At 42.5% G+C, this 57,671-nt stretch carries 64 protein-coding genes (1 of these 64 running past the window's edge); 1 reads left to right on the top strand and 63 read right to left on the bottom strand.

From position 1 onward, the window contains the following. Together RT269_RS04645 and RT269_RS04640 are read right to left on the bottom strand one after the other, a co-directional pair. Positions 1–140 carry the start of an alpha/beta hydrolase family protein gene (locus RT269_RS04645; protein WP_313180843.1) on the bottom strand. Its footprint begins 1,084 nt before the window's first position, so 140 of the gene's 1,224 nt are visible here — the first part of the coding sequence; the start codon lies at positions 138–140; its stop codon lies beyond the left edge, outside the window. Between the two features lie 448 nt (positions 141–588). Next, the gene (locus RT269_RS04640; RefSeq protein ID WP_313180842.1) at positions 589–1,251 is read right to left on the bottom strand and encodes an NAD(P)H-dependent oxidoreductase; all 663 of its coding nucleotides are present in this window, start codon (positions 1,249–1,251) and stop codon (positions 589–591) included. 444 nt (positions 1,252–1,695) lie between these two features. On the opposite strand from RT269_RS04640, the gene RT269_RS04635 reads away from it, so the two are divergent. After that, complete coding sequence (locus RT269_RS04635) at positions 1,696–2,058, top strand: winged helix-turn-helix transcriptional regulator (RefSeq protein ID WP_313180840.1); 363 nt, start codon at positions 1,696–1,698, stop codon at positions 2,056–2,058. 513 nt (positions 2,059–2,571) lie between these two features. Here the strand turns inward: RT269_RS04635 and RT269_RS04630 are convergent. From RT269_RS04630 to RT269_RS04330, 61 genes are all read right to left on the bottom strand, one after another. After that, on the bottom strand, positions 2,572–2,838 hold the full coding sequence (locus tag RT269_RS04630) for a helix-turn-helix domain-containing protein (protein ID WP_313180839.1): 267 nt from the start codon (positions 2,836–2,838) through the stop codon (positions 2,572–2,574). A 12-nt stretch (positions 2,839–2,850) separates the two neighbouring features. Beyond that, entirely contained in the window at positions 2,851–4,671 is a 1,821-nt protein-coding gene (locus RT269_RS04625) for a type IV secretory system conjugative DNA transfer family protein (RefSeq protein ID WP_313180837.1), read from the bottom strand. Positions 4,672–4,739: 68 nt separating this feature from the next. Beyond that, complete coding sequence (locus RT269_RS30335) at positions 4,740–6,158, bottom strand: DUF3991 and toprim domain-containing protein (RefSeq protein ID WP_313180835.1); 1,419 nt, start codon at positions 6,156–6,158, stop codon at positions 4,740–4,742. Between the two features lie 146 nt (positions 6,159–6,304). Beyond that, a complete protein-coding gene (gene mobP3, locus RT269_RS04615; protein WP_313180833.1) occupies positions 6,305–9,181 on the bottom strand; it encodes a MobP3 family relaxase in 2,877 nt (958 codons plus the stop codon). Further along, on the bottom strand, positions 9,181–9,609 hold the full coding sequence (locus RT269_RS04610; protein ID WP_313180831.1) for a hypothetical protein: 429 nt from the start codon (positions 9,607–9,609) through the stop codon (positions 9,181–9,183). Before RT269_RS04610 ends, mobP3 begins: the two co-directional genes overlap by 1 nt. 422 nt (positions 9,610–10,031) lie before the next feature. After that, the gene (locus tag RT269_RS04605) at positions 10,032–10,646 is read right to left on the bottom strand and encodes a hypothetical protein (RefSeq protein WP_313180829.1); all 615 of its coding nucleotides are present in this window, start codon (positions 10,644–10,646) and stop codon (positions 10,032–10,034) included. Then, positions 10,646–10,906 carry a DUF6103 family protein gene (locus RT269_RS04600; protein WP_313180828.1) on the bottom strand — a complete coding sequence of 87 codons (261 nt, stop codon included), beginning with the start codon at positions 10,904–10,906 and terminating at the stop codon, positions 10,646–10,648. Before RT269_RS04600 ends, RT269_RS04605 begins: the two co-directional genes overlap by 1 nt. Positions 10,907–10,981: 75 nt before the next feature. Continuing rightward, the gene (locus tag RT269_RS04595; protein WP_313180827.1) at positions 10,982–11,518 is read right to left on the bottom strand and encodes a hypothetical protein; all 537 of its coding nucleotides are present in this window, start codon (positions 11,516–11,518) and stop codon (positions 10,982–10,984) included. 139 nt (positions 11,519–11,657) lie between these two features. Next, positions 11,658–12,104 (bottom strand): hypothetical protein, encoded by a 447-nt coding sequence (locus RT269_RS04590; RefSeq protein WP_313180825.1) that lies wholly within the window; start codon positions 12,102–12,104, stop codon positions 11,658–11,660. Positions 12,105–12,304: 200 nt separating this feature from the next. Beyond that, complete coding sequence (locus RT269_RS04585) at positions 12,305–13,432, bottom strand: C40 family peptidase (RefSeq protein ID WP_313180824.1); 1,128 nt, start codon at positions 13,430–13,432, stop codon at positions 12,305–12,307. Position 13,433: 1 nt separating this feature from the next. Then, positions 13,434–13,571: a hypothetical protein gene (locus RT269_RS04580; RefSeq protein WP_313180822.1), complete on the bottom strand. Its 138-nt coding sequence runs from the start codon at positions 13,569–13,571 to the stop codon at positions 13,434–13,436. Further along, positions 13,571–15,424, bottom strand: coding sequence for a VirB4 family type IV secretion system protein (locus tag RT269_RS04575; RefSeq protein WP_442913812.1), 1,854 nt, complete (start codon positions 15,422–15,424; stop codon positions 13,571–13,573). Before RT269_RS04575 ends, RT269_RS04580 begins: the two co-directional genes overlap by 1 nt. Next, positions 15,393–15,974, bottom strand: coding sequence for a hypothetical protein (locus RT269_RS04570; RefSeq protein WP_313180820.1), 582 nt, complete (start codon positions 15,972–15,974; stop codon positions 15,393–15,395). Before RT269_RS04570 ends, RT269_RS04575 begins: the two co-directional genes overlap by 32 nt. Continuing rightward, positions 15,971–16,234, bottom strand: coding sequence for a hypothetical protein (locus tag RT269_RS04565; RefSeq protein WP_313180819.1), 264 nt, complete (start codon positions 16,232–16,234; stop codon positions 15,971–15,973). The genes RT269_RS04570 and RT269_RS04565 overlap by 4 nt, the downstream gene beginning before the upstream one ends. Next, positions 16,210–18,165, bottom strand: a complete 1,956-nt coding sequence (locus RT269_RS04560) for a DNA cytosine methyltransferase (protein WP_313180918.1) — start codon at positions 18,163–18,165, stop codon at positions 16,210–16,212. Before RT269_RS04560 ends, RT269_RS04565 begins: the two co-directional genes overlap by 25 nt. 150 nt (positions 18,166–18,315) lie before the next feature. Further along, positions 18,316–19,404, bottom strand: coding sequence for a DUF7768 domain-containing protein (locus tag RT269_RS04555; protein ID WP_313180817.1), 1,089 nt, complete (start codon positions 19,402–19,404; stop codon positions 18,316–18,318). 13 nt (positions 19,405–19,417) lie between these two features. Beyond that, entirely contained in the window at positions 19,418–20,323 is a 906-nt protein-coding gene (locus RT269_RS04550; protein WP_313180815.1) for a conjugal transfer protein TrbL family protein, read from the bottom strand. A 133-nt stretch (positions 20,324–20,456) separates the two neighbouring features. Continuing rightward, positions 20,457–21,092 (bottom strand): hypothetical protein, encoded by a 636-nt coding sequence (locus RT269_RS04545; RefSeq protein ID WP_313180813.1) that lies wholly within the window; start codon positions 21,090–21,092, stop codon positions 20,457–20,459. Next, the gene (locus RT269_RS04540) at positions 21,079–21,420 is read right to left on the bottom strand and encodes a hypothetical protein (protein ID WP_313180812.1); all 342 of its coding nucleotides are present in this window, start codon (positions 21,418–21,420) and stop codon (positions 21,079–21,081) included. The genes RT269_RS04545 and RT269_RS04540 overlap by 14 nt, the downstream gene beginning before the upstream one ends. A 120-nt stretch (positions 21,421–21,540) precedes the next feature. Then, entirely contained in the window at positions 21,541–22,323 is a 783-nt protein-coding gene (locus RT269_RS04535) for a hypothetical protein (RefSeq protein WP_313180811.1), read from the bottom strand. A 4-nt stretch (positions 22,324–22,327) separates the two neighbouring features. Continuing rightward, positions 22,328–22,663 (bottom strand): DUF3852 domain-containing protein, encoded by a 336-nt coding sequence (locus RT269_RS04530; RefSeq protein WP_313180810.1) that lies wholly within the window; start codon positions 22,661–22,663, stop codon positions 22,328–22,330. A 167-nt stretch (positions 22,664–22,830) separates the two neighbouring features. Continuing rightward, positions 22,831–24,516 (bottom strand): hypothetical protein, encoded by a 1,686-nt coding sequence (locus RT269_RS04525; protein WP_313180809.1) that lies wholly within the window; start codon positions 24,514–24,516, stop codon positions 22,831–22,833. A 54-nt stretch (positions 24,517–24,570) separates the two neighbouring features. Continuing rightward, positions 24,571–25,161 (bottom strand): DUF6550 family protein, encoded by a 591-nt coding sequence (locus RT269_RS04520; RefSeq protein ID WP_313180807.1) that lies wholly within the window; start codon positions 25,159–25,161, stop codon positions 24,571–24,573. A gap of 116 nt (positions 25,162–25,277) precedes the next feature. Continuing rightward, on the bottom strand, positions 25,278–25,823 hold the full coding sequence (locus RT269_RS04515; protein WP_313180806.1) for a hypothetical protein: 546 nt from the start codon (positions 25,821–25,823) through the stop codon (positions 25,278–25,280). Positions 25,824–25,831: 8 nt separating this feature from the next. Further along, complete coding sequence (locus RT269_RS04510; RefSeq protein ID WP_313180916.1) at positions 25,832–26,227, bottom strand: DUF4320 family protein; 396 nt, start codon at positions 26,225–26,227, stop codon at positions 25,832–25,834. 132 nt (positions 26,228–26,359) lie between these two features. Next, the gene (locus tag RT269_RS04505) at positions 26,360–26,731 is read right to left on the bottom strand and encodes a DUF3848 domain-containing protein (RefSeq protein WP_313180804.1); all 372 of its coding nucleotides are present in this window, start codon (positions 26,729–26,731) and stop codon (positions 26,360–26,362) included. An 8-nt stretch (positions 26,732–26,739) separates the two neighbouring features. Further along, positions 26,740–27,612 (bottom strand): secretion protein F, encoded by an 873-nt coding sequence (locus tag RT269_RS04500; RefSeq protein ID WP_313180803.1) that lies wholly within the window; start codon positions 27,610–27,612, stop codon positions 26,740–26,742. A 3-nt stretch (positions 27,613–27,615) separates the two neighbouring features. Then, positions 27,616–28,545 carry a type II secretion system F family protein gene (locus RT269_RS04495; RefSeq protein ID WP_313180801.1) on the bottom strand — a complete coding sequence of 310 codons (930 nt, stop codon included), beginning with the start codon at positions 28,543–28,545 and terminating at the stop codon, positions 27,616–27,618. Then, positions 28,542–30,065: a type II/IV secretion system ATPase subunit gene (locus tag RT269_RS04490; RefSeq protein ID WP_313180800.1), complete on the bottom strand. Its 1,524-nt coding sequence runs from the start codon at positions 30,063–30,065 to the stop codon at positions 28,542–28,544. Before RT269_RS04490 ends, RT269_RS04495 begins: the two co-directional genes overlap by 4 nt. Next, a complete protein-coding gene (locus RT269_RS04485; RefSeq protein ID WP_313180799.1) occupies positions 30,059–30,874 on the bottom strand; it encodes a ParA family protein in 816 nt (271 codons plus the stop codon). Before RT269_RS04485 ends, RT269_RS04490 begins: the two co-directional genes overlap by 7 nt. Beyond that, positions 30,874–31,686: a Flp pilus assembly protein CpaB gene (gene cpaB / locus RT269_RS04480; protein WP_313180798.1), complete on the bottom strand. Its 813-nt coding sequence runs from the start codon at positions 31,684–31,686 to the stop codon at positions 30,874–30,876. The genes RT269_RS04485 and cpaB overlap by 1 nt, the downstream gene beginning before the upstream one ends. Positions 31,687–31,706: 20 nt before the next feature. Beyond that, complete coding sequence (locus RT269_RS04475; protein ID WP_313180797.1) at positions 31,707–32,606, bottom strand: phosphoadenosine phosphosulfate reductase domain-containing protein; 900 nt, start codon at positions 32,604–32,606, stop codon at positions 31,707–31,709. A gap of 63 nt (positions 32,607–32,669) precedes the next feature. Beyond that, positions 32,670–32,948 carry a hypothetical protein gene (locus RT269_RS04470; RefSeq protein ID WP_313180795.1) on the bottom strand — a complete coding sequence of 93 codons (279 nt, stop codon included), beginning with the start codon at positions 32,946–32,948 and terminating at the stop codon, positions 32,670–32,672. 15 nt (positions 32,949–32,963) lie between these two features. Further along, positions 32,964–33,344 carry an LPD28 domain-containing protein gene (locus RT269_RS04465; RefSeq protein ID WP_313180794.1) on the bottom strand — a complete coding sequence of 127 codons (381 nt, stop codon included), beginning with the start codon at positions 33,342–33,344 and terminating at the stop codon, positions 32,964–32,966. A gap of 34 nt (positions 33,345–33,378) precedes the next feature. Continuing rightward, positions 33,379–33,807, bottom strand: coding sequence for an A24 family peptidase (locus RT269_RS04460; RefSeq protein WP_313180792.1), 429 nt, complete (start codon positions 33,805–33,807; stop codon positions 33,379–33,381). Next, positions 33,797–34,003: a DUF6133 family protein gene (locus tag RT269_RS04455; protein ID WP_313180914.1), complete on the bottom strand. Its 207-nt coding sequence runs from the start codon at positions 34,001–34,003 to the stop codon at positions 33,797–33,799. The genes RT269_RS04460 and RT269_RS04455 overlap by 11 nt, the downstream gene beginning before the upstream one ends. Positions 34,004–34,074: 71 nt before the next feature. Continuing rightward, on the bottom strand, positions 34,075–37,515 hold the full coding sequence (locus tag RT269_RS04450; protein ID WP_313180791.1) for an S-layer homology domain-containing protein: 3,441 nt from the start codon (positions 37,513–37,515) through the stop codon (positions 34,075–34,077). 12 nt (positions 37,516–37,527) lie between these two features. After that, positions 37,528–37,884: a SpoVG family protein gene (locus RT269_RS04445; RefSeq protein WP_313180789.1), complete on the bottom strand. Its 357-nt coding sequence runs from the start codon at positions 37,882–37,884 to the stop codon at positions 37,528–37,530. Positions 37,885–38,004: 120 nt separating this feature from the next. Further along, complete coding sequence (locus RT269_RS04440; RefSeq protein WP_313180788.1) at positions 38,005–38,559, bottom strand: YodL domain-containing protein; 555 nt, start codon at positions 38,557–38,559, stop codon at positions 38,005–38,007. Positions 38,560–38,572: 13 nt separating this feature from the next. Beyond that, complete coding sequence (locus RT269_RS04435) at positions 38,573–39,325, bottom strand: DUF3849 domain-containing protein (RefSeq protein WP_313180786.1); 753 nt, start codon at positions 39,323–39,325, stop codon at positions 38,573–38,575. Further along, the gene (locus tag RT269_RS04430; protein ID WP_313180785.1) at positions 39,315–39,920 is read right to left on the bottom strand and encodes a hypothetical protein; all 606 of its coding nucleotides are present in this window, start codon (positions 39,918–39,920) and stop codon (positions 39,315–39,317) included. The genes RT269_RS04435 and RT269_RS04430 overlap by 11 nt, the downstream gene beginning before the upstream one ends. A gap of 14 nt (positions 39,921–39,934) precedes the next feature. Then, positions 39,935–40,486, bottom strand: coding sequence for a DUF4259 domain-containing protein (locus RT269_RS04425; protein WP_313180783.1), 552 nt, complete (start codon positions 40,484–40,486; stop codon positions 39,935–39,937). 78 nt (positions 40,487–40,564) lie between these two features. Continuing rightward, entirely contained in the window at positions 40,565–41,407 is an 843-nt protein-coding gene (locus RT269_RS04420; RefSeq protein WP_331664066.1) for a DNA adenine methylase, read from the bottom strand. Then, on the bottom strand, positions 41,404–41,739 hold the full coding sequence (locus RT269_RS04415) for a hypothetical protein (protein WP_313180782.1): 336 nt from the start codon (positions 41,737–41,739) through the stop codon (positions 41,404–41,406). Before RT269_RS04415 ends, RT269_RS04420 begins: the two co-directional genes overlap by 4 nt. A 121-nt stretch (positions 41,740–41,860) precedes the next feature. Further along, positions 41,861–42,151, bottom strand: coding sequence for a hypothetical protein (locus RT269_RS04410; protein ID WP_313180780.1), 291 nt, complete (start codon positions 42,149–42,151; stop codon positions 41,861–41,863). 70 nt (positions 42,152–42,221) lie between these two features. Then, positions 42,222–43,253, bottom strand: a complete 1,032-nt coding sequence (locus RT269_RS04405) for a hypothetical protein (protein WP_313180779.1) — start codon at positions 43,251–43,253, stop codon at positions 42,222–42,224. Positions 43,254–43,258: 5 nt separating this feature from the next. Then, entirely contained in the window at positions 43,259–43,801 is a 543-nt protein-coding gene (locus tag RT269_RS04400) for a hypothetical protein (protein ID WP_313180777.1), read from the bottom strand. Between the two features lie 14 nt (positions 43,802–43,815). Further along, a complete protein-coding gene (locus tag RT269_RS04395) occupies positions 43,816–45,105 on the bottom strand; it encodes an antirestriction protein ArdA (RefSeq protein ID WP_313180775.1) in 1,290 nt (429 codons plus the stop codon). Next, positions 45,035–45,298, bottom strand: coding sequence for a hypothetical protein (locus RT269_RS04390; protein WP_313180774.1), 264 nt, complete (start codon positions 45,296–45,298; stop codon positions 45,035–45,037). The genes RT269_RS04395 and RT269_RS04390 overlap by 71 nt, the downstream gene beginning before the upstream one ends. Continuing rightward, complete coding sequence (locus RT269_RS04385; RefSeq protein ID WP_313180772.1) at positions 45,291–46,016, bottom strand: DUF4314 domain-containing protein; 726 nt, start codon at positions 46,014–46,016, stop codon at positions 45,291–45,293. The genes RT269_RS04390 and RT269_RS04385 overlap by 8 nt, the downstream gene beginning before the upstream one ends. 71 nt (positions 46,017–46,087) lie before the next feature. Then, positions 46,088–47,008 (bottom strand): hypothetical protein, encoded by a 921-nt coding sequence (locus RT269_RS04380; protein WP_313180770.1) that lies wholly within the window; start codon positions 47,006–47,008, stop codon positions 46,088–46,090. A gap of 38 nt (positions 47,009–47,046) precedes the next feature. After that, positions 47,047–47,418, bottom strand: coding sequence for a resolvase (locus RT269_RS04375; protein WP_313180769.1), 372 nt, complete (start codon positions 47,416–47,418; stop codon positions 47,047–47,049). Between the two features lie 52 nt (positions 47,419–47,470). Then, positions 47,471–48,037: a hypothetical protein gene (locus tag RT269_RS04370; protein ID WP_313180768.1), complete on the bottom strand. Its 567-nt coding sequence runs from the start codon at positions 48,035–48,037 to the stop codon at positions 47,471–47,473. 42 nt (positions 48,038–48,079) lie between these two features. Continuing rightward, the gene (locus tag RT269_RS04365) at positions 48,080–48,457 is read right to left on the bottom strand and encodes a hypothetical protein (RefSeq protein WP_313180766.1); all 378 of its coding nucleotides are present in this window, start codon (positions 48,455–48,457) and stop codon (positions 48,080–48,082) included. A 126-nt stretch (positions 48,458–48,583) separates the two neighbouring features. Further along, positions 48,584–49,177: a hypothetical protein gene (locus tag RT269_RS04360; RefSeq protein ID WP_313180764.1), complete on the bottom strand. Its 594-nt coding sequence runs from the start codon at positions 49,175–49,177 to the stop codon at positions 48,584–48,586. Further along, positions 49,174–50,358, bottom strand: coding sequence for an antirestriction protein ArdA (locus RT269_RS04355; protein ID WP_313180763.1), 1,185 nt, complete (start codon positions 50,356–50,358; stop codon positions 49,174–49,176). Before RT269_RS04355 ends, RT269_RS04360 begins: the two co-directional genes overlap by 4 nt. Positions 50,359–51,001: 643 nt before the next feature. Then, positions 51,002–51,562: a YodL domain-containing protein gene (locus tag RT269_RS04350; RefSeq protein ID WP_313180761.1), complete on the bottom strand. Its 561-nt coding sequence runs from the start codon at positions 51,560–51,562 to the stop codon at positions 51,002–51,004. Between the two features lie 411 nt (positions 51,563–51,973). Next, a complete protein-coding gene (gene rlmD / locus RT269_RS04345; RefSeq protein WP_313180760.1) occupies positions 51,974–53,347 on the bottom strand; it encodes a 23S rRNA (uracil(1939)-C(5))-methyltransferase RlmD in 1,374 nt (457 codons plus the stop codon). A gap of 171 nt (positions 53,348–53,518) precedes the next feature. Continuing rightward, complete coding sequence (locus RT269_RS04340; protein ID WP_054791834.1) at positions 53,519–53,812, bottom strand: hypothetical protein; 294 nt, start codon at positions 53,810–53,812, stop codon at positions 53,519–53,521. A gap of 215 nt (positions 53,813–54,027) precedes the next feature. Next, on the bottom strand, positions 54,028–56,316 hold the full coding sequence (gene pcrA, locus RT269_RS04335; RefSeq protein ID WP_313180759.1) for a DNA helicase PcrA: 2,289 nt from the start codon (positions 56,314–56,316) through the stop codon (positions 54,028–54,030). Positions 56,317–56,557: 241 nt separating this feature from the next. Continuing rightward, complete coding sequence (locus RT269_RS04330) at positions 56,558–57,418, bottom strand: patatin-like phospholipase family protein (RefSeq protein ID WP_313180758.1); 861 nt, start codon at positions 57,416–57,418, stop codon at positions 56,558–56,560. Positions 57,419–57,671: the final 253 nt, after the last annotated feature.

Genomic DNA, 57,671 nt, shown 5'->3' with positions numbered 1-57,671 from the left:
CCAAACACATGCTTCATTAAAGCGTCCAACATAATCTGTTCAAAGAACTTTACTTCTGACCATGGTTTGTCTGACATTACATATTTCCCCATAGTTAATTTCTGTTTCATCATATTCATTGGATTTGTTTTTTCTGCCATAATTTTTTTCTCCTTTTCTAGTTATACTAAAATCAAATGTTTTCTCACAAATTTAAAGCATTTCTACTTTACCATTCATGATAATAAGATTAGCTGTTTGACAATTTCAATGCATCATGTTAATATTTTATTTTACAACCGTTGATTATTCAATGAGCGATAATTAAGTTTCGTCCAATAATAAACGAAAATAGAAATTTGTTGATTATCTATGGCTTTTAAGTATGGCGCTGCTAAAATAGATATTGAACAAATGCTGTTTTTTCAAAAATATTAATGACCCACAACTGCGGATATGTTTAACCTCAGCCGTGGGTCTTATGTTTTATCTGCCATTCCAACAGGTGCTGCATTTTCTACAACAAGAAATAACCGAAGATCATCTTCGGTTATTTCTTTGTTGGATTTATACCTAACATTCATTATTAACTTATATATAAAAATATAACTAAATGAAAGTAACTACTTCGGCAAATGGTCTTCTGAATTTTGGTTTGATATCTTCTTTACGATAACCAAGTGCTAATAAACAAGCAAGACCATATTCATCTCTGTCCATAACACCTAACTCGGATAGTATATTTTCTACTGGCTCAAATAGCATTCCTTCAATTCCACATGAATCAATATTAAGATATGCTGCTGTTATCATCATGTTGGCAAGTGGAATATATACTTGATGACGTGCCCATTCATTAACTGCCTTCTCATCTGATAATACCATCATTTCTTCCTGAAATGCTTTAAATATCTGGCTTACTTGTGATTCTGGTGAAAATTCAAGTCCTAATGTATCCTCAACAATATGTTTCACATATGGAGAATTATAAGTAATATCTTTCTTATAAAGAATCAATACTATTTCAGCTCCTCCATCAATAGCATTCATCGCTCCAGGTGCAATTTCTTTGAACTTCTGACGTACAGTCTCATCTTTTAACACTACAAATTTCCAAGGCTCATAACCAAAGGAGCTAGGGGACAGTCTTCCTGCCTCTAAGATCGTATCTAAGTCTTCATCTGCGATATGCCTTTCAGGATCGAAAGTCTTTGCCGCATAACGACGGTTGTGTAATTGTAATATCTCCTGTCTTTGTTGTTCTGTTGCCATTGTTTTTCCTCCTAATTGTTTTTTTAATTGAAATACTATTATGATAGTATAACTATCTAATAAACCTTATTTTTGTATCTTGTGTATTCTGTTACTATAACATCTGTTTTCTCAGCATTCATTTCTCGCAACTTAAACATATATGTTAATGGATTTCCTTCAAATACCAGTATATCACCGATTTCAATCATCTCCATTTAACTACTAACAATATTTAATATGCACTTCTCATGATGATTTATTTTACAGATTTCCCTAAATACATCGCACTTATTATTACACAACTTGAATTATTAATTTTAACAAATTTATTTCTTTATTTTATTTTTAATATATGATATATTTTTAATACCAAGTATCATTATATCAATATTTAATTCATTAACAAGTACGCAGTTTTTTTATACATGGTACGTTATTCCGTACCAAAGTGGAGGAATTATTATGACAACAGAAGAAATAAAGACATTTATGCCACAGCTTATGGTGGATGTTGAAGAATGTCCTGTTATAAGAACACTGGAACTTCTAAATGGCAGATGGACTGCACAGGTTATTTACCAATTAGAGAAATATGAAACGATTCGTTTTGGAGAATTAAAGAAACAATTACAAGGAATTACCAACACAATGTTATCCAATACTCTAAAAAATCTTGAGGAGAAGTCTATCATAAAACGTATACAATATGATGAAATGCCTGTTCGTGTAGAATACAGCCTTACTGAGATGGGGGGTGAAATGTTACCGATATTTTATGAAATGTCACTTTGGGGTACGAAGTACCTAAAGAAAGCTGATGATTAATCCACCAAAACAATTCCCCCCACACTAACACTTAATGTAGGGGGGAGAGAAAAAAGATATATTACTTAATATCCTGAATTAAAGATTTCACTTTGAGGATTGAGTCCAGTGGAATATAGACGTAACCTTGATTATCAATATAAGTCCAACTTTATGTCCGCCCCCCTTCCCGTGGCGCCTTAATTTTACCTAGTTTTTAACAGAAGCAATCAACTTAAAAGACTTTCAAAAACAGTAAATAATCGATATAATAAAACACGCTCCGGTCTACTATACCTGTTTTACATATCTCACATAAATTCAGAAGTTTATACCATCATTCAATGACTTCTCCGAATCGTCTACCGTTATGACTCATTCACCTGCTGGATAATAATTTATTACTTTTTTTCTGTATTAAAATTTATTAAAGTGAGAGGTCTGGGTTGGTCCACAATGAACCACACCTCGGTCCAGAATAAAAGCAGAATATCTCCTTGATGGGAACAATGTCTTTTGCTTTGGTATTGGCTACTATTTTCTTAAAATAAATCGGTTAGAAGTTTTGCTCCCATTCTCCCGGTATCGTGGTTCCTTTTCAATGAGTCTAGCTTTAACTAGATCATTTAAAGCACGCTTGACTGTGCTGCGAGAAAGTTGCAAATCAGAAGAAATGGTTTTTATTGCCGGCCAACAGTCCGATTTCTTTCCCGTACGGTCATGAAGATACATATAAACAACTCTCGCCCGGTGAGGAAGCTCATCGGGCGATGCCGAATAAATATGATTGAAATAGCTCATAAAAATACTCCTTTACGTTTTGAGTATGGAACGACGACGTATTTCAGCAGGTTCTGATACTTGTGTGTTAAACATTCCTGTCCCAGTTGATCCTCCTAATATCTCCCCAGTCTCTTCACCCATCATCATGCAGGCTGTATGCTTACGGACGATGTTTTCTTCTAGTGTCTGCTTGTCAGCATACACCACTTTTCGGTGTGCCTTTTCTGCCATAGTATAAGGCTCTCCGAATCCGATACCCCAGTCAAGGAACAATCGTAACTTCGTTCTCATAGGATGAGTACCTGTTTTCATGACAACAAAATTTCCTTTCGGAATGGACTTTAACTCATCTGGGGTCATGAGTGGACGCTCTATCATTTGCAGGGACTGGCTGGGGTCGTTCTTGCCACGGCTCACACTGCCACTCATGACAGTACGACTCCCTAAGGCTTTACTTAACACCTCAGCCGTCTGGCTATTTGGAGCAAATCCACCAAAAATAACATCTTGGCAATTATCTATAATTATTTCTGACCCTTCTTTTCCGTAATTTTTTACCAACTGCCCCGTAATAGACTGCACCGCAGGTACCAAAAGTAGCCCGCGTGATCTTGACGCACTAAACATCAATTCAAGTGACTGAATTGGAGGAATGGTCCCTATTTCATCCATATAAAATATGACGCGATTTTTTAGCTTCCCCCCGCTTTCATCAGCCACCGCAAGAATTTCTCTATACAATTGCTGTAGAAATAAGCTTACCATGAAATACTTTGTTGTATCTTCCTCTGGTAAAATAATAAACAACGCAGATTTTTCATTACAAAACTTTTCTGCATCAATAGCTGTACCGAAACACAGTATCTGCTCCATCTCACTATCTAAAAAGGCATTGAGCCTAGAAAGCACGGTGGAAAGTACCGACGCCATAGCTTGTTCTGCCGAGTTAAGGGCGGCTCCTGCAAACCAACGGGCCTTATGATCAGGCGGCAGCTTATCCATGAGGAGTTGGAACTGGCTTTTACCCTTTACTTTACTTGGAGCCATCAAGTCTTGTACCAGCTTGAATACGCTGACAATATGACGACTGTCTTTCTTTTTTGCATCATCTTCAGTAGGGGACATGTACTCAGCAAGAAGTAATATCACCGAAGACAGAAGCCCTTCTGCTGCATCATAGAAAAATTGGTTTTGTCCGTAATTCTCTCCACTTGAATTGATAATGGTTTTGGAGATGAGCTTGGCATATTTCTCTGCTTTTGCCTTTGCCACAAGATTATTCTCATCGGCTAGGTATTGATCCATGTAGGTGTTGACCAAATGAAGCATATTGTTGCCATCGGAACGTGTAGGATTTCTTAAGTCAATGACAGCCACATAGTAGCCATAGTAGTCACGGGCGATGGTACCATAATTACGGTAGATATCCCCTTTGGTGTCAGTAGTCAAAAAGCTCATTCCGGAGGCACAAGCATATTCAAGATTCGGATACAGAAAAAAGGCTGTTTTCCCTACACCTGATGCACCAACCATAAGGCAATGGACGTCTTCCGTGTCAACCAATGCTGTGACTCTATTATTTATCCCTATGCTTCCGAGAATAATCCCCTGATCATCTGCTGTAGGAAGTTTCTCTCCTCTCCTCCAACTTTCTGGCTGAAATGGAATATGACGATAGGTTTTTTTAATCTCCTGCTTTGAAGCAAATCGTGCGGTACCATGCTGACCATTTCCCACCGTGCGGGACTTTATTCCGTCTAAGGTATAATAATGGGTCAACAGAGAAAAGCCTCCAATAACAAAAAACATAATTGAAGCTGCTGCAATTAAAATATAAACTTGAGATGGCATGATTGTACCTCCTTCTTCTGAATTAACTTTAAATGGCAGAAGCGAAGATAACATTTTTTTATTTAAACTTACATGGATAATTTTACTTCCAGTTTTTTCTCTATTTTTTGACGATGTTTTTCCAGTAAAATCTCTCCCTTGAGACTTTGGGCCGCAATCCGCTCATAGAACTCTGCCAGATTTTCCTTTTCACCGATGGTCCTTACACGTTCATGGCTCTGCAAGGCCATGATGTCAGATTCCAATAAATCCAGCCTTGTTTTTAAATGTCCGCGATTTTCGTATACCCTGAATCCATTGATAAGCTTTGTTTGCACAGAGGTGGCGTTCTTGATGTGATCCATTTGGCGGTACTCTCTCACAGCCGCTGCCACAGAGAGGCAGCACATTTCACGCAGACAATCACCCATCTCTGAAAATTGTCCCCAATGCAAATAAGAACGAGCCTTGGTAAGCATAGCTGATAAGGTATCCGCGGAGCATTCAGACCTCGCCGTCTTCAGTGATTCCATGAGCTGTTGGCAAATTTCATCCCTGAGCAAATGCTGGGGATGCTCTTCTGCGGGAACAGCCGGTAAGCCATGGTTCGCTTTGATATCCTCGTTCCAATCCTTGTATACGGATATCTCCCTTTCACATGAAATCCCTTTTTCAGATAAAAGGTCTTGATATTTTTCAGCTGCTTCGATCCCCGCCTCATCATGATCCAGACACAACACTACATGGATTAAGTGGGGATGCATCTCCAGCATCTTCAACATGGCGTACTCCGAAACTCCACAGAGTGCCACATAACTATGATTCTGCCAATTCTGAGAATGTAATGCAATATAGGACAACAAATCAATGGGCGCTTCGAACACATAAAGGCTGTTGCCAGCACCCACATAGTGAAAGCTATAGGCAGGATCACAGCTATCCACGTTGCCCTTAAAACCAGTCCCCTGGGTAATAAGCCCTCGCTTATGGGCATGACGGGGAACTCCGTTCTCATCGTAGCCCACAAAGACTGCATTATGATACTCTTTCACACCATCCTTGGATTTTTCACAGCTTTCATACAAGAGCTTTTTCTTGGCAAAGTAATTGACCACCTCACGGTCGATAAGTCGGGTTTTTACCAAATAAGCATAAACACGACGCATATCACTGTGAGGGGTAGGCAGGGCAAATGGATGTTTGGGTTCCTGCTTCTCTTTTAAAGCGGGCGGATAAGCCTTTCCTTGTTCACCGCCCAGCAGCATAGTCACTGCTTCCGAAAATCTGAGACCATAGAATTTCTGGACAAAATCAATCGCATAGCCACCACTCTCTGCCGAATGATCATACCACCTATTTCCCTGTACAGTGATGCTATGGTCAGACGCCAGTCTCTTATCCCGACCGCTGGGAAGCAGTTCTTCATGCTGCTTTTGGAGAAAATCCACAAGATCAACATTGTTAGCACGGTATTTCTGTTCATCCGTAAAATGCACATATACGCCCATAGACTCACCTCCTACTTATGGCGATTACCGATGCGATGAAAAAAGCCGTCCTTTTTATAAGACGGCAATGACGCTGCAATTGTTTCCTATCGATGGATGGCTGTTTAATTTTCTTTTTTTGTTTCTTCATGGTTACCCTCCAATCGTTATAATGACATTGTCTGTTCATGATCTCCCTGGGCGTGACCGGACGCACGTTTTTTCTCATCTAGCTTCAGGCGACGTTTTCGGTCAATCCAGGGATTAGATGGTTTTAGCGGCATCATATGATCTGAAAAAACACGGCTCATATGATGTAGTAGCCGTGTTCCCATAAGCATAATAGATGGATCTTTATAACTGTCCATATGGTCAAGAAAAAACTGCGCATAAATATTACCCTGCTCTGTTGAAAGCTTAAGCCAACGAACAGCAGTATCCTTGTCCTTTTGGACATCTTTTCCCATCAGATATAATTTGCCAAGGATGTACTGCGCATATTGATTTCCTTGCCTGGCAGCATCTGTCAGGAATTGCAGGGATGTCTGTACATCTTTAAGTACCTCCTCACCCATGAGATATATTTTACCCAATCGATACTGCGCAAACTGGTTTCCTTGGTCAGAAGACCGTTTCAGGTATTCAAGAGCTTTCGGGAGATTCTTTGAAACCTCCTCTCCCTTGAGGTATAGAATTCCAAGAGCATATTCCGCAAACTGATTCCTCTTGTCTGCGGCAAAAGTAAACCATCGAATGGCAGACTCCACATCCTTCAACACACTTTCACCCCCAAGGTACAACTTTCCGAGCCGGTATGCAGCGAAGTCATTGTCCTGTTCTGCAGATATGGTATAGAGCCCCATCGCCTCAGCAATATCCTGTGGAACGTTCTGACCTTTTTCATAAAGCTTTCCAAGAAAATATGCAGCATAGGGATTCTTAGCCTCCACCGCTCTCCAAAGATATCCGAGGGCTTTCTCCACCTCCTGCGGCTGTGACTTCTCGTCGGAAAGAATGAGTTTGGCAAGTTGGTTGCAAGCAAAGGTATTTCCCACTGATGCCGATTTTTCGAGATACATCTTTGCTCTGGTTTTATCCTTGTCAGTACCTACACCATTTAACAACATCCACCCAAGACGGTACTGGAGTTTATCATCGTGTCTCTTTTCTTCAAGAGATACAAAGCCAAGAAAGGCATCCTTGAAACGGCGATCAGAATCACTCTGATTTATCATACATCCAATTCCATCCCGCAACATTTTCCCAAGTTCAAAGCTTGCATAAGGAAAATCTTGATTCGCGGAACAGGTATAGAGATTAAAAGCAGTTTCATGATCCTGCTCTACGCCTTTGCCATAGTAATACAAACCACCAAGTGAATATTGTGCGTACCTATAATTCTCATCCGCAGACATGGTGAGCCAATCCACCGCCTGCAGGTAGTCCTGCTCCGTACCAAGTCCTGCGGCATAAAGTTTTCCGATGCGGTACTCGGTGTACTTCCACGGTTTTTCTTCTTCAGCCGCAAGGAAAACAGCAAGGGCCTTTTCATACCAGAGGTATGATACGTCAGCATTCGCTTCGCAGCCAAGTCCGTCGCTGGACATTCGTCCAAGGTCGCACATGGCTAGGGGATTATCTTTCTTTGCCTCTGCCAGGAAGACTTCATGGGCTTTTTCAAAATCCCGCAAAATTTCGGCTTCCTCATCGCCATATAAATATTGCTTTGCCTTTTGGTAGCCTCTCGTCCACCACGAATCATCGAATTTCTTGTCAACAGAACGATCATTCTTTGAGAGCCATTCTTCATAATCATCTGCCGGTTCCTGATTGTCTTCATCTCCCATATCAGAAGAATGTATTTCCATATCATTCTCCAGTTCAGGCATATCTGTTTCCACGGATTCCGTTTCTTTAAAGGTCATACTCTCAAACAACATTGCCTCCTGAATGACTATGTTGCGGATAGTTTTGAAATCGTTACAGTGGGAAAGAGGCAGAGGCTCAGAGAGAGTTTCCGTATAGATGGATTCTATCCTGCCTCTGATCTCCCACCATAGACGGTAAGCTTCTGCGATACGGCTGTCTTTCCATAGCTCATCTACAATTTCATCCACTACATTTTTTAGGTCTGCTTTAAGGTAACCATATTGTTTTTTACCTCTAACCGTTTTCAGTCGCTCGGAAAGGCATGTGATGAGTTGCTCTATACGGTCGTTTTGTAAAACACCACCTTTCATCTGACAGATTAGGCTCCTCATGGATTCAGCCGCCTGTTCTTTTAGTTCATCTTTCCGCTGGGTCCCTTCTCTATAAAGAGGAATGAGCTCCTGATGGAAAATTTCATTTGCCAGGGAGGATTTCATTTTCTTGATGCCCTGTTTAGTAAGATAGCCTTCTCTTGGATTAGTGCTGTAGCAGATCATGTGGATGTGAGGATGATGGGACTCGTTGTGAAAGGCTGCATACCATTTCAAATGGTCAGGGTGAATTTTTAGATTATCTGCAAGTTCTACTGCCTTTCCTGAAAGAAGAGCTTTCCACGCAAGCGCATTATCATACCCCAGCCGGGCAGCATCATCCCGACGCAGAGAAATAATCGGCGTCCATATATTCCCAGCATGATCGGCTACTTCATCAGCAACTTGCGATAAAACCAGCGGCTCAGCACCTGCTGTGAATAAACCATGACTATCAAATTTTTCTACGTGGGGACGGTTTGCGATATAGTCTAGATATCTTTTCCGTCCACTTATTTTTACAAGAATCTGTTCCAGTACAATGATAATGAATTCAGAGGCGTTTCCACGGTTGGGATTTTTACAGTAGTCCTCATATTCAAATAAATCCTTGGCATAGGGAAACTCCCGGAGTATCTGCGCTATCAGATCCTTTTGCTTTTTGGTGGAGTGCCAGAGCTTATGACCGCTTTCTATTTTTTCTACACCGTCGCGGGTGGCGATGTACTTAACGAGATTATTCAGATGGGCAGCATTCTTTTCTCCTCCTTTGAGGTAGGGACACTTGAGAATAATACGTGCCATTATTCTTCATCCTCTGAGCGGCTTTGGAAATCTACTGCATCATCCAAACGGATTTTACCCCTAGTCCTTTTAACTTCAGCGACGCATCGTCCTCGAAGCCGGTGCAGTTCTTCATCGCTGACCTCCAATGTTGTTGCCAGCAGATGCATCATCATGCTAATTTCCACGGAGAGCCGGAACAGATTGTTTGCCACCCTGCTCTCTGTATTCTGTAATGTACCTTGGATAACTCCCAATAAAGTTTGAGAAAGAAAAGCTGTCCCATTTTGGGTTTCCAGATAACCAATGTAAAAATCCACCGCCTTTGAAACAAATTCAGTATGATTCTTCATATTATTTGCCTCCATGAGCAATTCCATGTTGGCAATCATTTCGGGGTAAAGCCACACAGTAATCCGCTGCTTTAAATCACTACCCGTCTTTTTCATCGCTACTTCCTCCTGTTCTTCGATGGATCACCTATAACAGCACTGCACAAAGTTCCCAATGCGTAGACATTTTGATAGTTACAGCACCCACAAGAGCCAAAAAACCATTTATAGCACCTTTGGCGGTTGAAAAAATTATGAGATACGGTATCGATAATACCTTAAATCCCCCGTAAAATGCGGGCGGCACTGCCGTCCGCAGTGATTGTGAGGGGCAGTTCACAGCCCCTCGCTTTATCCTGCTTGTTTTTCGACCGTAGAAATATCCTGGTTTTCCCTATACTTTAATTTCGATCCGGTTTCCAAACGTCCTTCACAAAACCCTCACAACTGGTTTTTATCTGCATTGTGGGTAATTCTGCCACCTGGCATCACAAAAGCCCACACGGTGGCAAACTGGGGGCAACAGTGGGGACAAGGGTTCATCCCATCGTAAGCATCGGCCCAGGGCACTGTTCCTGCAAAAGTTCATCACAATACTCCTCCAGAGATTTCCCATTCAGCTGTTGGCAGTATTCATCCATTTTCGCATGGAGTATTTCTTTTTCTGCATCATTTAGCATGTAGCTGAGAGATTCTTCTCCTCCATCGCCATGGTGCAATACAATGTCCAGTGTGTTGCAGACCTCTCTGAACACAGTGTCAAAGCTGGCATACACATTCAGCCAGTCATCATTTTCAACCGTTTCTACGTTTGTACCAAATACCGTATCTACACTAAAATCAGTATTGATGTAGAAGTTAAGAGCCCCCATTTCTCTCATGATTTCATCACTGAAAGAAATATCATTTTCATTGAGACGTTTGCCAGATACCACCTCTCTGGTGCCATGTCTCTTTTGCTGGTCCAGGACTTCCGCATCCAACCGTTGACGAATATTCATCTGTTCAGCCACCGGAACATGATCGGAATAAAGTTCTATCAGATACTCTTGCATAACCGTCTCAATATCTGTTCCCTGTTCTTCCATCACTCGCTCCAGTGCCTCCCACTTATAACGGTTGAGCTGTAGTTTTACAGAGCTATATTCACTCATCAGGTTCCCTCCTGTTGCTGACCGGATTCTGTCATCTGATTTTTTTCTTTCTGTTTTTTAGAAGAAGAGGTTGACAATACTTCGTTATCTGAACTTTCATCAATGTATTCCCGCACATTAGCCGGGACATATTTTTCATAAAGACGCTGGAGATAGTCGCATAACTCCTGCTCCAGATTTGCCTCCCGTTTCTGCATGTAGCGTTTTACTGCACGGAGTTTTTCCGTTTCCATCTGTATGGTAACAGATTCTTTTTTCATCTTGAGACTCCTCCTTTTCAAGGTTTTATTGAAAAGTTTCTTAAAAATCCATCCTCTTTCATCATGTTTAAACACTTAAAGTTGCAAATTCATTCCAGACATTTGTTCATTATCCTGCTCAGACTTTAGGGTGATGACTTCACAAATACGTTCAAGTTCAGCTGCAAAAGCATTTTTATTAAGATATGGGTACCTGGTATTTTTATTTCGCAAAGCACCGGAGTAAGCTGAGATGATGTCATCCAAAAGCCCACAAAGATTTATCAACCTGGTTCCCAGCCACATTTTAACTGAAAGACAATTACTATCATAATCAAGAATAAACTGATGTTCCTCCGTACTTTGTTCTGAGAATTGTTGAAGCTGTTCCAAATATAGCCCAGGTTCCAACGGCTGAAACAGACGATAATAACCGCTCGGACAAAACGGAAACCTCTCTTTTGAGTACAGGACCAGCCGTTCTGCATTGCTGCCGAGGAGTGATGGGACCCTCTCCTTTGCAGTATGAACCTCCTCTAGCAGAGAAAGAAGCCCTATCAGACTCCCGAAGTTTTCTGTTTGATAATATGACGTTCTTGCATTTGAGATAATAGCATAAATGCTGCGTGACATATTGAATCTCCTCTTTATCCATATTGTTTTACTGTTTATAACTTTTGGGTCCTTTGTCCTTTACGGGACTTTGGTGCCATATCGTAACATGAAAAGACCCCGCCTATTTTAGACGGGGCCAGATTTCACTTTTGAAAATTCATCTCTTAACCCATTCTTGAAGATCCCAGTATTCACTAAGGAAGTGGGCTGTTTTCACCAGATGATCTCTTTCTTCAGCATCATTGGTGCGGGCCGTTGTTTCAAAAAGGCTCCAGATTACTTGCAGGATCTCATCTCCATACATTCCTTGAAGCACCTTTTCTTTTGGAAGGCTGCATGGTGCATACTCACCTGTTTCCGCACCACGTTGTATGTTTTCCCGTTCAGTACGAACAATTTTCTGAGTTTCATCAAGATGCTCTTGTGGAAGTCCCCATGCTTTTGTAATGATGGGGAGTGCCTGATCCAGAAGGGAAACCACCCTCTCTTCTTCGTCTTTGCCCGCTAGATGGATGTAATCAACCCTGGCTATCATCAATGTTTCAAGAAGCTTTTCTGGTTCCAGCGAAGCGGTTTGGGGCATGTTCAGTTTTGTATCTGTCATATAATCTCCTCCTTTTCTTGAACCGGTTTTCCGGTGCGCAACCACACAATAAACTAATTTCTCTCTGAAATCAAGCCAAATATTCAGAAATTTCAAAACAGTTATTTCTCCTGTGAAAAATATTTAAAACTCCTTCCCTTATCCAATATGTGAAATAAAGATATTGGCATAGAAATACTTCTTGAATACCCACATGATCCTTAGCCCCCACTCCGGAGTGCATATAACTTTTCTGATTTTGCATAGGGCCTTCCGTACAGAACCTGTTTTCCAGAATCAAATATATCCCGGTGAACAACCTTTCCTTTTGAGGATGAAGCGTCAACTACCTTACCATTCCCAGCATAGATTCCCACATGCGTGATATTTAAATATCTACCGTTTGGTTTGTAGCTCCAAAATACCAAATCACCAGGAGCAAGGTTTGATTTGGAAATTGTCAACCCATGATCAACACAGTATCTCCCCTGCTCTGCTGCTGTTCCAGGAAGGATGATACCCAGTTTTCTATACACCCACTGAACAAGATAGCTGCAGTCGGTATAACTTCCCTGCCCTCGCCGTTCTTGGGAATATGGATCACCCAACCGGGAAAGGGCAAGTCGTACCGCTTCTGTACCCGTTTCACCAGATGGCAAATCAGAAAAGAAATCATTAAGCTGATCTGGGTTCCAATCCTCCCACATGGTAGAATCATCATTTTCGTTTGGTGCTCCAGTGCCATACAAGGCACGATAATAGATTTCGTTGGCATTGGCCTGGCTCTCATAAGTGATGCCTCTGCCAAATACCTTATTGATGTTATTATAGATAGTAGGCAGGGAGGTAATAGGAACGGCCACCATATAGGTTTCTTCCGAAGTTGTTCCGTCACCATTATCTATGGTGCGGGTATGCTCCTCATAAGTCACAAAGCTGTCCACATATTTTTGATATTCTACTTGAGAAGGGGAATCAGTTCCGAAGAACAGAGAATAAAAAATAGCCTTGACCATGTACTCGTCAAGGCTGTCACCGTCTTCCATTTGTGCATTTACTGTCGCCATGGTTCCATCTATGAGGCTAAAGCTATGCCGCATATCCACGATATACTCCTGATAATTCGCGGGCATACTTGCGGAAATGTCTCCTGTATGAAAACTCATATCCACTGCTGAATTATTATGAATTGCTGTGCCGGATAGCAGAGAACAAATCAACACAATAACAAGAATGAGTGGAGAAAAAACTGCTGCAATAATCCAGCCTGTAGTTTTTCGGATGCGTTCATTTGAGAGTGCAGCCGCAGCAGCTTTTGTGATTGCTATCAAGGTTCCTGGATCAGCCATCTCACCACCACCATTTCCAACTATCAAACCCAACCGGACTCTCATATTCTGGTTCTTGATTGTTTCCAATATCTTCAATGATACCCGCTTTGTTTTTCTTCTGTATTTGAAGTCTGTTTATAGCATTTCCTCCCTTCATTATCTTCCACCTGCCTTTCCGAACAGTTTCTCCTTATATGCAGGCGCTTGGACCACAAGATTATATCTTTCTATGCCACATTTGTAGAGACATACGCCACGTTGTGGAAACCGAATCAAGTTATATTCGCTTTCCTCAAGCTGCAGGGAATCAATATAAAACTGCTTGTCTATATTGCCAGCATTGAATAAAAAGACATGAGTCGGAATAGAAAACAGCGGTTTGGTTAGTTCCCTGATTCCTTCAATATTGAAGTCCTCTAAGTTCTGGGATGCTAAAATAACAGCTGAGTCCTTCTTACGAACCCGCTTCATGAAATTTCTAATATACTCAATTGCAGTTAAATTGGATAGGAACAGATATAACTCATCGATGCTGGCAACGGTGTTTCCTTCCGTCAGCAGTTTGTCGCTCATGAAAGAAAGTACATTGAACAGCAGGGCATTCTTAACGTTTCGGCTGGCCTGCAAAAGACCCTTGACACCAAACACAATAAAGCGGTCGGAAGTTACGTTGGTATGACCATTGAAGAACTGGCTCTCTGCGCCCTTGCACATGGAGTGCAGCCCCAATAAAATTTCCTGCAGAAGTTCCTGAGGATAAAGCTGGTATCTGGACTTATCATAACCTTTGAACTCATCTTCAATAAGCGCATAAAGATCAGAGAGAATCGGATAGTCTGTTGCTTCCATCGTCTTAAAATCAGTGCGATCACTGATGCCAAACTTTTCATATAACTTACCCAACATGATCTCAATTGCATCAATATGACGGTCAGAAAAGTCTTTATAGCACCGGAAAAAATCCTTGAGAAAGCTGATATGCTGGCTGAGTTTAGTTGACTGACGAAATGCAAGGGGTGCGTCCTCATCACCTGGACTGCCCCCCTCATCCCATGTTTTCGGCTCTAATGGATTGATACGGTACTGACCACTCATCAAGTCAATGAAACATCCACCAAGGTTTTCTGCAAGGTCGATATACTCGTGTTCGGGATCTAATCCGATTACGCTTTTCCCCGATTCCAGTACATTACATAAAATGAGTTTTAAGAGGTGGCTCTTGCCTTGTCCACTGTTTCCCAGTATAAGGATATTAGCATTTGTCTTATCATCATCACGCTTATCAAAGTCAACAATGATATTGCTGCCAAATTTGTCACGGCCAAGGCAGAATCCCTTGGCATCTGTTTTGCCGCTATAGTTGAAGGGATACAGATTTGCAACAGAACTTGCCGGAAGCACACGCTCAAACTGGCTGCCAAACACTTTCCTTCCTGCAGGACCTACCGATAAAAAACCCTCCTGCTGTCTTAAAATTAGGCGATCCACGTTAAGTTTTGAGCGAACAAGTTCAGTCAGTACATCAGTCTGGAGCAGCTTTAACATATCCATATCTTGTGCTGTCAGTTCAATAAACACTGCACAGTGAATGAGCGGTTCACGGTTCCTATGCATGGATGACACCAGTGTTACTACATCCTGCAAGTTACTTTCCGCAGTGACTGTCTGTTGAAGATCATTGGTACTGTTTCTGTCCATACGGTTTTTGTTGGCAGCATTATGAATGATTTTCCTCTCTTCTGCTGCAGTTACCTGTCTGGTATAGATTCGGAGGGTCACTCCATCTTTTTCTCCGAGATGACGCAGAATAGCCTGTTCTGAGGTATTGGTTGGGTATTCTCTGAGCGCCCATACGCATCGAAAAGTGTTGCCGCATATAAAGTGATCCGTATTGAATTTGATGATACCCGGTGCAATCATGTCGAGAAAATCCTTGATCCTCACACATTCCGCCTCAGGTATTTCATTTTTTTTGGCTTTACTCCCCAAAGATAACCCACCTTTCTCCATCATAGTCTTCGTATTTCTCTGTAGTCACGTTCTGCTCATAGTAAACTCCAAGCAGACGTTTGATATCTGCTTCTCCTGCTTTTTTAGCTGTAAATCCCTGGTCCTTAAGACTCTTCTCAATGCGGGAAAGGTACGGCTGGACATCGGATTCCTTTTCATTGTTCAAGCGGATAATAATTAAAAATTCTCTCGCTGTAGCCATCTGTACCTGCATACGGTCCAGAGAAGTCATATCTTGCTCTAACAGCTTGCAAATTGCAGGATTCTGCTCTTTATCCATTCGGCTTCTTAAGTTAGCCTTTACCTCTTCAAAGTTTTCTTTTGAGTTCAAACAAAGCATCTCAATCTCGGCAATCCCTTTTAATACATTCATAAGAGCATATATCCTTGCACTGATGCTGCTGTCAGATAGTACACTGATATTGGTAGGTTTGATCATAAAAAACACCAACTCTCCATATCCGGTCACCAGACTGTGAAAGGTGATATCCGTAATGCCTATGAGTTGGCGGGTAGAATTTTTTTCATTCTGTTTCCTTTTTCTGTTCATTCCTTTGACCTCCATTCATAGGTCTGCTGTTTAAAAACAAAAAATGCTGCCGCATTATGAATAAAATCAAGGATATTGATGTCCTCAATGCGTATCGTTAAAAATGCGTAGAGAGCTGTGATAACAGAGGGGAACAAAATATAAAACTGGGCCAGGGCGAATACAGAAAATAAAAGTCCTACGCCAATAATACCAATGTCACGCAGATCCCAGAGCCACAACGTGGCTTTTGCGGTTAGATTGTCCGGGTAGATATACATGATGGCAACTCCTCCTGTTCTTCATAACTTTTCCGTAAAAAATAAGCGATACCCCGGAGGACAAAGTCCACACATGGTATCGCCACACTATTTCCAAGCGCCTTGTATCTTGCGCTGTCTGATGCACCTGGAATCAGAGTCCAGCCGTCAGGAAAACCCTGCAGACGTTCACACTCCAAAGGAGTAAGCCTGCGAATGAGGTTCCTGCCTTCTACAATACACTTGTCCTCTGATACAAATTGATTATTGATTCCCTTGTGATCACTGTAACCAATAGTTCCAACTGTTTCCTGGTATGGCTGGCATACAAGATCAGTTGCATCTTTATACTGCCTTGCACTCTGTGTCGCTACCACACCATTCTCAGAAAATTCATCGCTCCGCTGACGGCTGAATATCATATGCCCTTTACTAGTTTCATTGGTCCTATTAATATCCATTTGGCTACAGTCTGAGCAAGTGTCTGCTGATTGTACTGTATCTATTTCATTTGAACAATGAAAAAACGCAGCAGAATTGCCCACCAAAGGAACATTATTGCCCCCGGTACCATAAGTTGATGTCACGGTTGGCGCTACATTTAGTGGTCCGGTATATCTGCAGTCTTTGGCATGGTTATCGAACAATACTGGCTGATTTTCCATGACTAATGGCTGATGCCCATGTTCCTGGGCACGAAGTGTACCAGTAATTTCTTCCGTACAATGCATCTGATTTCCGCCCTGATCGTTGAGACAGATTACCGATGGAACTGCTTTGGCAGGTGCATGTTCTCCCTTCTCAGAGGTAAAAACATTGTTTTTCTGAATATTCTCTCCATCCAAACAATTGGACTGGGCTACAAGAGGAGGATGTCCTCCCATACCTGCACGGAGCGTAGGAGTTACTTCTTCTGTAATATCCATTCGTTCTCCGCCATGATCATTCAGGCATATAAGCGGATCTGGTATAAAAGCCTGCATCTGCATATTTCGGGTTGCCAGTAAAGCGCCTGACACACCATCAAGATTGATTACCTCATCTCTCTGGTTAATATGAAATGCATTAATTTTCTCAGCCTCTGCCACAAATGTCTGTTGCTTCATTCCGGGTTGAGCCTGTATTGCTCCCGCAATATCATGTAAATCACGAACTTCATCGCGTTGATTTGCAGCAAATGCTAATAATACATTTTCATCTGTCTGTATATCACACGAAGTCAGACAAGTCCTGCCTATATCATTAGTGCTTCCTTGAGTTGAGGCGGCAGGTCCTTGCCCCTGGCTTCGGCTCTCCGCAATATTCCTAAACAGGCTGTCCTGCTTAAATAATATTTCTGGGGCGGTGAGTCCTGCAAAATCTGCGACAAGGTAGATGCGACGACGGCGCTGGGCGACTCCCCAGTATTGAGCGTCCAATACTCTCCAAGCCAGGCTGAATTCATTTCCCAAAATGGCAGCCCCAGCAGATTCCCAGCGCCCGGACTGAGGTCGAGGCACATGACAGGTACTGTCCTTAATGCGGATGATCTCCTCGATAACCGCCCGGAAAGCTTCGCCTTCTGCGGAACTGAATGCTCCGGGCACGTTTTCCCAAACGAGGTATCGAGGTCGAACAAGGTGATCTGGTATGTCTCGTTTTTCATCTGCTTTCCTCATTTCCCTTATTATACGGATTTGATCCATGAAAAGACCAGAGCGTTCTCCAGCAAGCCCGGCACGTTTCCCGGCTACAGACAAATCCTGACAGGGAGATCCGCCACAAATGACATCCACAGGTGGCAGGTCCGCTCCATTCAACTTCGTAATATCCCCAACATGGATCATACCTGGAAATCTTATTTTCGTCACTTCAATAGGAAAGGTTTCGATTTCACTTGCCCATATAGGTACGATGCCATTATGGATAGCCGCCAGAGGAAATCCTCCGATCCCATCAAAAAGACTTCCCAGACTTAGTTTTAGGTTTTTTTAGGTGTGCAGTTACTCATTACAGCAGGAACAGAAATCTTTTCTTGTTCATTTCTTATTTTTTTCATATTTAATTTTCCTTTCTATTTTGTTGTCACATTTTATTTTATAGGGTCTAACCGAGTGTTATTTTTAAATGGAACCATTCATGTTAAATGTGTTCTGATTCCTTTGAAGATAATTCTTTTCAATTTGAATCTTTCCTCCCCTTACTACCTGTGCCTCTTTCCCCTCAGCCTGAAGCCATGTGAGATATTCCAGATCTGCATTTTTCTTGATTGATTCGGGAAGCCACGCTACTGGTAATGAAAAAGCATAATTATTTAAATACTTTGTTTCCTGTTCAATGGTATATTCCAAAGTTTTATATATCATAGGGAGCCAGGGACGGGCATCTTCTGGAATCTCCTGATCAAATGGTGTCATATAAAGCATGACCTCCTCATACCTTTCCCAACTGTCACTCCCGTCTTCATTCCAGGTAGAATCCGCCGAAGAAATGATCACACATTCATCATTACAGCTGATCCATACACATTTATCAAGTTCAGGAAGATAAAACTGCACTGTGCCAACCATACAATGTCCACCAGTATCACCATATATCTGACTTTTGACTTCAAACGTATTGGGCGTAAAAGATGGAATCATGTCCAACTTTTGAATTGTTTCCAGATGCATATGACTCTCTGATACATACTTAGCAGGATAAGTCAGGCACTGAAATTCAGCAACTGGGGAAGTATTCAGGCATAGATTGCGTATATCCTTGACTTTGATCTCAGCGTCATTCTGCGACTGAAAAATCAAAATATTGTTACCCTCACATAAAAAGCCAGATTGTCCTGCAAGGGGGCTATCGGTTCGGGACCTTGCCCATATTGCATATGCACCTTTCTTTATGCCGAGGATATGATCTGTAGAAACATAGCAGATTGGAATACCAAGCTGTTTTGCCAGTTTAATTTCTACCTGTATACCAAAGCTGATCATATCACCACAGACCCACAATTCATCACATTTTGCAAGTATCGTAAGTCCCATTTCAATTCCAAGCTGACGCTGCTCCGGTATACTTTCACTTAAAATTGTCGGATATAGCAAATGAGGAGCAAAAAAAGCGTGTCCCTGTTCCAATACATATCTGCATGCTTTCCTGGCAAACTCCGTATTCTTTTCAATATCTCCTGCATAAGGAGATGCCACGTAAATTAATTTCATAAGCCCTCCCTTTCTACTTCGGCGCAAACGCCTGTATCACTGTCCGGGTGGTATTAACGGCAGTTTGGGCAGAATAAACGGCAGACATCAGATTTGCCTTTGTACTTGTATCCATTCCAAAAGCCCCGGCAACTCTGGGAACCTCTACGGAAGAAAGCATTAAACCAAGTCCAATAAGGGCCTGAGTTCTAAGGATCATAAGTCCGGCAGCAAGAATAGTAGCCTGCAAAAATGTAGTAAGGCACAGGCCAATGATCTGCTTGCACCACTGGGTAAATCCGTCGATATAACCACGGGGAATGGAGAACATGTACAAACTGCCTACGGCAATCTGGATCATCAATATACCTCCCCGCTTGAGATTGGCAAAGAAGACTTTTATCACCGCATAACCCATCATAACAATTATAAAAAGCATCATAATCGGATTTGTAATAGAAGACAGCCCTCCAAAAATGCCAGCACTTATCACACTGCTAAATTCTGACCAACTACCAAGATCCGCAATAATATTTTTAGCAAGCTCTCCAAAGCCGCTTCGGTACCCAGTGATCCCCGTCGTTAATCTACTTTGAAGGTTGATGGAAAGCTTGAACAGTTCTACCGGTACAACAGTAAATAGGGATACAGCCATAAAACCCTTAATAGCATTTATGGCAGCGTCTTTTACGTTTCCTCTGCCATACTGGTACTCAATGCCAGTTTCAAACACTGACACCACAAGTCCGGTTACATATAAGGACCAGGCCAGATAAGAAAAGAACAGGATGATGGACTCTATCCATTTTAATGCAAACAACTCCACGCCCATATTCCCCATTAAGGCAAAAAAATCAGAAAGAAATCCAACTAGCTGTCCATAGAACCATTCGATCATCTGATCCATAAATGTACCAAGAACAAAATCCCAAATAAACAAGAGATAAACCTCCTTTCTCACAATGCAAATAGACAGGCGGATAGAAAGACCGCCTGTCTATGTTCAAAAGAAACCTTCAAGTTTTAGTTTTTAATCATCCGAATAATGCCCATATAAATATCATGGTTGTAAATCAACCAAATTCCGGGCCACGCTGTCTCAATTCCGGTTCACCTACTGTCCTTACAATACCGTAGTTCGTATCTTCAAAGCCCAGTTCTTCAATTAATTCCTCATAATCAAGATTATCAGGATTATGATTCTTGTAAAGATTAGCTACCTCGCTCAGTTCCTCTCCATAATAAAATTCATAATTATCCAGTTTTCCAGCTAATACAGTAGCCTTTTCTATGTCTACATAGCTTTCATAGTTTAAAATAGCTTTGTATTTGCCAAGATCCCTGATTACATCATGTTCTTTCATAGCCTGTGCCAGTTCATTAATTTCATCAAAAGTATACGGCATACCTTCACAATACTCCTCTGCCAGAAATTGATCGATGAGGCCATATATAGCCCCCGTTTCAAGATCATGATATGATTTAACTCCCAGCTGTTTGACAGCAGACTCCAAATCACTCTCACTGGCAGGGCAGTTTATCCATATACCATCTTCTTCCCCCAGTTCTTCATTGTCGCTGTCCACGATGAGTTGGACCCGAAAATACGGTTCATCATCACCCAGAAGCACAGCCCGGTCCGACATAGCTATTCCATCATACACCACATTTTCTGACAGAAGTAGGTATGCCGTGTTAATGATTTCCACAATAGTAGCATCCGGTCTCCAAATAGATACGCATTTGTGAAGACATACGCTGTATCTGCTCTCCCAGACAATTTAATTCCATGATAGATGGAGGATGATCTTTATTTTCAATAATTCCGGCCAGAGCTTCCTGTAAACTGTCTGCAGCTACCCGAATATAACTTGTTGCCAGGTGACTATAATTACCACTTCCATAAGGAATCCGGCACCAATTAAGGTTTTCTAACATCTCGTATTTATTACATGGATATATGGCTGAGGACTGTTGTCCAGTCCTGTTATTCTGTATAGTCAAACGCATAAACCATGGCTTTTCTTTGTTATTCATTTTCCTCTCCTATATTCAAATATCTATCTCCATAAAATTCACTGATTACCTGCTACTATTTTTCAATCCTTAACTTATCTTTTGTTCTTTTCTCATGGTCTTCGTTCCAAATCCCCTTACTCAATACTGGTTTAAGGTTGGTGGAATATCCTCATACTGATCATTCATTTGCCGTTGTTCCTGCAAATCAAAGAATGTATATACTTCATCAGCTGATCCGCCGTTGTTAATGAATTCGACCAGATCTGTTTTTAAATCGTGTCCGAGCAGATCATAAGCTCCCATGAACATACCAACATCAGCTAAATTACGAATATCCTGAAACTTTCCTCCCATGCTCAAATAGTCTGCGGCGTGAACAATTTCATTTGGGAGTACAATACTTTGTCTGGCATACAAGGTACAGGCAATGTGGTTGCCATATTGATGATTCACGTTCCTAAATGCATCACATATCTCCTGGACCATTTCAGCAGGAGAAACTTCATAATCTTCATTTAATTCATAAGAAATCCGCATCCATTCTCCGACTTGTCCCTTTTCTCCCTGTAATTCTTCTTCAAGAGCAGAAAGCAGGCGGAGGCACTCTGGCATATCCGATGCATTACGGGCTTTATTTGAAGCTATTTTTCTCTGTTCATCATCTTGTGATGGCGCAATGAGTTCCATTTCTTCCTCCGGCTCCAAACCATACTCATTGTGTTCAATATTCCGGACAGATAAAATCAACGCAGGATCTTTCGCAACTGTTTTATAGCGCCAGCCATTAATACCAAGCACATTGAAATTTTTCTGAATATCCGCTAAATATTGTTCTGAATCGGTATACTGCATAACTTCATTATTATCAAAATAAGTTATTTCTCCAATAATTGGGAGCATACTACTATCCTTTTTTTCCATATTATCACATCCCCAAAATCGTCCAAACATAAAGAGGAGCAGTTAAGGTGAACACAAGGCAGGCAAATAGGATGGATGGCGCCGCCCACTCAAATTGCCCGTGCTTGCGATAATCAAAGTATGCCGTGCCCAGCTTTGCAAAGAAAAATACAGCTAAAACCAAATCGATAGCAGGGAATACTACGTTGTTAACAACTGTCTTAATCTGCGCAGAAGCGTCCTTCCATGTACTTTCAATGGCTCCAGCAACATTTCCTGATGCAAAAGCAGTAGTATCAAATATAAAGGACATCATGAGTACCATGCAAAGAGCCAGTACAATCTTTTTATTTTGCTTCATTAAATCCACCTTTCTTTCATAGAAAAAACCGCAGGATTACTCCCACGGCCTCATTTCTTTTTTTGCTTTATAACTTTATTTTCTCATCCATGCTAATGTTTGTTTTTATACAAGTAAAATGACCAAGATAATTTAAGAACTATCAGATACCATCTCATCCCATTTCCCTATGGTTTTTTCGGACTGATATGCCAATCTTCCCATAAATCACCTCGGATAGTGAGGCTGTCTGTTAGGTTAGCCGACAACATTCCCTCAGGGGTCCACGCATCCAAAAGCCAGGTATTAACCGTATAGACTCCATCCGGCATCCAAATCGGTGAGAAATGTGTACGATTTTTATATGCAGAATAATTATTTTTCTGGAATTCAAACCGTCCGGAACCGGTACGCTCCAACAATCTCCAATAAGTTTTGTAACCAAATTCCGGAAAATAACTGACTGCATTCTGTGGCTGGGTAACTGCCAAACTCTGGTTGGAACTAACACTACCGGTTACCGTCTGATTAATCCCATAGCCAGATTTCATTGTCCTGCCACTTGATGTGGGATTTTTGCTGTCGCATTTGATACTCATGCTGGACGAAAGATTGGCTTGATAGGAATCCAGATCGAACTCCCACCACCCATGATCACACCAGTATCCATCATCATCATCTCCATCATGCCAAACCCAATACTCCTGCCACCAAGGACGCCAGACGCTCCAACTTGCAAAGGTTTTTACTGGCCTGTTAGGAACAGAAGCAGGAGAAAAACTATCGTTCCGGTCATCAGCAACCGGATTGGGTGGAGGATTCTTCCCCAAATCCACAATCTTCGCATGAATGGTCCCCTTGGTTGCATTGCCGAGACCGGATACTGTAACAGTAATAGTCATGTTCTGCTCAGTTGCAGGAGTAGTCCATTTTACCCATACAATCTGACTGTCACCGTCTGGATAATAGACATTATCCACCTGATAACTCCGGCCACCAATATAAAATTTAACCCGTGTTGGATGATCCGGATCAGACTGGCCACCGCTGACTCTGACTGCAGAAATTACTTCTGTATTGACCCGGTACTCATAATCATAACTGATAATTTCTGGAGATTCTGCTTCCCTTTCTTTAAATTGAATAATACCGAGTCCCAAAGATGATTTAATTTCCTGATTTGACCGAATTCCAGATCTTGGCCCATCCCAGGCTGGATAACCTAAATCTGAAATTTCCAGGAACATTGCCAGGGGAAGGTTTTGAAATCCAACGGTAGGAAGTTTAGAACGTAAACCACCATTTGTTACCTCGTCATAAAGGGCTGCTTCAGTGGCTGTCATTCCAAAAAAAACACCTTCATAGGTTAAATAAGACACCGGTTCAATTAAAAGTTTGTAATCCCCATTAATAAGGATATCAAAGTCCATTCCCAGTACACCGGCAATTCCACGGAGAACCTGTTCATCAGTAAAATATCTTTTTATTTCTTCAATATTAGCAACTCCAAGGCTTTGGCTACTGATAATCCTGGGTACTGTCTGACCCGTATTAACATAATGATAGCTTGAGGGACTTGGAGTAAGCACTTCTCCATTTTTATATTGTAACTTAGAAACTTTACCAAAGTGTGCCAGGCCGACAGGCTTTTTATTTGTTAAATCAATGGGTTCTGTTACAACTGCTAAATCATTCACCCTTACTACAGTAATACGAACTCCTTCATTCCCCGGAGTCCATTTATTTGAGCTGTTTCCTGCACCTAAGCCACCGCCACCATTATTAATATTCCCTTCTCCGACGGCCAAGACATTCAGGCATGGAAACACCGCTATCATAATAACCAATAACAGCACACGGAATAAATGTTTCATTAATATCCTCCAATCAAAAAGCACAGACATCTCGCCTGTGCTTCATCTGTGGCATCAATTCATGATGCCAATTTTATTTCCGTTTTCATATATATCTTCAGCCGTTACACCATAAGAATCGCCGGCTCCTTCCACCCAACCGAAGCCCGGAACATAGATACCTCCTGCCTCTGTCTCTCCACCTTGTGTCTCGCTGCTTGGAGCGGATTCTGCAGTTTTTGTTTCCGGTATCTCTTCCACCCTGGGGGCCTCTGTCGGAACCACAACCTCTTCATGTTTCACTGGCTCCGGTTTAGCCACAGTTTCTCCATTCGGTTTCTGGTTTGGATTTGTTATCTTTTCTCTTGGCGGTTCTGCCGGTTTTGTTGCCTCCGTCTGTATTTCCTGCACCACCTGGTCACTCTGTGGCAGTAAAGTTTCTGTCTCTTTTTCTGTTTCACTGCTCTCTGCGATGACTGCCGCAACTGTTATTTCTATTTCTGTACTGGGTATAACCTCAGTTTCTGCTTCTGATGAAGTTGTCTCCGTTGCCTCTGCCACAGATACGGGCTTGCGAAATTGATTACTAATCAGGGAAAAAAGCAAGAGGATTGCTGCCACTCCACCAGCAATAATAGCCTTTTTCTTTCTGTAATTCATATCCATAAACGTCCCTCCTTAAAGCACTTGACAATTATTAAATCTCGATAACCTTTCTTATTCATCACCCTACCACAATTATTTTTCAAAGTCTACTTTCATTTAAAACATTGATCAAAAAATTAAAATTTAGGAGTATAACCGGCACTGGTTTTAATTCTGATCTGCATAGGCGGAAGAAGTTTTGTTCTAAAAGATACAGGAACCTCCAGCATAATTGTGCTGTCTACCTTAAAACGTTCCGCTGATCTATCACCAGAGGCAAATGGTGCATTGTATATATCTACTTCCAGATTCCATATCTTGAACTCCAGTTTGCCCTCTGTTGTACGTTTTTCATGATATCCACCCCTACTGCTCAAACCAAGGATACTATCTATCTGCTCATAAATATCCCCATAATCCAGTGATTCCTCGAAGTCTCCTGCCATTGGCTGATAAGCTCCTGAATATCCTTCTCTCACGCTATGATATACGTCATCATAGTTATCATTGACGGCAGAGATAACTGCATCCTGTATGGCATCTCTCACTCCCTGGGCAATGATCATCAACCGGAAATATTCCGAAATGCCACTAAAAATAAGAGTCAGTGCAAGGGTCACAGCAACAATCAGAGGAAAAGACGAGCCGCATTTATCGGTAAGCAATTGTTTTATTTTCTTCACGTCATCACCTACTTCCAGTAAACTTCTGATTTTCCTACAGCTTTGGCTTTTAGTGTAATCGGAAACGATCCAAATCCGGCAAATAGTCCGATGTTGGTTTGATAGGTGACCGTTACCGTAACCTCCTCATTTAAGTGGATCTTCCCGGTATCAGACCAGGAAATGGTGGGACTGAGTCCGGTTTTTTCCCTTAAGAGCTGCTCACGGCGGCTGGTTTCCGTACCAACACGCCCCGATATTTCTGCTTCACGCATTAACTCCGAAGCAAATGTGTCAATTTGCTGCTTTATGATATAAACAGGGAATACACGGACAGCAAGGGCAATGACCAGCATGGTACAAAGCACCAATACTGCAACATCAATGTACCCCTCACCTCGCCTGTTTTTTAGAACTCGCAACATCACATGTTTTTCCTGCAATCCGTCAAAAAGCGAAACTTGGTGCTTATTTTCCATAGAAAATCCTCCTGAATCAATATGGAAAGATCTATGAGTTTATCATCTTCTCTCCTCACTTCATTTTCTGGTGCTGTTTCAGTACAAGGTTACATTCTGCCCTTCACACAAGTCCGATTCTTCATCCATTTTATAATCCTCCCAGATTGATGGGTTTTTACTTACAAACCACAATACATGATTCAAATCATCGCTTAGGTCAGTGCTATTAAAAGCTAACCATCCGTCCCTTACTACTTCCAGGGGATTTTCGAACTGGAGCAGATACTCCATATCATCAGAGGAGGTGATATCTGGTAAAATATTATAAAGTATTTTTGTAGCAGCAATCTCTTCCGCATCAGACACCAATTCTTCCGCATCCTGAGTCAGCCAGTCCCGCAGGAAATTTTCATAATTATCCCGGATTTTCTTTACAAACCTTTCTTTTAAATTCTGATCCTGCATCATGCTGCCTCCTAAAACATCCCGCCAAGAGAATTGATGATTTCAAAAACAATGATTGACATATAAGTTAGTAAGAAGCACATCAGCATGGCAAAGGAGAATACACGAATTTTAGAAGGTATTTTCATCGCCTGAGCCTTGAGACGCTGGAGTTCCAGCTGCTTCATATCGTGAGTAAGCATTTGAAAATAGACACTTCCGTCATCTCCCCGCAAAATACCAATTAGTCCCCTGGTAATGTCTGAAAGCATAGGAGAATTGATCCTCGCCTCAAACCGGGTTAGTGCTGCTTCATAACTGGAAGAACGCATGTCCGCAGTAAGGATATCCAACTCACCAGCAAAATCCTCCCCCGCATTTTTCTTAAAATGTTCCAACATGGACAATACATCCCGGCTGGCTTTTAACTCCTGGGTAATGGTTGCTACAAATCTGGGAAGTTCCTGTTCAATCTTTCCCCGCTTGGCCTGAAGTGCCTCGTCCGCTTTTCTGATTTCCTTAAAATATATAAGGACTGCCAGAAATACAATGACGGGAGACAGAAGCGGAAGAATAATCAGGGTTGGAAATGCACCAAGTCCGACAGCCCCGGCTTTTGCTAATGCCGAGGCTGTGAACAGTTCCGGTGTCATCTGGATTCCTGCTGCTGACAGGACATTTTTCATACGTCTCTTCTTGTATTCATCAATCTGAATATATTTTGATATTTTAACCGCAGCCGAATGAAGCAGGGTATCGGATATTTTAGACTTTCCTTTTGCTTGCTTCCCCGCCTCCATCATAGCTTTTTGAGTAGCGAGTTTCGGTAGGCAAAAAACATCGGCGGCAATAAAAAAGAATCCTGCACTAAGAAGGACTCCGAATAAAATCATATAAGCAATCATCCTCTACCTCCGGTATTCGATAGGCTGGGTTAACTTGATAACGAATGCTGTGGAAATAAAAATTACAGCTGCACAAACTGTCAGGATCACCTGTCCCAGTGGAGTATGCATCAGAGTGTGATACCAGTCCTGGTTCAAAAAATACAATAGCGGAATGTTACCTATCACAAGAATCTGCATAATAATAAATTCTTTTCTTGGTTCAAAAACCATATTTTCCAACTCACCGTTAACGACCCGCATATCACTGAGTTTGCTGACAATAGGTGTTAAGGTGGATTTTAAACTACGGTCATGCTGGCAGGAAATAAGAGCATCACACCACTCTTTGAAAACTGGATTTTCTATTTTCCGTTTTAAGTCGTGAAGAGCCGATATAATATCTGGATCCACCAATTTTACTCTGGAAGCAAAACTCTGAAAAACAGACAGGACTGGCGGATTTAGGTATGCCACGTTTTCCTCCGCAGCAGTGAGAATATCTTCATTCCTGAGATATGCCGTAGTTATAATAGAAAGCGCAGTTTCCAATTCAGAGGCAATATTTCTTTTGAAGTGGCTCGCTGTAAGCCTTACCCACCAGAACGGCAGCATCAGAAATCCTGCTGCCATCACAGGCATAAGAAAAAAATTTGAGAGCATAACGGCAATCGAAGCACCCGCTGCAAACAGCAGTAAAGCTGTCGCACATATAACGGGAAACCGTCTCTCCCTGTCAGTAACTTTGAGGATTGCCTGCACCTCCTGTATCTCCCTGCGCAGATACGAAGGACGCTGCCTATGAGTCACTTCCTCGATCTCATCTCTCAAGGATTTTGGCCTGTCAGTAAGCCGGGCAAACAATGAATTGGTGAATCCCATGGGTGAAATACCAAATAAAATAAATAAACCTGTAATCATCCCGATACAGGCAAACAGTAACATGCTTGTCATGCAACCTCTTCCTCCCTTCTCCGGATCTGATTTAGGATAGTCTGAGGCATTCCATTTTCCAGGAATCGCTTGGCCAGGCTGTCAGAAATTACATTTACCTGTTCATGATGGCCTTCTATAATAAAATTGCTTCCCTCTACACGGTTTTCACTGATGATATACTGGAACAGCGGACGGAAATTTCTCCCTCCATCCGGCAGAATTTCACATTCCTGAATATCCATTAGACGACGATTCTTATTTTCGAGCTGCTTGCAGAACACGACAATGGGGTATGCCTCAGTAACGTAATCCATAAGGGTCTGATCTGACATATCTACGGCACGTTTACATAGAGACACCATACGTCGATAGGTACCATCATTGGAATTGGAATGTATGGTGGTCAGCACCGCCACTCCGGTCCGTGCTGCCTCCTGGGCGGCGTTTGCCTCTGCACCACGCATTTCGCCCACAACAATAATGTCTGGGTTAAAGCGGAGTGCATAGTCTAAAAGGTCAGTCTGGTCAATGCGCTGACGGTCATTGTCACTGTCACGGGTCAGGGTATGGATGACGGAATTAACTACTTTCCCGTCTTTTTCCCGCACCAGGTCCAGTTCACGGGAACCATTTTCAATGGTGTATATTCGTTTATTATCCGGGATGGTGGTCAGCAACCATCCTGCCAGTGTGGTTTTGCCAGAACTGGTTGCTCCTGCTACACACACCGGTATCCCATAACGGAGACAAAAGGATAAAAAGTCCAGCATGGGTTCTGTTGCCGTTCCACTTCTGACAAAATCCTCTTTTTTCATACTCTGGGGATTTACGATACGAATTGATGCCGATACCCCCACATCCTCATCCACAACAGGACTTTTCAGTGCAGCAATACGGATATTTTTGCTTAAGTGTCCCAACACCGCAGGACTGGCATTATCCAGTACCATACCACTAACATGAAGCATCCTACGTATGACATTAACTGCATGTTCCGGACTGTCAAAATGCTCATCCAGCTTTACGTTACGTCCATCACTGTACTGTACCTCTATATCCCGCCAGGAATTAATATCAATCTCTTCTATCCCTGTTCCAAAGATATATTTTGTGAGGAATCCGTATTCCGCCATTTCGGTGTAGAGAGCATCCATCAGCATTTCCTCACTCATGCCCTGTACAGCAATGCGTTTATCCTGAATGTAATTTTTGATATAACGCTTTATTTGCATTTTGGCATCTGCACTGGTTCCGGTGAGCAGGGTACTGTAATTGGATGTAATATATTTCTGTACCTCAGCAAGCACAGTAGAAAAGTCCTTCCCTTCAGCTTCCGGAGTGAAAAACAGGAAATGGGCTCCGCTGTCTGATGAGAAAGAAACAGTTTTTTCTGCCGTATCATGAGGGCTTTCTGATTGTTCTGTATTCTCTGTGTTTTTTTTACATGTCCCTTTTTCCTCTATAAGAAGAGAGGAGTCTGAGACTTCCTCCATGGTATTTTCTTTAAACAACGAATGACTTCTTTTCTTTCCTAACATCCAAACACCTCTTTTGCTATTTTCTCAATCTCTTTACGAAACTGACGACTGTCTTTCAAGGATAAATCCGCAAGCAGGTTTCCTGCCAGATACTGCTCCTCCAGTTCAGAAGAATGAGGTACCGTAAACGACACAGATCCCAGTGCCTGTCCAACCTGCTCTCCCGCCTGCTGCGGCTTTACATTAGCTGCTACCTTATACTGCTTATCCGCATCCCATTTACTGTCATGAAGCAGAGGAAGCTGACTGGAAAGATAGCTGACCGATTTTAAATCCGCATTGGCAAGACGCAGGACATTGTCTGCTTCCAAAAGAGCCACAGCAGATAAAATATCATTAGCAATATAGCTTCCACAGTCGACCACGATAAAAGGAGCCACTTCACGCAGTCCGTAAAGCAGCTCCTTTGCCTGTACCTCAGAGTAAGGGGGATAGCTGTATTCATTTTCACCTTTTTTCATACCCAGCAGAGTGAGATGGCTGTGCCGTTTCAAGGTAACCAGATTGTGTTTAATGAGCAGTTCAGACACATGGGCCGCTGCAAGGATACTGCCCAATGAATGTTCACTCTGCAGTTCAGATGGCGGGCAGATACAGGGCATCATGGGGGCCATCATATCACAGAGGAGAAGCACCACGTTGTGCTTTTTATCCGCCAGAAATTTTGCCAGTTTTACAGCTGTCACAGTCTTTCCGGAACCGGGTGATCCCCAGACAGCCAGTATGCCCCCCTGTACCTCCTGCTCCTGGTATTCCTCGTCTCTTTCTTTGTGGTGGGAAAAGATACTGTTTTTTTTAAAATTCAGCATTACTGTCCTCCATCCTCCACTGACTGTTCTGCATCTGGCAGCGGAGTAGTCTGTTCGTTGGTTTCCTCCTCCTGATACACGGGAGGATACAGTGCTGCAATCATCTTGTCCTGTGCCTCTAGAAATTTTACAGAATTGGCTGATGTGCCACGATAAACAAGAGACAGATGGAGTTTTCCGTCTGCCTCCAGTTCTGCGAGAACCTTGCTCTGCTCCGGATTTACTAATAATGTTACAGTGGAGGGTAGTTCACGGTCATCGTCCTCTGCAGGGGCTTCTCCTGTATTAGCGTCATAACCAGACGAAGCAGTCACCCCAATGACCTCCACATACTTCAGTTCAGGAGGAATGACGGTAGCACCCTGTTTCCGGTAATCTGCAGCGATGACTGATACAATATCACCGCTTTGGAGTTTTCCGGACAAACCACTGGCAAAGTTTTTAATGGTTACTGATATGGCCTGTCTTGTTCCGTCAAGATTATATAAATAGGCATTTTCGGCTGCCGGCTTATCTGCAATCTTAGATGTCAGAATATAATCTCCAGGAACCATATCAAAAGAAGCATATTTTCCAATAACACTCTCGGTATCCCTGACCACCTCTTCGGGCAGATTGTATCCGCCGACCTCTACGGACTTTATCATGTCTTTTGTGATCTCATCTTCCTTGTTGATCTCCTTTGCAACTCTTACAATTTCCACCTTCTGGCTCACACTTTTGTTAAAGAGCGGGGTTACTGCAAAACAGATAATCAGGGATAAAAGAATACAAATAATCCCCATCACAGTTCTGTTCCTCATAATTCTCATATGAAATCTCTCCTTTTATCTTAATACTCTGATAACTCAAGTACCATTTGAGCCTCATCCTTATCTGTTGTTGGACGGTCTGACAGCCACCAGTCAAACCAATCCTGGGCGGTCCTGGCATAATCATATATGATACGTCCCTCTGCTTTTCTCGCCTCAATTATTCTTTCAAATGTACGGAGGTACTTTTCTTTGTAGCCTGGCCAACGGGCAAATTCCCGTTCACGACCTGCCTTTCTTGCCATTGGACAGCCGATACAGCCCAATCGGGTAAACCCTTCGCAGTATAAAGAGCACTGCTCCAAATTCCAGTACCGGCTGTAATCCCAGATATATTCATCGTACCAGTCCACAATGGGATTCAACCGCTTTTCTTTGTTCGCATAGCAGACTTCAAACGTCCTGCGGTTCTCCTCATTATCATATGGCATGATGATATTTCTTCCTTTTTTGCCAAATGCGACAATTTCTAACTCATCTCGGTTTTGCGCTCTGGCCCGGCTTTCATGCTTCCTGACACCAAACGATAATAGTGCATTTCCCTGTTCTTGTACCCTCCTCTCCTTTAATTCTGCACAGCAGTATCGGACAGTTCGTAATGGCGGAATCTTCTTTTTTAGCATCAGTTCCCATATAGATCGAAGGTATTTTACACTATAAGCCAAATATCCGGCATCCCGATATTCCTGGAAGTTCTTCCTCTGGAATCTCACAAGTTCCGGAGGATCAATTCCAGTCATGTTATTCAGATAAAAATGTTTTACACCAGCCCTCCGGTATATATGTCCTAATACCCTGCTGTCCTTTCCCTCTGAACTGCAGACACAGTAACCTCTTGGATCATACTCAAGTGCCAGATTCTCATAATACTGGATCATTTTAATTGCTTCATCATCTGGTGCGCCCTTAAAAAGATGCATTTGATAATTCATTTTAGAAGGGAGCCGATGCGCATCTTCCCGGAAACTCCGACCCCCTTTCTATTATTGTAATTTGTTAAGACTCATTATTTCTTTTACTTGATCCTCCTGATCGTTTTCATGTCTCTGACAATATTCTTCAACTTCTTCCTGGCTTGCCTTTCTCAGATCTACAATCTCAAAATCGCAGCAAAAGCATAATGGACCACGGAGATAAAAATCCGCATAGTCTTCTTCATCAAAGAATTTACGCCCATAATAATTGGAGTGTACATCTGACTGCCAGTCTGGAATAATAAAAGATTCCTCACTGTAGCTGGTTTTGATGTCTACTTTTAACAAGAGCCTCCCTCCCTGCTACATGGATTGTGCCAAGTAGGTATTTTGTTCCTGATCAAGCGAAGATTCCTGCTCCTCGCTCTGGCGTATGAACTCATCCAAACCAACCATGAAGCGGTCTTCATAAACAATCAGATTTTCCATGCTGAGTTCTTCTTTTCCTTGGAAGTCCAACGGCTCTGCAAGAATAATGCACCCATCTGCATGATCTGATAAATCCCGTAATACAGTAGCGTTTTTTACCTCTGGATACTCATCTGGAGTGCAGACGTCATAACAGTAGTATCCAGCAGGAACCGTTTCATGCTCCAATAGTGCACCTGTTCCAATCATAGGGATTCCATTAAGGGTTCCAGGTTCAAAAAGCATTGAGTTAGCATTTACACGTTTTATTGACATACCATTTCCTCCTGTTTCCATTTAATTTTTTATTTCATAGGAAAGCTTCTCCTGCATCAAAAAGATACACACATAGAAATCCTGCTCCCAAAAATGGCACCATGGGGAGTGCCTTTCTCTCCGCTTTTCGTACAATTCGATTTCCCCAATACCACAAAATCACTAGACACAATCCTAATATAAGCCCGGCTATACCAAGAGGAAATCCAAGAACAAAGCCAGAGGCAGCAGTCAGTTTGATGTCTCCTCCCCCCATGCCACCCTCTTTTAAAAGAGCGGCAATAAGCAAAGGCAGGCCAAGTAAAATGCCAAATAGTTTCTCCGACGTAAAGGTAAGAAAACCTGTCAAAAGTATAAAAAAGCATAGACTGTCGGGTATCATTCGTTTTTGGATATCCCATAGCGATGCAGCTAAAAGCAAAGAAAAAAACAGCACCGCTTGTGCAATGCTGTCAGCCCCCATAATTAAACATTTCCTTAATGCGTTCCGTCAGTGTGGGGAGCACTGTTTCACCAAACAGGGAATAAAGTCCGCCAAGTACCAGTGCTCCAATTACGACAGCCATCAAAATCTTTACGGCAGTATCCACGTAACCTTCCGCACGGTTATTAGAGATAGCTGACTTTGCTTTAAACAGCATAAGTCCGGCAGATGACATCGCTGTTCTGGTCCCTACTGTGGCCTGATCTTTTGCTCTTTTTAAAGTTTTAAACATAAACGTTTCCTCCATTATTCAAAATGATAATTTACCGAATAGGTAATATTACTTTTGTTGTACATGCAATCGTGATTTGTGTAGTAGTAAAATTCCAGCCGGGTATATACTCCTGCACCCAGAGTACGATTGAATGTAATGCCATTTGTGGTAGTTCCATAGTCCAACTGATCCCACTGCCCGGTCAGCTTGTTATAGCCCCTCACCCTTCCAAAGTCAGAGCCACTATGCCCGCTGACAGGCGGCACGGTAAAGGTATATGCTGTAATTGTTGCACCTTCAAGCCCATTTTCCATAATCACCGAATCTGGGCCAGTCAGAGTCATTCCGCCTCCACCATTTGATGATGCAACAAAAAATACAATTGCTGCCCATGGAGATTCCGCACCTGTAGAATCCACCGCTTTCACACGCACCAGATTCCTTCCAAGCGGATAGGCTTGTGTCTGGGCATTTCTGTTTTCCCAGACGAGGGTAACTGGATCGCCATCTGGATCGCTGCTGGAAGCAGTAATGGTGACCTGCGTTCCCGGAGCCACGGAGTTGCCTCCCGGACTTCGATTAATGACCGGTGTTGTAGGAGGCGAGTTTGTAATGGTAAAGGTTTTGGATACCCATGCCGAATAAAGTCCGGTGTAATCCTTTGCCCTTACCTTGATGGTATGAGTACCTGCAGGATAACGGTTATCTGTTGCTTTGTTATCCCACTCTAAAGTGGTTGTGTCTCCATCTGCATCCGCTGCCGAAGCACTGATATTTACCAGAAACTTTCCACTTTGTGCATTTCGGGTAGGTGTTGCCGATAACGTTACAGTCGGGGCTGTACTGGTAATAGTAAAAGTCCTGGAAGTCCAGTCAGAATAAGCTCCCGCCTCATCTCTGGCCCGAACCCTGATGCTGTGTGTGCCAACTGTATAATAACCATCTGTAGTTGTACCTTCATATTCTAAGGTCACAGCATCTCCATCCGGATCTGTGGCACTGGCGGTGACATTTACAAGGAATTTCCCTTCCTTCATCGTGCGGGTCTGATTGATGGTTATCTCTGGTGCATCAGGGGCCGTATTGGTGACTATGATGTTCTCCGAATGCCTGGTTATGCGGCCGCCACGATCTGTTATAGTTGCATTCAGCGTAAATATGCCGGTATCACGGATAGATATCTTACCGCCCTCATCCCCCAGTAATCCGGTGTACTGTGCCTCTTCTCCGTTCTTTTTCAGTTCCCAGACAACATGGTTGGTGCCAAGATTCTGCACATCCTCGGCAAGAACATCAAATTCTGTGCCATAATGAATAGTTCCCGGCATAGAAAATTGGTACTGCACTACCGGTAATATGAGAATACTCTCACTATGGGAATAGCTGCGTTTCAGATAATCGGTCATTGTTGCAGTAAGGACATATTCACCTTCGGATTGAAAAGTAATTTTTCCACCATAGGCATTCAGTTCTCCTAAAAGAGCATCTGAAAGAGATAAATCCTTGCCGTTTCGGGTAATGGACCACTCCACGGGAAGTACATTATTATTTCCATGGGTTCTCAAGTCAATAGTTGTATCCGTATGGGCCAGATCAGGAAGATCGAATCCTATATTTAAAACAGGAAGTACCTCACATTTTCCACCAGTTTCATACAGAAAGACCCGCCCGGTCGCATCAGTAATCCTTGCCACCAGTTCATAAAGCCCAGCTCGCTTAAAACGGATTGTACCTCCCTCATTGGTAAGACGCCCACCTACATAGGTAGACCAGTTTTGGAAGCCAAAGGTGTTATCAACAAGCCATTCAATGGTGAGATCATCAATATCTGCCGTATCGGTCTTTACCGTAATATCACTGTCTGTATGGGCATATTGGGGCAGACTGTAGCTTACCTTAGGAACTGGGTAAACTCTAAAGTCCTGCTGATAGCGGTAAGTCCTTCCTCCGTCATCGGTGAATTCAACTTTTAGAGTATAATTCCCCTTCTGTTTAAACCGGAGTCTGCCGCCACTGTTATCCAGTTCACCTTCGGCCACCTCTGAAAATACAACTTCTTCTCTTTCTGACATAAGTGACCATTTGGCAGTATGGCTTTCAATTTCATCAAATACAGCTTCTACGATGACGCTCTTATCCGTATGGAAAATTTCCGGCAGATAAAAACCTGCAGAACCAACAGGATAAGCGATAATATTTACCGTATCAGAAAATATCCGCTCAGTTATATCGGTCACGGAGGCAGTCAGGGCATACACTCCCCTCTCCTTAAAGCGAACACTTCCTTCCGATAAATTACCTTCAATATAGTCGGCAATCTCTACAGATTCACCGTTTCGGGTCAACCCGTAATCAAGTGTCAGCCCGTCTGTCTCTTTTGTTTCTGCCTGTAAAATAATGGTTCTATCGGTATGCGTAACCTCCGGTAAAGTCAGCTTTATCTCTGCTACAGGATAAACAATAATAGATCCACTGGCTGTAATTCTTTTTCCCAACTCATCCATAATACTGGCAGTCAGATCATATTTACCCGGAGACCGAAACTGCACGGTGCCGCCTGTGGATGTAAGTTCACCATTCAATACATCAGAGAGAGAAACTGACTTACCATCTCTTCTAATCGACCATGCCACCACATTGTTTCCAAGATTTGAAGTCTTAAGATTAATCGCCACTGAGCCATCTGTGTGAGTAGTCTTTGGCAGAAAAAAAGAGGCGGTTACCACCGGATAAATGGAAACCGTCTGCTCATAAATCACAGTTTTACCACGTCTGTTTTGTGCTGTGGCAATTAACGTAAAGCTGCCTGTTTCCTTGAACTTCACAATGCCTCCCTGTTCAGAAAGTGTGCCGGACAGCACGTCAGACAAAGAAACAGGCAGCCCATTTTTTGAAAGCGTCCAGGTCACGCTCTTTACATAGCGGCTTTCCGGCTGGATTTTAATTTCTGTATTGGTATAGGCAGTTTGAGGAAGGCTGAAGCTAAACTGCGGTGCCGGAACAGAGGAAGAACCTCCGCCAGGTTTACTTAAAGTACCAGGATTTTTGGGGTTATCCTCTGGATTTTGATCTGGAGGACTTTTCGATTCTTCATCCATTATCTGATCCTCTGTATTTTGCGATTCTCCTATTATGTCACTAGATTCATCATGAGTAATTTCTTCTGTCAGCTTTGAATTTTTATTAAACTGTCCTGTTGCAGTGCCATATTTTTTGCCTTTCTGCATAGATCCCTGATTCGGATCAGACGAATCATCTGTATCAGGAAACCCAAACCATATGACAGAATCTTCCGGATATACTGTTCCGCCATGAGCATCTTCTTTTACAAGATTATTGTTGACTTTTTCTGTCCAGTGATCTTTCCCTCCTTTAAGCAACAGGTGAACAGCAAAAATAATTGCCAACAGAAGAAAAAGTACAAGGCAGAGAACCAACAGGGTACTCAGACGCTTTTTCTTTTTTTCTTTCATAAATACTGCCTCCTACATTCCGCCCATAACAGGCTGACCCTGCTCCTGTTGAGGAGAAGATGCCTCCTGTAAGTATGCTGTTTTCTGCCCCTGTTCCAATGTCTGCTGATAAGCCCCAATTACCGCTTTATCAAACTCTGCTTTTGCTTCCTTGGTGCATGGAAAGCAGATATCCTTGTATTCATTACCTGATTTATAACTGGGCATAGATACAAAAAGACCCTTAGTTCCTTCCATAATCTTGACCCCCCGGACAGCAAAATCCCCATGAATGTTTACAGAAGCGTTGGCTCGAACAGTACCCTCCGGGTGAATGGAATGGATTTTCACATCATACTTTGGGGTAGTTTCCTTCATAGTTTTAGTCATGGTTTAAGCTCCTTTCTGAACTTTTTACAGTTTTAGCCGCTGTGATTTTTTCAAAAGCTGAAACATTAAATTTCTTCCTTTTAAATCAAATTAAGGGCATTAAAAACAGCCAAAGCTGTTTTATATTCCCATATTCATATTGAGTTGCTGCTCCTTTTTCTCAAAATCAATTGACTTAAATGTCTTGCGATCAATATAGTAAAACTCACTTCCATTTTGCTCGTACAGTTCAATCACATCGGACATTGAAAGAGGATTACCACAGTAGCCGGAAGGCTGACCATTGGAAAACCTTTCATAGATTGTTTCCAGATCGTTGGTACCAGGCTGCCCGTCATATGCTATACAGTAATCCTCCTGAACTGGGGGGCCAAACTGCTCCACCATGTCTACATAGCTGATGAATTTCATTCGCACATCGACCTCTGGACAAAGCTGCCAGATGCGGACATTTTTAAGCGGCGTAGCATATTCCTCCCCTCCCTGACGTTCACCAGAGAGAATCCGTTCCATTACACCTTCTGTCCACCTTGGTGTAAGCCCTCGGCCTTTCAACCATTGATCCATTTCCTCAGACTGGAAAATGCGGTCAACCACTGCCTGATTCTTTTCTGTGTATCCCGCTGGATTGCCATAGTAGGAAATCAGGCCATTCTGAAGCATAATGCCTGGCATAGTTTCACCTCCGTCATTTTATTTCCAGCCCTCCTATACCGGAAGACTCCTGTTTTTGTGTCTGATATTCCACCAGCTTTTCTTTTGCCCAATCAGGCAGAAACTCCTCCTTGAGAATACCTACAAAATCGGAGCGGTTCCAACGGGTATTTTCGCCATCGCTTAAACAGATGGAAAAAACTGCCCGCCCAGAGGAATCCGGATGGCAGCCAAAACCACCGGTTGCAAGCCAGAGTTGATTCTGCTGACTCCAGTAGCTTTCTTTCAGGATATCCAGAGATATGACCAGCACCTTTCCTGTATAATCCAGATTTTTTGAATCCGGCTCGCAGTGGATATGCTCAAACAGGCCAAGTCCTTGGTAGACACAGCGGTACTGATTGATAAAGCCATCTAACACTGCGGGATGGCTGTCCACGACAAACTCCATATTATTGTTGAGATTTCCCAAATGATTCTTGTTCTCCGGGATAAAAACTACCTCTGCCCACAGCTTATTCTCACGGGAGAAGCGTCCATCATGATCCTTATGCTGAACGGTATTTGCCAGTACCCATCTTACCCGCCGAAAGCCATACAACTCAATGACACGTTCTGCACATTCAGCTTTCAAATATTTCCCATCAAAATCCCGGCAGATAGCTTCTCTGATCGCCTCCTTGCAGGCAACGTTCTCTTTATGGCTTTTCCGCCATAAAGAGACCTCTTTCAACCGCTTTGCTTCCTCCAGGGAGTAAGGATATACAGATAAAAAATCAGCTGCCATAGACAATTGCCTCCTGCATGATCAACTCATCAAGTTCAGCAAGGCATACACCGCTCTGTGCCAATATAGTAAGGATACTGGAAGGAACATCAGTGATACCGGACTGTCTTTCAGCCTCAACCACTGTAATTTCTCCACTGCCCCCATCTGCATAGGCTTCCAGCTTAGTTCCCTTGGGGATACCCGCAGCCTCCAGGATATAATCTGGGATGTGGATATTCTGGCTTTCATCCAATAAGTCGTGGCAAAGTGAACAGTTTGCCACCCATCCCACAGGACCATCATCACATCCATGAAGAGAGGCACAGGTTTCATCACATTCATTGATACCTTTACAAAGTTCCGGTCCCTCATCGCCGCAGTTATTACAGGTACCACATGCTTTCGCAAGATCCACAGTCAGTCCTGATGCAATTTCGCTGAGTGCATGGATTGCATTTACCAGTTCCAACGCAGTCATCTTATCCCTTAAAATGACAAGAACATCCCTGGCTGCATGGATCTCCAACGTTTCATCCTCCGCGAACCCGCAAAAGCTGCAAGCACATTCCGGGAGCATCATTTCAGGTTCAGTCCAATTCTTTTTAGTTTTCATTCGATTATCCTCCTTTAAAATGTCTGTTTATTAATAGGGGCCTTTTCCCGTTCCCGTGGACTGAGAAGTTCCATTTGATCCCCGGAAGAAGCTAGAAAAGTATCCAGTTGGCCAATAAGCGTCACCATATGATCCTGCCAACCGTACCAATTGCTTTCTTCGAACCAACCGCTCCATTTTTCTCCGTATTTCGCTCTGAACTCCGCATTTTCCTTTGCGTATTTAAGTGTATCGGATATATAATTCCGGAGCCACTGGAGGGATTCTCTGGATGCAGACAAAGATGTGATGTCTCCGAATTTCTTTTCCTTCCTATACGGACCCCCGTCGTAATCCAGGTCGCTAAAATCCCAGCCGTTCATTTTAATAATTACCTCTGCCAATGCCATCGGGCCAGAGTGGGACGAACCGTCAGTAACATCATAGACACGGTAATTTTCCTTTTGCATTGCTTCAATGATCTTTCCGAGTTCCAATCTGCCATCACCCGGAATATTTTTTCTGATGAATTCTACTGAATCCAGTCCTGCATCTGATTCAAAAGCCGTAATTCCCCAACATCCCATTGAACTTCCTCCTTTTTAATGCATCTGATAATCGATATACTACCAATACCTCTTTTTAAAGCATACCTTCTCCTGACTTCATTCTATAAAACCCTCCTGATCAAAAAGGTTTAACTGCGCTGGAGCATTTTTACTCCTCTCCTGCATGTCATAATTCGCAATAATAATCTCAGGAAACTGCGCCCCATTGTCATACCGTTGTTTGATGTTATTAATACGGGTATAGGCATCAATCTGAATACCCGGTGCGTTATACAGTTCACGAATAAAACTGCAGTCATTGTAAGACAACAGGAATTTCCCTTCCATTTTCATCAATGCATCACGGAGCCGTATATGATCCTCTTTGCGAAAACCGTCCTCCCCTACATTCTTGTAATAGCCTTCGGTTTCGTAATACGGAGGATCACAATAAAAAAAGCTCACTGGACGGTCATACTGCCGGATAAGTTTTTCAAAATCCTTATTTTCTATAACAACTTTGGCCAGCCTACGATGTGCCTGTTCAATAAGCGGAAAATTGGAACGTATATCATGGGGCTGACTGCCAAAACTGGTCAGGCCCGAAGCATAGCTGTAGCGGATAAGCTGATAAAAATACGCTGCTTTTTGCACGTTGCTTGCAGGGCTGTCACGGGCAAGGGCTTCCCGCGTCTGGTCAAAGTCTTCCCGGGAATTAAGAACATACCGTAAGGTTTCCATAAGCTCATCCGGTTTTTCTCTGACACAGCGATAAAGATTAGTCAGCAAACTGTTAAAATCATTGTAGACCTCAAAATCATTGCCCGGAGATTTGTGGAACAAAACCCACCCACCGCCGCCAAATACTTCAATATATCTCTCGTAATAAATGGGAAATAGAGTGACAATCAACTCACGCAGAGATTTTTTTCCCCCGATCCATGACATAAAGCTGTTCAAATATTATCACCTCCCTCCAACGCCAGACATATCTGCCCATCATCTGAATAGAGGCTCCTGGCGTATATCAGCCCACCGCGTGCCTGTGCAATTTTTGATATCCGGCTGGTAAGCTGCCGAATGGTACGGTTGAGTTCTTCCTCATCTGCTGCGTAAAAATATCCATAATCAGAACTGCAGATAGGAATCCCCTTTACCCGCAGGCGGCTCACGACATCACGAAGTTCCCGGCTGCGGATGCCAAACGCTTTTTCTAACTTTCGGCTATGGGCGGCCTGACTTTCTCCATGATGGAATCTTTTCATATATGAAATAACTTCTGTGTCCAACATCTAATGTCTCCTTTTCCCAGGCCATTTTCCGAAAAAAGGCACAAAAAAAGCAGGGCCGCTACCCTTTTGGGGAAAATGGCCCTGCTTTTTCATTATGAAACATGACAGATCTTTATCCGCCTTACTTTATAACGCCCAGTTCTCGAAGAATTGAGATACAATCCCTGGCTCCCTGAATGTACAGGATCTTCTGGAATTCAGCATCTATCTCCGCAGACTCGGACATAAATTGGCGGATCAATTCTTTGGTTTCTGCACTGATTCTGATACAATGCTCTACCTCCTCGCTAAGCGCAGCAACCTTTTCAAGCCTGGCATTCAATTCCGGTGCAGACTGGCGTATCTGTGAAAAAATGGTTTGTGACCGTTCTTCAATACTTTGTTCCAACAGTTCCTTGAGATCTTTATCCATATGCACGCCTCCTTTCTGCACAACACAATGCCACACCTTTTTGAAAATAGCTATACCACAAGTGAACAAATTATATAGGGAAAAACAATCCCTGTTGGTGGTTGTATGGTTTAGAAAATTGATATACAAACTCTTTGTCATTTCTCGAAATATAGCCATGGCAACCCTGCTGTAACCCACCCTGCATAATTTCATTCCTGCAATATGCAGCATAATCAAAATATGAATTCATGACAGAATCAGGATTGATAATCTTTCTTTTCCGGACCAGATCCATCCCAAACTTTTCCCAATGTTTCTCAAGGGGGATAAAATCATAGCAATGAAGATTTTGCGAGATATCCAGAGCCTCATCAAGCCGGTTACATCCTTCCAGTTCCATGGCTGCTTGAAACCTTTCTTCTAAGCAAATCATCTCCTGATTACGTTCCTCAAGAATATAACCGAGGTTACCGCCATCTGAAATAAGCTGTTCAAGGGAATTGTACTGATCTTCTATCTCAGTTATATTCCCGAAACAGCATTTAGCTTCCAGGAGCAGGGCCTGATCCCATTTATTAATTCCCAGTTCAGCCATTGCAATTTTTAATTCATCTGGTTCCTGTGTAAAACCTTCGTAGTCAGGAAGTCTTATCCATATGCCTGCCGGACAGTTGCAGGAAGATACCTTCAGCCGTACACTTGCATGAAATCCTGTCAGGCTGCCAAGATTTTCACCATCATAAACCATATGGTCGGGAGATCTCTGCTCAACGAATCCACCGGATACAAAAACACCTCCGCTTTTCTCTCTCAAATCCATGCCCCAGCGTCCAAGATCAAGGAACGGCAGCTGATCGTCTTTGACATTTGCCTGATATCTGGCCTCATATTCGCCAAGGGATGCATCATCTGTTGCTCCATAGTAAAAATTAAATTGATCCAGCTGCTCAGTCAAATTGATTAGATCTGCAGCGGTATTGATAGATACAAGCTGCGAAGCTCCTTCCACAAGATATTTTTCTTTCACTGACATTTCAGCAAACCGCATATAAAGGAATGCTTTTTCCTCTATTCCACCTGGAAGTTCCCTCCATGGATAGGGATAAGGGTATCTTTTCATAAGACTCACCTCATTTCAATCGTTCCAGCCAATCGGGTGGGAGTCTGTTTTTCTTCCTGCTGATTGTTATGGCAGTGTTCCAGCATTTCAGAAACCTTTTGGGGAACACAGGTAAAATCGGTATGAATGTCACATTCAAGAGAAACGGTATACCAGTAATCATATGGAATATACACATTTGATAAATATTGGAATTCACCAGGGTCCATTTTACTGCCGCCCTGATCAATCACACCTTTGGGTGAAAAAAAGAAGGTTCCCCAGTGCTCTCCTGAAGCCTCTAAATCAAGCGTTACAATTCCAAGTCCGATATGCCCTGTATTGCGCCCCCTTATGACAGCAGGTAGTTCTACAAAGTCATAACTGCCTTCCTCCAGGTTATCTGTGTGGTAGGCTTCAATAAATGCATCATGTAACTTTTTCAAGATTTCCTTTGCATATCCATCATCATTGGAATTACAGGATTTATCAAGCTTTAAGAAATCTATGGAAGGAAGAAGTGCATTTACCTTATCAATAAATTCAGCCTGTAAGTTCTTATTCTCCATTTTTTAATTCACCTCTATCCCATTCTCATGCTCTGTTCGGGGCAATCAAGACATTGCTTTACGGTTTGTCCATTATGGGAGACAAGTATTCCATATTCTGTTGCAAAAGCGCCCTTATGCTCCATGAGTTTCTCTCCATAACAATATAAATCCGTACATTTAAGCAGTTCTTCCCTTAAAGGAACCGGAATCTTTTCAAGTTCCAGCCGTGCATAGTCTACAGGAGTTGCAAGTTCCTTCATCAAAGAAAACTCCTTCGTCCAGGAGGCAAGTTCGAGTGCCTCCTTAAGAGAAACATTTTCCTGGCATGTCTCCAGTATTGCTTTGTAGGTAAGTAAATCGCCCGCTTCATTCAATTCCTTCAGTTTTTCCGAAAGTTCGTTAACAAGATTGTAACTGCTGCCATCTGTTTCTTCAAAATGATGATTAATCTCCTCTGTCAGCAAGGGAATAATGCAATCCACAGCTATAAGCATACATTCCTCCAGTGATGCAGCACCAGATTTTTTCACTGCCTGAAGCAGTTCTTCATCACTGGCAGGAAGTCCCAGAATTGACACCGGATTATCAATCCGTAAATCATTTTCACTCTCACTCTTAATTTTAATCAGCACTGTGTAGCCAGGCATATAGCAGGGAATAGCATCTCCACTTTTGTAAATCTGGATAATCTCAGCATCTTGTACAACATAACCACTAGAGGTAAATATGCCCCTTTCCTCCTCATGCATCTCCTTTCCTATTTTTTCATTGTCCAACCAGGAGAAGATTTTATCAGGCAAATCTGTCAATTCAGAAATAAAGTCGTTATCCATATAAAACTGTCCAAGGGCCTGGTCATCATATATATTGTACAGGACTCGGCAATCCTGCATGCTATGAGTCATATTGATAAGCCGTTCCACATCAACTGGTTTATTTTCTGTCCGAATAGCCTCCATCCTGACCATACCCTCGAAGCAGTCCAGTTCCCATTGTTGAAGGATTTTCAGCCGTTGGGCCAAATGATTCAGTTCATAAATGTTAACGCTCGGGCTGATATACTTTGGAAGATACTCCAATTTGCAGCCACATACCTCTGAGGAATATATGACGTTCCCATCGGTTAAACGGGCCTTTTCCAGTGCATCTGCTAACTCGTAAGGGGTAGCGGGCAGGAGGACAATGGTGGCTGTATTGGTTCCAAATAAACCTGGACGGCTGATCTCAACCTGGAATATCCAATCTGGTGTTTCAGATCTTCCAACCACGGCATTTACAATTTCCCAACCGAAAAAAGCTCCTTTTATCATTGTTTTTTTCATCTGTGGATGTAACGCCGCCGAGTCCATCGTTTTTCCCGTCTGCAATGATTCGATTTTTATACCGGTCACCACTATCCAGAGGAGATCTTATATATCCTGGTATTCCCTGGGTAATAGTAACAAGTCTTCCATCATAGGGAAGAACCGCATAGCACTTCTGGGGCAGTCTGTTTACTTCTCTGCCTTTACTCAAGCTTCATACCTCCTATCTGCATATTTCGTTCCATTTCTTCCTGTGTTAAAAGGCTCCAGCTTTTTCCACTGTTCCACAGACTGACATACATTTCCCCTTCTTGCGTTTTAATAGGCCGCTGCTCTACTCCTTTTCCTAATCCATCCGCTGCCTGATTAGAAACTTCTTCCTTAAGCTGTTCCAGTTCTTTCTCAGACAATTCACCATAAACCTGGCATTCTGCCACGCCCATCAGTTGGTTTGCTACCCGCTCCACCTTAAAGACATAAGACTTCACTTTACGGTTTACACTGTCATCTTCGCTGTAATAGACCATAAGCCCCCGCTCCGCTTCCTCTGGTAATTGTTCACTAAGGAGTTCCGAAGCAATTATATCCTCATATTTTAGAACATGATCAGCATGAAGTTCTGTCAGGTCATTTTCGAGATCACCATATTCGTTACGCATACGGGCATTAACGGTCAATGGCATATATAGCCTAAGCGTCTGTAAGGGAGGCAAAACAATTGAAAAGCGGTCTTCTCCGGGTATGAGTGCCAGAGTACGTCCATTATCCCATTTCATGTGCATCTGGCAGGCATCATCAATAAAATCAAGAGTCCCCTCTGTACCAGGCGGTACAGGATCATAAGGATCATTCATTGCTATTAATTTCATACGGGTTCCTGGTGAATATTTCTTCCGCATAAGTTCTGCTTCATTTGAATTATATTTCATTCTTCCAAGCCTCCTATCTTTCTGATTTCTGGCAGCTACTTTTAACCGAAGCTTACCGCATCCGGTTTATGCTATAACATTTGCTCTCCCAGCCCCATACTTTCGTCAGGTACCTGTTCAACGATTTCATTCTTTAGTGTTTCAACCGCCTGGGCAATGACAGGATCGGAAGAAAAACTTGCGAGGAAAACATAATCCTTTAAGAAATGCTGTTTTCCATCTAAGGTGATAATAAGATCCACTGCTGCAACTTCATCTTTCATCACACCCAAACGCTTGTTATTGCTATTTATATCATTATAGATTCGGATAGCTTCTGGAAGTGTAAGGCCTCTGTCAACTTTCTCACCTGGTGTATTATAATCCTGAAACACAAACCAGCTGTAGTTATGGGACCTTGTATGATCTGCAGCATTTTGGAGCATTTGCTTTCCTGTCTCGGTGAGTCCAAATTCCTGCTCAGGATTGGATTGTTTCATATTCATCTTCTGAACACGCAGATCAAATGCAGTCAGATATGCGTGATAATCACCTCGTCCTGGACTACACCGCAGATAATACCGATAGTTTTTAGTTTCCATAACAAATCCGTAATTCTGCCTCCAGCCCCCTGGAATCGCACCATTATGATTGGCACAGTAATTGTACATAGCATTTAAATCTTTTAAAGGACCGTTTTCCCTCAATTCTTTGACCAGCTCCTCCAATTCTTCTCTAAACAAGGGACTGTTTAAATCTTCTTTTCCACGAGGCCACCATGTATGCCAGAACTCTTTTCCACCACTTCCGAAATCAATCCGCACATGGCCAATCGTTCCCAGCTCCATATCCCTTTCCTTTGTAAGTGCATAAAAAAGCCCTGCTTCTTCTGACAAAGCAGGACGGAAGGTAAATTTAGGATTACCGGGCAGGGATTCGTTCACATGTTTCCCATTAGTTTCTGTAAGAGGGGAAATATCTCCCCGTTTTTCATCTCCGGGATTATCACACATAGTATATGCTCCTTTCTGACAAACTGTTTTTAACCTGCCTACATGCCATATTCCATACCCATATCACTCTTCTGTTCATGATACATGCTTACCTCCTCATCTGTTGCAACAGGAATCTTTTGTGGTTCTACTTTCCCCATTTGCATTGGAATGAGGTGTGGAAGTACTTCCTTTAAAAGTACCTGATCAGGGCAGCGGTCAATAAACTCACCGATTGTATCCAGAATAAAATTATCATATTTATCAGTAAGAATCATCTTCCGGGCAGCCTTATTCTGCATGATAAAATTGGCGATATTGGTAGGCGAATGATCAAACCAGTAATCATGCCGGCCACCTTCACTGGGATAAACATAGCCTCTGATTAGATTGTTGCGGTCAAGCATTTCCCCTATTTCCCTATTCTTCATAATTAATTCTCCTTGCAGATTTGAATGAGATAATGTGCAAAAATAGCACGCTTTACATACCTGCTTCCATGCCCATCTCTTTATTCTGTTCATCAATACCGACAGGATTTATATAATCCATAAGCACTGAAAGAGCTACAATAAAGCTGCCACTCTCTTTTATGCGTGAACACATTTCTTCTGCTTCTTTTTCCTTGCCATGTTCCCGCAAAGTCCGGGAAGCAATCCCCATCAGGTTGAAGATATTCCCATCGGCACCAATAATTGGGCAATCCGGTTTTTCCGTTTCCAATTTCTGATCAGGGAGGACTCCCAGACGATTGTGTAAATAGTCCGATAACCACATCCCGCCAAACTGTTCATTGGTTTGGAGCCTCCATATCGCAAGCTTTCCGAGGTCCAACTCGACACTGTCCATATGAAAAATCAAGTTTGTGAGACCATCATGTTTAAAACAGGACACTTCTTTGAATGTATCTCCCTTTAGCAATATACCCTGTTCAGTTAGAAGTTTATTGATACCGTCAATCCATTCCTGAGGATCACCGCCGCAACCCTGAAGTACGAGACCTTCTATATTGGTCATCTTACTGACATCATTTACTGTTATTTCATTCATCTCTTACATCCCTCATTTTCTATTTACAGGTTTTTACTTCGGCTACATATACATACTGAAATCATCTTTCTGTATGCTGTCATTTTCTATCAAGTCCTGGGGCACTTGGTCCGTTGAAAATAAATCCATCAGAAACTTCTTTCCACCGATTTGGCAGGCCATTTGGAATGCTTCGTTAAAATCAGAGCATTTTTCCTCTCTCATCACACAAAAAAATGCCTCGCCGATATGAGGCAAAGCACCTTCATAAATCCCGATTTCCAATATACCATCTTTTGAAATCTGCATATAAACACCATCTTTTCCGCCTGTGTAATACATGACACCCCGTCCGTTAAGGCGAAATATACTGTCCTCCACCCATTTATGGGTGCTACTTGTTGTAACAGCCAGCCAGCTCTCCCATTCTTTTTGATCCATTGTTCTCCTTCCTGTATATTCAAAACTACTAGATAAGCAAATCCCTCATAAAGCAAACAAGTATCCTATATACTCAATCAATACAAACTCTTGCTATACAGGCCATAATACGTGGAGGAAAATTAGTTAGCCCATTTGCATTTCATATGGTTTTTTTTCATAAACTTTAACAGCGTCAATCAATGCCGGTTCTACACAATCACGCCTAACTGTATAGCCGCCTGACGTATAAGCTCCTCCGTGATTGGAATCAAACTCTGTGCCTATACATGAATGGTCCAGATAGGGTATGACATTCTTATCAAAATGCACTATATCAGATTGAACAAGAAAAATACCCAGCATATAGGCAGTAGAGGCAGGAATCAAAATATACTGATCTAATGTTTCTCCAATGTTGATTACATCATCCAAACTGCTCACATCCTCGATGTTTAAGGCGCCTTCAAATATATAACACTTATCATTATCTAAACTTTCAATGATTCCTGCTATACGGTTCATCTTTTTAAGCTGTTCCGGATCATTTATGTCTACACATTTCAAGTATTGTTCAATCCCGATCACATCGCAGTCCACTTCTGCAATGTAGGTAGAAGCAACGTTATCACTGATATGATCCAATGCTCCCCACGCCTCTCCAATCTCTCCTGGACTAGCCGGCAGTGATAGACATACCTTCTCATGGCTACTGAATCTTGCCAGATAAATCACAGTCACAGATTCATTCCCCCCATCTCCATATTCCGTGAATTATTACGTTCAAGCAGTGTCTCCACAGCAGGTGAAAATCCATTGTATGCAATGTAGCCATAATCGGTAAATACCCCTTTTTCTTTCTGAATACGCTGTTCACCATACTTTTTGAAATCAATAAATTCTTCCAAGCTTTCATCAAACGTATAGTTACCAGACTTTATAATCATATACCTACCGTATTCTTCTGGCGTTCTTAGTCCAGGCACAACAGTAAATTCATGAAAATTATCTGCCAGTAAAATCACATCCTCTGGTGTTTTTGGATGGATCATATCAACAATATCATGAAAGGTGTTCCGAGACGATTCATCAAACCCTGCATAGCTCTTCGCCAGTTTATTTAACGTATAAAGGTTCTCCGAAAGAGGGAATTCTTCTGTAAAAAACTCATAAAGCTGCTCACTCATGTCCTCACAAATCAGATGGGTGGCACAAGAATGAAGGGATTTTACTCCCAACCGATTTAATGCCTTTTCAACCTCCACTTCATAACATGGCAGATACAGATATTCATATTTAATACCGCTTTGGTAATCACCTGATTCCAGGATAACAGTTGCCATTTCATCACCTCTCCAGTAATATTCGGGGAACTGCTCACCATTATATACCTGCTCAGGTGTATTGCCAGTGGAATACAAAACCCCATAGGGTGTAACAATCCCTTTATTGCTATCAAGGAGATCTTTACCTATAGCTGCAAAATCCATAGTCCTCATTTCTTCAACTGTCATCGCTGACCGGCGATCCAACTCATATCTCTTTCCGATAGCAGATACATCAGCGAAATCAGAAATTAGGGAATAACATTGAAGATTGAAAGTGAGATTAATGAGATCCTTAACTGCAGCCAACTTTTCCTGCCTTGCTACCGCATAAAAGGTCTTCAGCTCAATCTTATCAAAACTGTCCATTCTCTTAGCAAGGTATTGAATTTCGTCAACATTAACCACTGTTCCTACCAGGGCCTGCAGTCCTCCATCATCATTCCTCACAGCGTCAACCATGCACTGCTTTTCAATTGTGATACCAACACCAATCTCATTCATCGCTTTCTGCAAATCTGGTTCAGATGCAGGAAATTTAAGGATAATTGCACTTTGAGAAAGGGAATCATATTTTTTTAACTTTATTTCTAACATGGTTTTTCCTCCATTTTATTTTTTCGATGGATTTTCTCCATTTCAGTTCTGAGACAGTTTCCTTCAGATGTATGGCAGATGAATCCAGGAGATGGATATGGACAGTCGCCACAGCTTTTGAATGGACCATGAGACCGCTTATCGGGAAGGATTCTTTCAGTTGTAATGAGGACATCTGAATCATAACAGGCCTGTTTCTTATTCTTTTTATAGTGAACTAACATAATTTGTTCCTTTCTGGAAAACAAAAAACCGGAAAATAGAAGTGCATTTCTGTACCTCAATTCTCCGGTTTAATAATTGGTTCCAATATTAGTAAATAATCATAGCTGTATTTCTCCCAGCCCCTATATCCATACGCTCAGTTTCAGTTCCGACCATTACTTCTTTAACGGAAATAAGGCCATGAAAACTAATATATCTGTTGTCAGTAAATTGGCCATAATCTGCTGCTATACGCTATTCTCCATATCCCTTGAAATCAATGAAGTTTTCTATATTATTCATCAATATCATAATGGCCAGAGTACAAATAATGTACCTGCTATACTCCTCTGTAGTGGAGATACTGGGGATAAAGTCAAAAAACCAAGTTGGTTTGGGCGATTGAAGATGAGTGTCCGATTCATAAATTTGTTACTTGCTAAAACTGCATTGTAGGGCCTTGCGTAATCGACTGTTCGGTCGGTTCAAAATCCATTTGTTTGAAACCACAGTGGTCAACAAAGTAAAAGGTACTGCCGAATTCATCATATAATTCAAGCACATCGCTCACCGAGAGGGAATGTCCGGAATAACCGAGTGGATGGTCGATATTGAATTTGGTATAAAGAGCCTCCAGATTATTTGTTTCCACTGCGCCATCATACACTTGCTGGTAATTGGCTGGATCAGGCGGACCAAACCGCCGGCATACTTCGTCGTAGCCAAAAAATTTCATCCGGATGTCTGCGTCTGGATGAAGCTGCCAGACACGACAATTTTTCAATGCTTGTTTTTCACAGTTATCTTTCGAATCGCTTGCCAGCTGATCAAACATCCCCTCCATCCATTTGACCCCCTGGATGTTACTCTGTTTATTGAAAAATTCATTTAGTTCATTTCCCTCAAATCTGGGATCAACCACAGCCTGTCCATCTATCACCTTACCAACACGCTTGTCATAATAGACAATAATGTCGTTTTCGATACTTATCGTTTTCATATCTTCTACTCTCCTTTACATCATTGTCATTCCACTATCCAACTTATAATTCTATGATCTGATCCATAACGCTACCAAGAACGAAATCCCATATAAACATTTGAAATTCACACCCTTCAATTTATTTAGCTGATTAACATAGGTTCCTCCTTTCTGAAAATAAAAAAGGCCGGAGAATCAGAGTGCTTTAATCGCACTTCATTCTCCGGCTCTATCCATTTTTCTATTATATCTCTCTTCTGAGATATTTTATATTTCAAAATTATTTCTGCGTCATTTTGAGGGGCATATCTGTAAAGTATCGTTCTGCATCAGTATTTTTCGCTTAAAAAGGGGCTAAAAATCGTGCATTTTTTGCCCTGATTTTAGCCCTTTTTTTGCTCTCAAACCACTATATCTTGTGGTCAATCCCTACTTTTTGCTTTGCAAACCACAATTCTGCATCAGAACCACGCACTCAACGTTCGCCGTCGAAGGAAACATATCCACACAACAAACCTTCTCCACCCGATACCCTCTCTCTTGAAGAACAACCAAATCCCTAGCCAAACTAGTTGGTTTACAAGAAACATAAACCATCCGATCCACGCCAAAATCAATAATCTTCCCCAACGCCTTAGGATGAATCCCATCTCTAGGCGGATCCAAAATAATCAAATCCGGCTTATCTTTCAACTCATCAATAATCTTAAGCACATCCCCATCAATAAATTCACAATTCTCAAGACCATTCAGCCTTGCATTCTCTCTTGCCGCTTCCACCGCCTCTTTAACAATTTCCACACCCACCACCTTTTTGGCAACCGGAGCTATGATCTGAGCTATCGTACCAGTTCCGCTATACAAATCAAAGACCACCTTATCCTTAGTCTCCCCCACATATCCTCTGACCGTCTCATACAAAACTTCCGCCCCAAGAGAATTGGTCTGGAAAAAAGAAAACGGGGAGATTTTAAACTTCAGCCCTAAAAGCTCCTCATAAAAATAATCCTGTCCATATAAAATATCTGTCCTGTCACTCTTAACCACATCTGCCAGACTATCATTTAAAATATGGAGAATACCCACGATCTTCCCATTTAAAGAAAGCCCCAGCAACAGATCCGTAAGTGGCTTCAAATCCACCTCTTCCTGCGTTGTGGTAACCAGGGCCACCAGGATCTCACCGGTCTTTACAGCCCGGCGCACCAAAAGATGACGCAGATATCCCGTATGCTGCATCTTCTTATAAAAACCGGTTCCCAATTGTTCGAAATACTCCTTTACTGCCTTTAGGATGTCACAAAAATCCGGATTGACAATCTTACATTCTGTAGTAGTCACCACGTCATAAAAACTTCCCCTCTTATGCATTCCTAAAGCAAGAGGGCCATCCTTATATTCATCCCCAAAGGAAAATTCCATCTTATTCCGGTATTCTGCTTCCACAGGGCTTGGCCGTATCCCTTCAAATTCATAATCCTCACAGACTCCGTCAATAAGGGCCTTTACCTGCTGCTCTTTGATCTTAAGCTGCTTTGCATAGGGAATTGTCTGATAAACGCAGCCCCCGCAGCTTCCGAAATGAGTACATGGATTCTCTGCCGATTCCAGGCTTGAATGCTCCAATACCTCAAGAATCCGCCCCTCACAGCGACCTCCTCTTTTTTTGTTTATCATAACCCGGACCTTCTGGCCGGGAAGTGCATGCTTTACCGTAATTTTCCCCTCCGGAAGTTCAATGATTCCCTTGTCAGGAAAATCAAATCTTCCAATCGTACCTTCGTATATCTCACCCTTTTTCACTATGCGTACTCCTCTTCTATCTTTATTACTGCAGGCAACAAGCCGGACGCAGGAATACTTACATTTCTGCATCTGGCGAATGCTGCAGGCTATATGACTTTTTCTAATTCCGATCGAGCAAAAAAGCGTGTCTCACTATCTGAGGCACGCTCTCTCTTTATAATGCCGATCCTACTCTTCAGAACCTTCACCCGGTTTATCATCTTCAAAGAAATCATCGTCGAAATCATCATCAAAATCGTCTTCGAAATCTTCTAAATAGTCCGGTGTGAAGAAACGGTATACGGTATAAGCAATTCCTGCCACCGCCGCCACTGCACCTATGATAGCCAGTATCCAGAGGATACAGTTTTTCTTCTTTTCTTCCTGTTCCCTTCTATGAAGCAATTCATTTACTCTGCTTGAGCTCATAAGATCTTCCAGCTTACTCATGGCCTCTTTACTCATTGCATCAAATCTGTTCATAACTCCACGTCCTTTCTGAGAGCCTTGCTATTTTATGCCCATTTTTCAGGGCAGAACCCACCACACTTGATTGGGTGTAAAGGAATGCTTAAAGGCATTTCCTTCATATCTTCCGGCTAAGTTTTAGTCTCTCTGCCTGTCGCAGTTATTATACCATTATATTGATTCTTTTACTATCATTTTTGCTTTTTTTTAATAAATTATGTATTTTTAAATCAAACTCGTACAAGTTTCAGCTTGGCAAAGGAAGCAAACATTTTTTTGATGCCTGCCTGATCAAACTGGACTGTGACTTCAAAATCCCTTCCGCCGTCCTTGATTTCCAATACCTCGCCTTCCCCAAACTTCACATGGCTGACCCGGTCCCCTTCTTTATAATTTAAAGAAGCTGATTTTTCTACGGTAAATGCTTTGCCAAAACCAGGGGTTGACACAGGCGTCGCGGTTTTTGATGCATATGAGTTGTTTCCAGGTCCAAAACTGCTGACACCCGCCGTCCGGCCGGATGACTTCGCTTTTCCCCATGGGAGACCGCTGTCATCGTAATCAGGCGTACGAGAGGCAGACAGTCTTGGTTCCAGCTTACTCGAATCCAAAAGCGTATCAGGAATTTCATCTATGAAGCGGCTGACCTTGGAATATCTGGTTTCTCCATTGACCATACGCTGTCTCGCCGCTGTCATCATCAGGAAATTCTGTGCTCTGGTGATTCCCACATAGCAAAGCCGGCGCTCTTCTTCCACATCTTCCTTATCATCTGAAGAAATGGACATCATGCTTGGGAACAGTCCGTCTTCCATGCCGCTTAAATACACTCTTGGAAACTCAAGTCCTTTGGCGCTGTGCAGGGTCATAAGGGTTACTCTGTTTTCCGAATCATCCATCCGGTCCACATCAGCTACCAAAGCCACCTCTTCCAAAAACTCACTTAAGTTGGGGTTTTCATGCTCTCCTTCAAAGCTGACAGCCTTATTGATCAACTCTTCTATATTTTCCAGACGTGTCTGGTACTCGATTTCACCTTCTGCCTCTAATTCCTTCTGATAGCCGGTTTCATCAAGGACATCTTCGATCAGTTCATGGATAGAATACGTTTCTTCTTCAAGCCTTCCCCGGAAATCCTCGATCTGTTCCGTAAATTTAAGAACCTTCTCCGCCGTTTTTCCAAGTCCCGGCACAGCCTTTGCACGGCAAAAAGCATCATAAATGGAAAATCCATGTTCAGAAGCAAAAGCCTGCACTTTTCCCAGACTGGTCGCTCCAATTCCCCGCTTAGGCACATTGATGATTCTTAAAGAGGCTAAGTCATCCTGTGCGTTGGCAATGGTCTTTAAATAGGACAGGATATCCTTAATCTCTTTTCTCTGATAGAAATTCACGCCTCCCACCATACGGTACGGAACATTATGTTGAAGGCATTTTTCTTCAATCAGACGGGACTGGGCATTGGTCCTGTAAAGGACAGCACAGTCCTGGTAGTCAGAAGAACTGTTTAAAATATCCCGCACAATGGCATCTGCCTCTTCCGAAGCGTTATCAAACTGCTTAAACTGTACCAGAGGGCCTTCGTCATTGGCGGTCCACAGGGTTTTATCCTTTCGCCCCCTGTTATGGCGGATCACCTCATTGGCTGCATTTAAAATGCTCTGGCTGGACCGGTAGTTCTGTTCCAGCTTAATCACCTTTGCTCCAGGATAAGCCTTTTCAAAGTTTAGGATATTTTCAATGTTAGCGCCGCGGAATTTATAGATGGACTGGTCGTCATCTCCAACAACACAGAGATTCCTGTATTTTCCTGCCAGCAGGCTTATAAGCTTAAACTGGGCCGTATTGGTATCCTGGTACTCATCCACCATAATGTATTTAAAACGTTCCTGATAATAATCCAGGATTTCCGGATTGTTCTGGAACAGCTGCACGGTTTTCATGATTAAATCATCAAAATCCAGGGCATTGTTCTTTTTTAGCTGGCTCTGATATTCTTTATAAATCTGCGCCACTTTTTTCTGCCTGAAATCACCGCCGGCATTCAGTTCAAATTCCTGGGCCGTCACAAGCTCGTTCTTTGCCGTAGAAATAAATCCAAGCATCGCCCGGTCCTTATAGATCTTGGGATCCATATCAAGGCCCTTTAGCACATGGCGCATAAGAGTTTTCTGGTCATCGGAATCATATATGGTAAAATTCGTCGTATAACCAAGGCTTTCAATATGCCGCCTGAGAATTCGCACACAGGATGAATGAAAGGTGGATACCCAGATGCTGTCCGCACCAAAGCCCACCAGACGGTCTACACGCTCCCGCATCTCACCCGCCGCTTTATTGGTAAATGTGATGGCCAGGATATTCCATGGATTGATGCTTTTCTCTTCTATTAAATAGGCAATGCGGTGTGTAAGAACCCTGGTCTTACCGGACCCGGCTCCTGCCAGCACAAGAAGCGGTCCGTCCGTATGGAGTACCGCTTCCTTTTGCATTGGATTCAATGTATCATAAATGCTCATAAATTATACCGTACTTTCCTTTCCTCTTTCATGCCCATCTTCCCAGGGCATAAAGGTATGCCTGTAAGGTGTTTCCTCTTTCATACCCATCTTCCCAGGGCACAAAGGTATGCCTGTAAGGTGTTTCCTCTTTTATGCCCGTCTATTCAGGGCACAAAGGTATGCCTGTAAGGTGTTCCCACTTTACTGCCCTTCTTTCAAGGGCATAAAGGTATGCCTGCAAGGTGTTTCTCTTTCATTCTCACTCTTCAATCTCCAAATACTTTTTCAGCTTCCCCATATGCTCTTCCGCCAGACGCCGCCCATCTCCGTACAGAGCCTCCAGCTTTCGCTTATCTTTTTCAGTTCTCTGAACTGTAACGTGCTTATCCGGACGGATAACATAGATCCTACCCTCTTCTTCCAGACGGTCAATCTCCTCCTGCATCCGGTTATACCGGTCCGGGACCTCATTTAACACCTTCATAAGCTCAGGCAGGGGGGCGAAATAGCGTTCATAACCTTTTTTCGTCCACTTGTCAAGCTGAGGTTTCCGATATCCGTGCTCCCTGGTGAGAATCACAACGATCTTATCATACCCCAGATCAATGGCTCTCTGATATGCAATGGACATGGAGCAGCCTCCATCCAGATACTTTTTTCCATTTATCGGGATCATGCTGGATAAAATAGGAAGACTGCTGGAAGCCTTTATAGCGCTGATAAAATCATCGCAGGAACTTTTTTCAAAATACTCCGGTTTCCCTGTCTTACAGCGGGTGGCAACCACCTCAAAGGTCTGCTGGGACTTCGAAAAAGTATCATAATCAAAGGGAACCAGTGTATCGCACAATTCCCCAAACAGGAAATCAAAATTAAAAATGGAACGGTTTTTTACCATATTCCGAAAGCTTAAAAACCGTTTATCATTGACATAATCCAAATCCACTTTAATGGTACGGCCGATCTGTTTGCTTACATAGCTCATGCCGCACATAGAGCCGGCTGATACTCCGTTCACATAGGACATCTCTATCCCCTGTTCCATGAATACATCCAAAACCCCGGCCGTAAATACGCCCCTTAGGGACCCCCCCTCTAAAACCAATGCTCCTTCTGTCATCTTATATCACCTCGCCTTCTATTCTATTGCATTTCGACCGTCCGGTCAATCCTTTTTCCAAACCATGGTATTTTTGAAAGCTCATTTCCTTAATCCACACGCCCTACTTTGTGGTATATTTATCCCTGATTCAGCTGGTACAGTGAACTGCAGCACCTTCGATTGGAACAAATCTCCCACAAAGTATGCGCACATCTTGAAATAAGCAGTTTCCAGATACGCCCTAGGAAAACTGGCTCTGATAGAGTTTATA

The sequence above is a fragment of the Lacrimispora sp. genome (assembly GCF_032078915.1).
Lineage (GTDB): Bacteria > Bacillota > Clostridia > Lachnospirales > Lachnospiraceae > Lacrimispora.
This window is presented reverse-complemented; position numbering and strand designations above follow the sequence as displayed.

Coding starts and splice junctions, on each gene's coding strand:
- RT269_RS04600 (WP_313180828.1), bottom strand. CDS start 10,906: ATGAAAAAAGAATCTGTTACCATACAGATGGAAACGGAAAAACTCCGT.
- RT269_RS04595 (WP_313180827.1), bottom strand. CDS start 11,518: ATGTCACGCAGCATTTATGCTATTATCTCAAATGCAAGAACGTCATAT.
- RT269_RS04500 (WP_313180803.1), bottom strand. CDS start 27,612: ATGATTGCTTATATGATTTTATTCGGAGTCCTTCTTAGTGCAGGATTC.
- RT269_RS04460 (WP_313180792.1), bottom strand. CDS start 33,807: ATGGGGGCTGACAGCATTGCACAAGCGGTGCTGTTTTTTTCTTTGCTT.
- RT269_RS04630 (WP_313180839.1), bottom strand. CDS start 2,838: ATGAGCTATTTCAATCATATTTATTCGGCATCGCCCGATGAGCTTCCT.
- RT269_RS04490 (WP_313180800.1), bottom strand. CDS start 30,065: ATGTTAGGAAAGAAAAGAAGTCATTCGTTGTTTAAAGAAAATACCATG.
- RT269_RS04510 (WP_313180916.1), bottom strand. CDS start 26,227: ATGTTGCGAGTTCTAAAAAACAGGCGAGGTGAGGGGTACATTGATGTT.
- RT269_RS04485 (WP_313180799.1), bottom strand. CDS start 30,874: ATGCTGAATTTTAAAAAAAACAGTATCTTTTCCCACCACAAAGAAAGA.
- RT269_RS30335 (WP_313180835.1), bottom strand. CDS start 6,158: ATGGGCGTATATGTGCATTTTACGGATGAACAGAAATACCGTGCTAAC.
- RT269_RS04380 (WP_313180770.1), bottom strand. CDS start 47,008: ATGTGTGATAATCCCGGAGATGAAAAACGGGGAGATATTTCCCCTCTT.
- RT269_RS04475 (WP_313180797.1), bottom strand. CDS start 32,606: ATGCATCTTTTTAAGGGCGCACCAGATGATGAAGCAATTAAAATGATC.
- RT269_RS04540 (WP_313180812.1), bottom strand. CDS start 21,420: ATGAATAACAAAGAAAAGCCATGGTTTATGCGTTTGACTATACAGAAT.
- RT269_RS04605 (WP_313180829.1), bottom strand. CDS start 10,646: ATGAGTGAATATAGCTCTGTAAAACTACAGCTCAACCGTTATAAGTGG.
- RT269_RS04520 (WP_313180807.1), bottom strand. CDS start 25,161: ATGGATATGAATTACAGAAAGAAAAAGGCTATTATTGCTGGTGGAGTG.
- RT269_RS04525 (WP_313180809.1), bottom strand. CDS start 24,516: ATGAAACATTTATTCCGTGTGCTGTTATTGGTTATTATGATAGCGGTG.
- RT269_RS04330 (WP_313180758.1), bottom strand. CDS start 57,418: ATGACAGAAGGAGCATTGGTTTTAGAGGGGGGGTCCCTAAGGGGCGTA.
- pcrA (WP_313180759.1), bottom strand. CDS start 56,316: ATGAGCATTTATGATACATTGAATCCAATGCAAAAGGAAGCGGTACTC.
- RT269_RS04435 (WP_313180786.1), bottom strand. CDS start 39,325: ATGGCAGCTGATTTTTTATCTGTATATCCTTACTCCCTGGAGGAAGCA.
- RT269_RS04430 (WP_313180785.1), bottom strand. CDS start 39,920: ATGAAAACTAAAAAGAATTGGACTGAACCTGAAATGATGCTCCCGGAA.
- RT269_RS04555 (WP_313180817.1), bottom strand. CDS start 19,404: ATGAAATTAATTTACGTGGCATCTCCTTATGCAGGAGATATTGAAAAG.
- RT269_RS04495 (WP_313180801.1), bottom strand. CDS start 28,545: ATGACAAGCATGTTACTGTTTGCCTGTATCGGGATGATTACAGGTTTA.
- RT269_RS04355 (WP_313180763.1), bottom strand. CDS start 50,358: ATGTTAGAAATAAAGTTAAAAAAATATGATTCCCTTTCTCAAAGTGCA.
- RT269_RS04635 (WP_313180840.1), top strand. CDS start 1,696: ATGACAACAGAAGAAATAAAGACATTTATGCCACAGCTTATGGTGGAT.
- RT269_RS04385 (WP_313180772.1), bottom strand. CDS start 46,016: ATGAAATATAATTCAAATGAAGCAGAACTTATGCGGAAGAAATATTCA.
- RT269_RS04505 (WP_313180804.1), bottom strand. CDS start 26,731: ATGATGCAGGATCAGAATTTAAAAGAAAGGTTTGTAAAGAAAATCCGG.
- RT269_RS04450 (WP_313180791.1), bottom strand. CDS start 37,515: ATGAAAGAAAAAAAGAAAAAGCGTCTGAGTACCCTGTTGGTTCTCTGC.
- RT269_RS04610 (WP_313180831.1), bottom strand. CDS start 9,609: ATGAAAAAGACGGGTAGTGATTTAAAGCAGCGGATTACTGTGTGGCTT.
- RT269_RS04445 (WP_313180789.1), bottom strand. CDS start 37,884: ATGACTAAAACTATGAAGGAAACTACCCCAAAGTATGATGTGAAAATC.
- cpaB (WP_313180798.1), bottom strand. CDS start 31,686: ATGAGAATTATGAGGAACAGAACTGTGATGGGGATTATTTGTATTCTT.
- RT269_RS04340 (WP_054791834.1), bottom strand. CDS start 53,812: ATGAACAGATTTGATGCAATGAGTAAAGAGGCCATGAGTAAGCTGGAA.
- RT269_RS04400 (WP_313180777.1), bottom strand. CDS start 43,801: ATGGAGAATAAGAACTTACAGGCTGAATTTATTGATAAGGTAAATGCA.
- RT269_RS04415 (WP_313180782.1), bottom strand. CDS start 41,739: ATGTTGGACACAGAAGTTATTTCATATATGAAAAGATTCCATCATGGA.
- RT269_RS04530 (WP_313180810.1), bottom strand. CDS start 22,663: ATGAAGCAAAATAAAAAGATTGTACTGGCTCTTTGCATGGTACTCATG.
- RT269_RS04395 (WP_313180775.1), bottom strand. CDS start 45,105: ATGAAAAAAACAATGATAAAAGGAGCTTTTTTCGGTTGGGAAATTGTA.
- RT269_RS04410 (WP_313180780.1), bottom strand. CDS start 42,151: ATGGATAAAGATCTCAAGGAACTGTTGGAACAAAGTATTGAAGAACGG.
- RT269_RS04405 (WP_313180779.1), bottom strand. CDS start 43,253: ATGAAAAGATACCCTTATCCCTATCCATGGAGGGAACTTCCAGGTGGA.
- RT269_RS04640 (WP_313180842.1), bottom strand. CDS start 1,251: ATGGCAACAGAACAACAAAGACAGGAGATATTACAATTACACAACCGT.
- RT269_RS04570 (WP_313180820.1), bottom strand. CDS start 15,974: ATGAACAGAAAAAGGAAACAGAATGAAAAAAATTCTACCCGCCAACTC.
- RT269_RS04370 (WP_313180768.1), bottom strand. CDS start 48,037: ATGAATGAAATAACAGTAAATGATGTCAGTAAGATGACCAATATAGAA.
- RT269_RS04625 (WP_313180837.1), bottom strand. CDS start 4,671: ATGCCATCTCAAGTTTATATTTTAATTGCAGCAGCTTCAATTATGTTT.
- RT269_RS04590 (WP_313180825.1), bottom strand. CDS start 12,104: ATGACAGATACAAAACTGAACATGCCCCAAACCGCTTCGCTGGAACCA.
- RT269_RS04440 (WP_313180788.1), bottom strand. CDS start 38,559: ATGCCAGGCATTATGCTTCAGAATGGCCTGATTTCCTACTATGGCAAT.
- RT269_RS04465 (WP_313180794.1), bottom strand. CDS start 33,344: ATGTCAATAAAACGTGTAAATGCTAACTCAATGCTTTTTGAACCTGGA.
- RT269_RS04425 (WP_313180783.1), bottom strand. CDS start 40,486: ATGGGATGTTGGGGAATTACGGCTTTTGAATCAGATGCAGGACTGGAT.
- RT269_RS04350 (WP_313180761.1), bottom strand. CDS start 51,562: ATGAAAACGATAAGTATCGAAAACGACATTATTGTCTATTATGACAAG.
- RT269_RS04585 (WP_313180824.1), bottom strand. CDS start 13,432: ATGGCTGATCCAGGAACCTTGATAGCAATCACAAAAGCTGCTGCGGCT.
- RT269_RS04535 (WP_313180811.1), bottom strand. CDS start 22,323: ATGGAAAAAAAGGATAGTAGTATGCTCCCAATTATTGGAGAAATAACT.
- RT269_RS04580 (WP_313180822.1), bottom strand. CDS start 13,571: ATGAAGGGAGGAAATGCTATAAACAGACTTCAAATACAGAAGAAAAAC.
- RT269_RS04375 (WP_313180769.1), bottom strand. CDS start 47,418: ATGAAGAATAGGGAAATAGGGGAAATGCTTGACCGCAACAATCTAATC.
- RT269_RS04455 (WP_313180914.1), bottom strand. CDS start 34,003: ATGTCATCTGCCGGACTTATGCTGTTTAAAGCAAAGTCAGCTATCTCT.
- RT269_RS04565 (WP_313180819.1), bottom strand. CDS start 16,234: ATGTATATCTACCCGGACAATCTAACCGCAAAAGCCACGTTGTGGCTC.
- mobP3 (WP_313180833.1), bottom strand. CDS start 9,181: ATGGCACGTATTATTCTCAAGTGTCCCTACCTCAAAGGAGGAGAAAAG.
- RT269_RS04365 (WP_313180766.1), bottom strand. CDS start 48,457: ATGGATCAAAAAGAATGGGAGAGCTGGCTGGCTGTTACAACAAGTAGC.
- RT269_RS04575 (WP_442913812.1), bottom strand. CDS start 15,424: ATGGAGAAAGGTGGGTTATCTTTGGGGAGTAAAGCCAAAAAAAATGAA.